Annotated in this window: 49 protein-coding genes and 2 rRNA genes (1 of these 51 running past the window's edge); 28 read left to right on the plus strand and 23 right to left on the minus strand. The window is 47.6% G+C overall.

What is annotated here, in order from left to right:
- Positions 1 to 136, plus strand: a 23S ribosomal RNA gene (locus ACFSUS_RS17645); the annotation flags it as partial.
- Positions 137 to 264: 128 nt separating this feature from the next.
- A 5S ribosomal RNA gene (gene rrf / locus ACFSUS_RS17650) occupies positions 265 to 375 on the plus strand.
- Between the two features lie 123 nt (positions 376 to 498).
- Here the strand turns inward: rrf and ACFSUS_RS17655 are convergent.
- The 15 genes from ACFSUS_RS17655 to ilvD all read right to left on the minus strand — a co-directional run bounded on the left by ACFSUS_RS17655 (position 499) and on the right by ilvD (position 16,008).
- Positions 499 to 975, minus strand: a complete 477-nt coding sequence (locus tag ACFSUS_RS17655) for a hypothetical protein (protein ID WP_381524888.1) — start codon at positions 973 to 975, stop codon at positions 499 to 501.
- 95 nt (positions 976 to 1,070) lie between these two features.
- Positions 1,071 to 2,210: a 2-isopropylmalate synthase gene (locus ACFSUS_RS17660; RefSeq protein WP_381524890.1), complete on the minus strand. Its 1,140-nt coding sequence runs from the start codon at positions 2,208 to 2,210 to the stop codon at positions 1,071 to 1,073.
- 251 nt (positions 2,211 to 2,461) lie between these two features.
- Entirely contained in the window at positions 2,462 to 3,541 is a 1,080-nt protein-coding gene (gene leuB / locus ACFSUS_RS17665; RefSeq protein ID WP_381524892.1) for a 3-isopropylmalate dehydrogenase, read from the minus strand.
- A gap of 1 nt (position 3,542) precedes the next feature.
- Positions 3,543 to 5,063 carry an alpha-isopropylmalate synthase regulatory domain-containing protein gene (locus ACFSUS_RS17670; RefSeq protein WP_381524894.1) on the minus strand — a complete coding sequence of 507 codons (1,521 nt, stop codon included), beginning with the start codon at positions 5,061 to 5,063 and terminating at the stop codon, positions 3,543 to 3,545.
- Positions 5,064 to 5,148: 85 nt separating this feature from the next.
- Positions 5,149 to 5,754 carry a 3-isopropylmalate dehydratase small subunit gene (leuD, locus tag ACFSUS_RS17675; protein WP_381525223.1) on the minus strand — a complete coding sequence of 202 codons (606 nt, stop codon included), beginning with the start codon at positions 5,752 to 5,754 and terminating at the stop codon, positions 5,149 to 5,151.
- Between the two features lie 115 nt (positions 5,755 to 5,869).
- Positions 5,870 to 7,270 carry a 3-isopropylmalate dehydratase large subunit gene (gene leuC / locus ACFSUS_RS17680; RefSeq protein WP_381524897.1) on the minus strand — a complete coding sequence of 467 codons (1,401 nt, stop codon included), beginning with the start codon at positions 7,268 to 7,270 and terminating at the stop codon, positions 5,870 to 5,872.
- 128 nt (positions 7,271 to 7,398) lie between these two features.
- Positions 7,399 to 8,259, minus strand: coding sequence for a helix-turn-helix transcriptional regulator (locus tag ACFSUS_RS17685; protein ID WP_381524899.1), 861 nt, complete (start codon positions 8,257 to 8,259; stop codon positions 7,399 to 7,401).
- A gap of 102 nt (positions 8,260 to 8,361) precedes the next feature.
- Positions 8,362 to 8,688: a DUF5615 family PIN-like protein gene (locus tag ACFSUS_RS17690; protein ID WP_381524901.1), complete on the minus strand. Its 327-nt coding sequence runs from the start codon at positions 8,686 to 8,688 to the stop codon at positions 8,362 to 8,364.
- Positions 8,672 to 8,908: a DUF433 domain-containing protein gene (locus ACFSUS_RS17695; protein WP_381524904.1), complete on the minus strand. Its 237-nt coding sequence runs from the start codon at positions 8,906 to 8,908 to the stop codon at positions 8,672 to 8,674. Before ACFSUS_RS17695 ends, ACFSUS_RS17690 begins: the two co-directional genes overlap by 17 nt.
- Positions 8,909 to 8,920: 12 nt before the next feature.
- Positions 8,921 to 10,195 carry a threonine ammonia-lyase IlvA gene (ilvA, locus tag ACFSUS_RS17700; RefSeq protein WP_381524907.1) on the minus strand — a complete coding sequence of 425 codons (1,275 nt, stop codon included), beginning with the start codon at positions 10,193 to 10,195 and terminating at the stop codon, positions 8,921 to 8,923.
- 41 nt (positions 10,196 to 10,236) lie between these two features.
- A complete protein-coding gene (locus tag ACFSUS_RS17705) occupies positions 10,237 to 10,812 on the minus strand; it encodes an O-methyltransferase (protein WP_381524910.1) in 576 nt (191 codons plus the stop codon).
- Between the two features lie 60 nt (positions 10,813 to 10,872).
- On the minus strand, positions 10,873 to 11,916 hold the full coding sequence (gene ilvC, locus ACFSUS_RS17710; RefSeq protein WP_381524912.1) for a ketol-acid reductoisomerase: 1,044 nt from the start codon (positions 11,914 to 11,916) through the stop codon (positions 10,873 to 10,875).
- A gap of 40 nt (positions 11,917 to 11,956) precedes the next feature.
- Entirely contained in the window at positions 11,957 to 12,490 is a 534-nt protein-coding gene (ilvN, locus tag ACFSUS_RS17715; RefSeq protein ID WP_381524914.1) for an acetolactate synthase small subunit, read from the minus strand.
- A gap of 24 nt (positions 12,491 to 12,514) precedes the next feature.
- Positions 12,515 to 14,260 (minus strand): biosynthetic-type acetolactate synthase large subunit, encoded by a 1,746-nt coding sequence (gene ilvB / locus ACFSUS_RS17720; protein ID WP_381524917.1) that lies wholly within the window; start codon positions 14,258 to 14,260, stop codon positions 12,515 to 12,517.
- A 47-nt stretch (positions 14,261 to 14,307) separates the two neighbouring features.
- On the minus strand, positions 14,308 to 16,008 hold the full coding sequence (ilvD, locus tag ACFSUS_RS17725) for a dihydroxy-acid dehydratase (RefSeq protein ID WP_381524920.1): 1,701 nt from the start codon (positions 16,006 to 16,008) through the stop codon (positions 14,308 to 14,310).
- A 125-nt stretch (positions 16,009 to 16,133) separates the two neighbouring features.
- Between ilvD and murQ the strand changes: the two genes are divergently transcribed.
- The 3 genes from murQ to ACFSUS_RS17740 all read left to right on the plus strand — a co-directional run bounded on the left by murQ (position 16,134) and on the right by ACFSUS_RS17740 (position 18,951).
- Positions 16,134 to 16,940: an N-acetylmuramic acid 6-phosphate etherase gene (gene murQ / locus ACFSUS_RS17730; RefSeq protein ID WP_381524923.1), complete on the plus strand. Its 807-nt coding sequence runs from the start codon at positions 16,134 to 16,136 to the stop codon at positions 16,938 to 16,940.
- 222 nt (positions 16,941 to 17,162) lie between these two features.
- Positions 17,163 to 18,158 carry a glycosyltransferase family 2 protein gene (locus ACFSUS_RS17735; RefSeq protein ID WP_381524925.1) on the plus strand — a complete coding sequence of 332 codons (996 nt, stop codon included), beginning with the start codon at positions 17,163 to 17,165 and terminating at the stop codon, positions 18,156 to 18,158.
- A gap of 43 nt (positions 18,159 to 18,201) precedes the next feature.
- On the plus strand, positions 18,202 to 18,951 hold the full coding sequence (locus ACFSUS_RS17740; RefSeq protein WP_381524928.1) for a DUF5672 family protein: 750 nt from the start codon (positions 18,202 to 18,204) through the stop codon (positions 18,949 to 18,951).
- An 8-nt stretch (positions 18,952 to 18,959) separates the two neighbouring features.
- Here ACFSUS_RS17740 and ACFSUS_RS17745 read toward each other — a convergent pair whose 3' ends face one another.
- From ACFSUS_RS17745 to ACFSUS_RS17770, 6 genes are all read right to left on the minus strand, one after another.
- Entirely contained in the window at positions 18,960 to 20,177 is a 1,218-nt protein-coding gene (locus tag ACFSUS_RS17745) for an AGE family epimerase/isomerase (protein WP_381524931.1), read from the minus strand.
- Between the two features lie 80 nt (positions 20,178 to 20,257).
- The gene (gene lon, locus ACFSUS_RS17750) at positions 20,258 to 22,762 is read right to left on the minus strand and encodes an endopeptidase La (RefSeq protein WP_381524934.1); all 2,505 of its coding nucleotides are present in this window, start codon (positions 22,760 to 22,762) and stop codon (positions 20,258 to 20,260) included.
- Between the two features lie 182 nt (positions 22,763 to 22,944).
- Positions 22,945 to 23,454, minus strand: a complete 510-nt coding sequence (locus tag ACFSUS_RS17755; protein ID WP_381524936.1) for a DUF6702 family protein — start codon at positions 23,452 to 23,454, stop codon at positions 22,945 to 22,947.
- 3 nt (positions 23,455 to 23,457) lie between these two features.
- Complete coding sequence (gene rseP / locus ACFSUS_RS17760; protein WP_381524938.1) at positions 23,458 to 24,777, minus strand: RIP metalloprotease RseP; 1,320 nt, start codon at positions 24,775 to 24,777, stop codon at positions 23,458 to 23,460.
- 178 nt (positions 24,778 to 24,955) lie between these two features.
- Positions 24,956 to 26,122, minus strand: a complete 1,167-nt coding sequence (locus ACFSUS_RS17765) for a 1-deoxy-D-xylulose-5-phosphate reductoisomerase (protein WP_381524939.1) — start codon at positions 26,120 to 26,122, stop codon at positions 24,956 to 24,958.
- Positions 26,123 to 26,128: 6 nt separating this feature from the next.
- Complete coding sequence (locus tag ACFSUS_RS17770; protein ID WP_381524941.1) at positions 26,129 to 27,625, minus strand: GH3 auxin-responsive promoter family protein; 1,497 nt, start codon at positions 27,623 to 27,625, stop codon at positions 26,129 to 26,131.
- 220 nt (positions 27,626 to 27,845) lie between these two features.
- On the opposite strand from ACFSUS_RS17770, the gene ACFSUS_RS17775 reads away from it, so the two are divergent.
- From ACFSUS_RS17775 to ACFSUS_RS17810, 8 genes are all read left to right on the plus strand, one after another.
- Entirely contained in the window at positions 27,846 to 28,871 is a 1,026-nt protein-coding gene (locus ACFSUS_RS17775; RefSeq protein ID WP_171741794.1) for a rod shape-determining protein, read from the plus strand.
- A gap of 87 nt (positions 28,872 to 28,958) precedes the next feature.
- Positions 28,959 to 29,795 carry a rod shape-determining protein MreC gene (mreC, locus tag ACFSUS_RS17780; protein WP_381524943.1) on the plus strand — a complete coding sequence of 279 codons (837 nt, stop codon included), beginning with the start codon at positions 28,959 to 28,961 and terminating at the stop codon, positions 29,793 to 29,795.
- 63 nt (positions 29,796 to 29,858) lie between these two features.
- Positions 29,859 to 30,365, plus strand: a complete 507-nt coding sequence (locus ACFSUS_RS17785) for a hypothetical protein (protein ID WP_381524945.1) — start codon at positions 29,859 to 29,861, stop codon at positions 30,363 to 30,365.
- A 1-nt stretch (position 30,366) separates the two neighbouring features.
- Positions 30,367 to 30,867: a GAF domain-containing protein gene (locus ACFSUS_RS17790; RefSeq protein WP_381524946.1), complete on the plus strand. Its 501-nt coding sequence runs from the start codon at positions 30,367 to 30,369 to the stop codon at positions 30,865 to 30,867.
- An 88-nt stretch (positions 30,868 to 30,955) separates the two neighbouring features.
- Positions 30,956 to 32,485 carry a c-type cytochrome domain-containing protein gene (locus ACFSUS_RS17795; RefSeq protein ID WP_381524948.1) on the plus strand — a complete coding sequence of 510 codons (1,530 nt, stop codon included), beginning with the start codon at positions 30,956 to 30,958 and terminating at the stop codon, positions 32,483 to 32,485.
- A gap of 131 nt (positions 32,486 to 32,616) precedes the next feature.
- Complete coding sequence (locus ACFSUS_RS17800) at positions 32,617 to 36,075, plus strand: DUF1553 domain-containing protein (RefSeq protein ID WP_381524950.1); 3,459 nt, start codon at positions 32,617 to 32,619, stop codon at positions 36,073 to 36,075.
- 3 nt (positions 36,076 to 36,078) lie between these two features.
- A complete protein-coding gene (locus ACFSUS_RS17805; RefSeq protein ID WP_381524952.1) occupies positions 36,079 to 37,542 on the plus strand; it encodes a DUF1501 domain-containing protein in 1,464 nt (487 codons plus the stop codon).
- 181 nt (positions 37,543 to 37,723) lie between these two features.
- Complete coding sequence (locus tag ACFSUS_RS17810; RefSeq protein ID WP_381524954.1) at positions 37,724 to 38,833, plus strand: mechanosensitive ion channel family protein; 1,110 nt, start codon at positions 37,724 to 37,726, stop codon at positions 38,831 to 38,833.
- 87 nt (positions 38,834 to 38,920) lie between these two features.
- Here the strand turns inward: ACFSUS_RS17810 and glpK are convergent, their stop codons facing one another.
- Positions 38,921 to 40,438, minus strand: a complete 1,518-nt coding sequence (glpK, locus tag ACFSUS_RS17815; RefSeq protein WP_381524956.1) for a glycerol kinase GlpK — start codon at positions 40,436 to 40,438, stop codon at positions 38,921 to 38,923.
- A gap of 272 nt (positions 40,439 to 40,710) precedes the next feature.
- Between glpK and ACFSUS_RS17820 the strand changes: the two genes are divergently transcribed.
- On the plus strand, positions 40,711 to 40,998 hold the full coding sequence (locus ACFSUS_RS17820) for a hypothetical protein (RefSeq protein ID WP_381524959.1): 288 nt from the start codon (positions 40,711 to 40,713) through the stop codon (positions 40,996 to 40,998).
- Here ACFSUS_RS17820 and ACFSUS_RS17825 read toward each other — a convergent pair.
- Positions 40,961 to 41,686 (minus strand): MIP/aquaporin family protein, encoded by a 726-nt coding sequence (locus tag ACFSUS_RS17825; RefSeq protein WP_381524961.1) that lies wholly within the window; start codon positions 41,684 to 41,686, stop codon positions 40,961 to 40,963. The two genes, ACFSUS_RS17820 and ACFSUS_RS17825, sit on opposite strands and share 38 nt — an antisense overlap.
- An 82-nt stretch (positions 41,687 to 41,768) precedes the next feature.
- On the opposite strand from ACFSUS_RS17825, the gene ACFSUS_RS17830 reads away from it, so the two are divergent.
- The 14 genes from ACFSUS_RS17830 to porV form a co-directional block, all read left to right on the plus strand.
- Positions 41,769 to 42,740: a zinc-dependent alcohol dehydrogenase family protein gene (locus tag ACFSUS_RS17830; RefSeq protein WP_381524963.1), complete on the plus strand. Its 972-nt coding sequence runs from the start codon at positions 41,769 to 41,771 to the stop codon at positions 42,738 to 42,740.
- 139 nt (positions 42,741 to 42,879) lie between these two features.
- Positions 42,880 to 43,593: a MotA/TolQ/ExbB proton channel family protein gene (locus ACFSUS_RS17835; protein ID WP_381524965.1), complete on the plus strand. Its 714-nt coding sequence runs from the start codon at positions 42,880 to 42,882 to the stop codon at positions 43,591 to 43,593.
- A gap of 99 nt (positions 43,594 to 43,692) precedes the next feature.
- Positions 43,693 to 44,085, plus strand: coding sequence for an ExbD/TolR family protein (locus ACFSUS_RS17840; protein WP_381524967.1), 393 nt, complete (start codon positions 43,693 to 43,695; stop codon positions 44,083 to 44,085).
- A 139-nt stretch (positions 44,086 to 44,224) separates the two neighbouring features.
- Positions 44,225 to 45,835, plus strand: a complete 1,611-nt coding sequence (locus ACFSUS_RS17845) for an FAD-dependent oxidoreductase (RefSeq protein ID WP_381524969.1) — start codon at positions 44,225 to 44,227, stop codon at positions 45,833 to 45,835.
- A 56-nt stretch (positions 45,836 to 45,891) separates the two neighbouring features.
- Complete coding sequence (locus ACFSUS_RS17850) at positions 45,892 to 46,713, plus strand: exonuclease domain-containing protein (RefSeq protein WP_381524970.1); 822 nt, start codon at positions 45,892 to 45,894, stop codon at positions 46,711 to 46,713.
- Between the two features lie 126 nt (positions 46,714 to 46,839).
- Positions 46,840 to 47,184 (plus strand): NADH-quinone oxidoreductase subunit NuoK, encoded by a 345-nt coding sequence (nuoK, locus tag ACFSUS_RS17855; protein ID WP_020597411.1) that lies wholly within the window; start codon positions 46,840 to 46,842, stop codon positions 47,182 to 47,184.
- A gap of 83 nt (positions 47,185 to 47,267) precedes the next feature.
- Entirely contained in the window at positions 47,268 to 49,196 is a 1,929-nt protein-coding gene (nuoL, locus tag ACFSUS_RS17860; protein ID WP_381524972.1) for an NADH-quinone oxidoreductase subunit L, read from the plus strand.
- A 52-nt stretch (positions 49,197 to 49,248) separates the two neighbouring features.
- A complete protein-coding gene (locus tag ACFSUS_RS17865; RefSeq protein ID WP_381524974.1) occupies positions 49,249 to 50,727 on the plus strand; it encodes a complex I subunit 4 family protein in 1,479 nt (492 codons plus the stop codon).
- Positions 50,728 to 50,810: 83 nt separating this feature from the next.
- Positions 50,811 to 52,217, plus strand: a complete 1,407-nt coding sequence (locus tag ACFSUS_RS17870) for an NADH-quinone oxidoreductase subunit N (RefSeq protein WP_381524976.1) — start codon at positions 50,811 to 50,813, stop codon at positions 52,215 to 52,217.
- Between the two features lie 136 nt (positions 52,218 to 52,353).
- Positions 52,354 to 52,848, plus strand: a complete 495-nt coding sequence (locus tag ACFSUS_RS17875) for a GtrA family protein (protein WP_381524977.1) — start codon at positions 52,354 to 52,356, stop codon at positions 52,846 to 52,848.
- Between the two features lie 145 nt (positions 52,849 to 52,993).
- Complete coding sequence (locus ACFSUS_RS17880; RefSeq protein ID WP_381524979.1) at positions 52,994 to 53,191, plus strand: hypothetical protein; 198 nt, start codon at positions 52,994 to 52,996, stop codon at positions 53,189 to 53,191.
- Between the two features lie 65 nt (positions 53,192 to 53,256).
- Positions 53,257 to 53,871, plus strand: coding sequence for a sprT domain-containing protein (locus tag ACFSUS_RS17885; protein ID WP_381524981.1), 615 nt, complete (start codon positions 53,257 to 53,259; stop codon positions 53,869 to 53,871).
- 10 nt (positions 53,872 to 53,881) lie between these two features.
- Positions 53,882 to 57,274 carry a type IX secretion system sortase PorU gene (gene porU / locus ACFSUS_RS17890; protein ID WP_381524983.1) on the plus strand — a complete coding sequence of 1,131 codons (3,393 nt, stop codon included), beginning with the start codon at positions 53,882 to 53,884 and terminating at the stop codon, positions 57,272 to 57,274.
- Positions 57,275 to 57,389: 115 nt separating this feature from the next.
- Positions 57,390 to 57,671: the 5' end (the start) of a type IX secretion system outer membrane channel protein PorV gene (porV, locus tag ACFSUS_RS17895; protein WP_381524985.1), read on the plus strand. The gene runs 945 nt beyond the window's last position; the window shows 282 of its 1,227 coding nt (coding positions 1-282); it begins with the start codon at positions 57,390 to 57,392; its stop codon lies beyond the right edge, outside the window.

A 57,671-nucleotide genomic window follows, 5' to 3' on the forward strand; every position in this document is an offset into this window, starting at 1 on the left:
ATCTAAGTGCGAAACTGGCCCCAAGATGAGTCATCTACGAAAGGGTTGTGCGAGACGAGCACGTGGATAGGCGGCAGGTGTAGGGGCAGAGATGTCTAGAGCTGAGCCGTACTAATGAGCCCGGGAGCGTGAGCTGGTTCTTACGAAGAGTGAATGAGTAGTAGCAAGGAGTTATAGGTTTATCACCAGGTCTTTCTCTGTGGGGCCTAAGACGAAAGGATATAGGTTGACTGGCGTTGTGCTGGTCATAGAAGAGACATCCAGGTTGGTGCTGGTAAGGCGGGTGGACACCTCTACCATTCCGAACAGAGCCGTTAAGCCCCGTACTGCCGATGGTACTGCTGTCACAAGTGGGAGAGTAGGAAGGTGCCACCTGATGTATTGCAAGCCAGAGCTCGTCCTCATAAGGGACGAGCTCTTTGCGTTTCAGGAGGCTTCAAAGCAAAACAGAAGGGCTGACTTACAAGCCAGCCCCTATCAATAAAGCAGATAATCTAGTTAGACAGCTTCGAATTCTGCGCGCTCAAGAGCTTGAAAATTGGGTAAAGTTATCTTTGCCAATAATTGCTCTTCCAATAAGTTAGCCCATTCGTTCATATACACTACTACGTCATCACGAACGTTGTGCTTCAAAAAGCGCTTTTCCAACGGAAACCGCACGAGAACCTGCCGGTCATCAAGCTTTTCAAGGTGCTTAATATCCTCAAGCATCAAGCCAGCATTGAGCATCTCGTTGATGACAATATCGATTGACATTTGACTGGTTGAGCAGTAATCGTCGACTTGCTCGTTCCAATCGCCGTAACGCTGCATGGCATATTGGTGAATTTGGTCTTTGCTCAGTTTTGTCAGTTCCTGCGCCAGGTTACCGCAGTTGCAACCTCCCATATGTCCCCACTGGTAAGGGGCACCATTTTTGAGGTTACGGGCAGTTCGTCGTAAGGCGTCGATAAGCTCGGGAGTGGGTCTTGCCATAGCTGTAGTTAATTTCGAGTTACTTATAAACAACTATTACTTGACTTGAACAGCATGTTTAGCTGTTTTGTTCGATGGATAATGGATTGTGAAATCTAACGTACTAACTCCATCAAATCTTTATCATTGACTTCTTTACGAATATCAGCCATATCCAGGAAACGTGTGTAAATACCGTCGAGGGTAGGTTTATCGTAGCGAAATCCGAGCAGTTCTAACCGGTGCTTCAACGCATGACGACCACTACGAGCCGTTAATACAATCAATGATTTATCAACGCCCACATCTTGTGGATTCATGATCTCGTAATTCTCCGAATGCTTTAGAAAACCATCCTGATGGATACCTGACGAGTGAGCAAACGCATTTCGGCCGACAATCGCTTTGTTGGCCTGAACGGGCATATGCATCATTTCAGCCACTAAATTGCTCACCGGAAAAAGACGGGTTGAATCAACGTTTGTAAAGAATCCAAGCTCTTTCCGCACTTTCAGTGCCATTACTACTTCTTCAAGCGAGGTGTTACCCGCCCGTTCGCCAATGCCGTTCATGGTAACTTCTACCTGACGAGCCCCATTCATAACGCCTGCCAGGGTATTGGCAGTCGCTAACCCTAGGTCGTTATGGCAATGAATGGAGATGGTAGCCTGATGAACATTCGATACATGCTCGTAGATGTAAGCGATCTTCTTGCCGTATTCGTCGGGGAGGCAATAGCCCGTTGTGTCAGGAATATTGACAACGGTGGCACCAGCATTAATGACCGCTTCGGTAAGCTGAGAGAGAAATGCTAGATCAGCTCGTCCAGCGTCTTCGGCGTAAAATTCGACATCTTCCACATAGGTTTTGGCGTGTTTAACCGCTGCAACCGCCTGCTCCAGAATTTTTTCCCGAGTACTGCCAAACTTATTACGGATGTGTATATCTGATGAACCAATACCGGTATGAATTCGACCCTTTTTTGCCCATTTCAGGGCTTCACCAGCGGCATCTATATCGCCTTTGACAGCTCGGCTCAAAGCACAGACTGTGGGTTCAGATACAGCTTTGGATATTTCAACAACTGATCGGAAATCACCGGGACTTGAAATGGGAAAGCCTGCTTCAATAATATCAACGCCCAATCGCTCCAGTTCTTTGGCCACTATGATCTTCTCTTCAGTAGTCAACTGGCAACCCGGAACTTGTTCGCCGTCTCGTAGAGTGGTGTCAAATATAAATACTCGTTGGCTCATGGGATTGATTGATATAGAGGTAACTAATTAATGCGAAAAAAAAGCCCTATCGCGAGAGAGGGCTTATATTAAAATATAAAGTCTCCATCTCTCAAAATGAGCTAAGCAGTCGCTGTAAATGGTTAAGGAGATATAGGCTCATATACTACTCTGCGAAATTTCGCTGAATGCGTAAATACGCTACAAAAGTATATGTTTTGAAAAAATATGCAAGCAAACACCTAATTTTTTGATTGGTATTAAACTTAGGCTTAAGCTCTTAGTTGAGACAATAATTGATTACCCATCGCTTCAGTTCCCAGAACCTTGTCTGAAGGCGTAGTTAAATTAGCAATATCACGAGTGCGGTAGCCCGCCTTTAATACATTATCAACCGCTTTAACAACCGATTCTGCTTCCGCCTTTAAACCAAATGAAATGTCGAGCATCAAGGCAACTGATAATACCGAAGCCAAAGGATTAGCGACACCCTTGCCCGTAATGTCATGTGCTGAACCGTGAATAGGTTCATATACACCGGTGTTATCGCCAACTGAAGCCGACGCCAGCATACCCATCGAACCGGCTATCTGACTAGCTTCGTCAGTGAGTATGTCCCCGAAAAGATTACCCGTAACCACCACGTCGAAACGTTTTGGGTCTTTAATCAGCAACATGGCAGCGGCATCAATAAACTGATGTTCGACTGTAACGTCGGGGTACTCAGGTGCAATTGCCTGAACCACTTCACGCCATAAGCGGCTACTTTCCAGAACATTCGCTTTATCGACCGAACACAGTCTCTTGCTACGAGTCCGTGCCGCTTCGAATGCCTTACGGGTGATACGTTCTACCTCGTATTTGCTGTAAATCATAGTATCGTAGGCCGTATTACCTTCATCAAGTCGTTCCCGTTTGCCAAAATATACGTCACCCGTCAATTCACGGAAAAACAGAATATCGGCTCCGCGCAGAATCTCTGGTTTAATACTTGACGCATCAAGCAACTCGTCGAATAGCTTGATTGGGCGTAAATTGGCGTATAACCCCAACTCCTTACGCATTTTCAGCAATCCCTGTTCGGGCCGGACTTTTGCCGAAGGATCATTGTCGTATTTGGGATGGCCTACTGCTCCGAACAGAACGGCGTCGGCAGCGCGCATTTTGGTTAACGTTTCGTCGGGAAGGGGAGAGCCTGTGGCCTCAATGGCAACGTGGCCAATGAGTGCTTCGTCGTATGTGAATTCGTGCCCAAATTTTTGAGCAATAATTTCCAGAACCTGCTTGCCTACGGTGGTTACTTCGGCCCCAATACCATCGCCGGGGACAACAAGAATGTGTTTTTTTGCCATTTTAATCGAGTGTATTCAGCATTTTTTGGGTTGCCTTGATCGCCGAAACGGTCTGGTCGGAATCGAGGCCCCGGGTTTTAAATTCACGGTTTTTGTACTTCCAGGTAATGATTGTCTCGCAAAGAGCATCAGTACGTCCTCCAGTTGGAATACGTACCGCATAGTCTGTTAACTCGGGCAACGTGAGCTTCATTCTGGCGTATATTTTTTTCAACGCGTTCATGAACGCATCGTACTGCCCATCTCCCTGTGCATTCTCCTCAAACTGCTCTTCCACAATACGCATCCGCAGGGTTGCGGATGGTTTGAGGTCTTTAGAATGCGTCAAGACATAGTTGAGTATCTCGACTCGTGAGGCAATGGCATTCGTGTTCAGTACGTCGGAAATGACGTAGGGCAAATCTTCGCGCGTGACGACCTCCTTCTGATCACCCAGCTCGATAACTCGTTGCGTTACTTTTTTGAGGTCGGCTTCGGAGAGTTGAATCCCCAGTTCGCGAAGATTATTCTCAATGTTTGATTTTCCTGAGGTTTTTCCTAAGGCGTAGCTCCGTTTCCGACCAAAGCGTTCGGGGAGAAGCGTGTTGAAATACAGGTTGTTTTTTTTGTCGCCATCGGCGTGGATACCAGCTGTTTGGGTAAATACATTATCGCCCACAACGGGTTTGTTGTCAGGAATTCGAAGCCCCGAAAACGTCTCGACAATCTTGCTAACCTGGTAAAGTGATTTCTCAACCACACCCAGTTTGACTTCCGGCATGAAGTCGCGCAATACAGCGATAGCACTAGCCATTGGGGCATTGCCTGCCCGTTCACCCAGCCCGTTCACGGTCAGATGAATGCCGTGGGCCCCCGCCCTAATCGCTTCCATGACGTTGGCTATACTCAGGTCGTAATCATTATGGGCATGGAAGTCGAAGTGCAGTGTCGGATACCGGGTTACTAGCTGTTGGACGAACTGATATGATTCCGATGGGATCAATACGCCCAGCGTATCCGGCAAAAGTACCCGTTTGACAGGCTGTGTTTGGAGGAAGTCAAGATAATGAAATACGTAGTCAGGCGAATTGCGCATGCCATTGCTCCAGTCCTCAAGATAGACATTCGCCTGTATGCCTTGCTTCTGGCCTTCATCAATGACCTGCTGGATCTCCGAAAAGTGTTCCTGGGGCGTTTTCCTTAACTGGTGGGTTAGGTGGTTAAGCGAACCCTTCGTAAGCAGGTTCATGACTTTTGCACCCGATGTCTGCATCCAATCCAGGGAAGCCTGACCATCTACAAATGTCAGTACCTCAACCTTATCCAATAAGCCAACTTTGGCTGCCCATTGGGTGATTTGCTGAACGGCTTCTAACTCACCCGCCGATACCCGAGCCGAGGCCACCTCCACCCGATCTACTTTAACTTCTGTAAGTAATAGTTGGGCTAAGGCTAATTTTTCTGACGCTGAAAACGACACTCCGCTGGTCTGTTCGCCATCACGAAGCGTCGTATCCATGATTTCAATGTATCGACGTTTCATAATTTAAAGAGTGAATGAATGAAAGAGTGAAAGAGCGAAAGAGGATGTGGCAGTCCACTCTTTCATACATTCACTCTTTCACTCTTTAAAATGGTCGCGTTTCAGCGAAGGCGGCAATTTCGTTTTTCATCGACAGGAGGTAGTCGATGTCGTCGTAGCCGTTGGTGAGGTTATGCTTTTTATAACCGTTAATGTCAAACGTTTCGCTTTCACCCGTAGCCAAAAGAGTGATCGTCTGCTCGGGCAAGTTTACTTCCAGCTCAGTATCAGGGTCGGCTTCAATGGCTGCGAAGATCTTCGCCAGAAACTCCGGGCTAACCTGTACGGGCAGAATGCCGACGTTTATTGAGTTGTTCCGGAAAATGTCGGCGAAGAAGCTCGATACCACACAGCGAAAGCCATAATCGTAAATTGCCCAGGCTGCGTGTTCGCGGCTTGAACCACTCCCGAAATTCTTGCCGCCAACCAGAATCTTACGGGTCGCCCCCGAATACGTAGGATTATTCAGCACAAAGTCAGCCTTGGGCGTGTCATCGCTGTTGTAACGCCAGTCGCGAAACAAATTGTCGCCGAATCCCTTGCGCTCGGTGGCTTTCAGGAAGCGGGCGGGAATAATTTGGTCTGTATCTACGTTCTCGATTGGCATCGGAACGGCACTGCTACGGAGTATAGTGAATTTATCGTAAGCCATGTTTTGAGGTCGATCATTGTCGGTCATAGTCGCTCGCTTTCCTGCCATTAGCTATATACTTAAGTAGCATAAAGGGCTACCCGATGCAGCAAAGCGATTGGCTAGATAACGGTGGTTAGATTAATTGACGTGGGTCTGTTACTACACCCGTTACTGCAGCGGCAGCCGCAACTAATGGGCTGGCCAGCAACGTGCGCGCACCGGGTCCCTGACGACCCTCGAAATTGCGGTTTGACGTCGAAACGGCGTATTTTCCGGCTGGAATCTTGTCTTCATTCATAGCCAGACAAGCAGAACAGCCCGGCTGACGTAATTCGAATCCAGCCTGTTTCAGAATATCCAAAATACCTTCGTCGTGAATCTGCTTTTCAACAATGTGCGACCCTGGTACTAACCAGGCCGTTACGTGATCAGCTTTCTGACGACCCTTCACGATTGAAGCAAAAGCCCGGAAATCTTCAATACGGCCATTGGTGCAGCTACCAAGAAATACAAAATCAACTGGCTTGCCAATCATTGATTCATTTTCGGCAAAGCCCATGTACTGCAATGATTTTTTGTAGCTGGCAACACCATCCTTGACCGCTTCAGCTAACGGAATTTGGCGCGTTACACCCGTGCCCATACCAGGATTTGTGCCGTATGTAATCTGCGGCTCAATGTCAGCTGCGTCAAACGTCAGGTCAACGTCGAAGGTAGCGCCTTCGTCGGTTTTGAGTGTTTGCCAGTAAGGAACCAGTTTATCCCATTGTTCGCCTTTGGGCGATAATTCACGGCCCTTCAGATAGCTGAAGGTTTGCTGATCCGGAGCAATCATGCCACCTCGTGCGCCCATTTCAATACTCATGTTGCAGACCGTCATCCGGCCTTCCATGCTCATGTTCTCGAAAACATCACCAGCATATTCGACAAAGTAGCCGGTGGCTCCGCTGGCCGAAATCTGCGAAATAATGTACAAGATAACGTCTTTGGGCAGCACAGCTTTGCCTAAAGTGCCGTTAACGCTGATGCGCATTTTTTTAGGCTTAGGCTGCATAATGCACTGAGATGCCAGCACCATTTCGACTTCTGACGTGCCAATACCGAAGGCAATTGCACCGAAGGCACCGTGAGTGGATGTGTGCGAGTCGCCACAAACAATGGTCATACCGGGCAGGGTGATGCCGTTTTCAGGTCCTATTACGTGTACAATACCGTTTTTCTCATGACCTAAACCCCAGTATGAAATACCGTGATTGGTCGCATTACGCTCCAGCGCTGCTAACTGGTTCGCTGACAATGGGTCAGCGACGGGTAAGTGTTGGTTGATGGTAGGGGTATTGTGGTCGGCTGTTGCGAAGGTACGCTCCGAAAAAAATACAGACGCGCCCCGGCCTTCAAGGCCCAAAAAGGCTACCGGACTTGTTACTTCATGAATAAAGTGCCGGTCTATAAAAAGCACATCAGGTCCATCTTCAATCTGCCGGACGACGTGCGCATCCCATACTTTATCGAACAGGGTTGTTGGGGTACTCATAGCTGTAGAGGATATTATTTCTGGTATGGTTCTCTGGTATCGCTATGGCAGAGAAACTTAAATGCAAAATTGCTTGGTCTTTCTGAATCGCTCATCACGGCATTCGTCCAGTAAATAGCGATTTTAGCTCAGTTGATATGTTTGGGTGTAAAACCGTATTGTTGCTTGTAAGCCTTTATAAAGTGTGATACGCTTTCGTAGCCGATTTCCAGGCTAACTTCTGATACGTTTTTATCGGTATTACGGAGTAAAAAATGAGCATGCTCAAGACGCTTGTGCCGAATCCATTGTCCCGGTGACGTACGGAAATGCTCCTCAAAATCACGTTTGAAAGCAGAGAGGCTCCGGCCAGAAAGCCGCGATAACTCGTTCATCGACAGCGGTTTCAATAGGTAAGTGTGCATGAGGTAATCGAGGTCCGGCTTCTGGCCTTGATAAATATGCAGCAAAATGGCTCTTAGCTGCCCCGATGTATCAAGTTCCAGCAAATGCAATAGCAATTCCTGAAACTTCAGGTGTAGTAATTCATTCAAAAAAGGTGTCTTGGCTCCAAAATAAGGCAGCAATGAATCAATGAACGTAGCAAACGTAGGTGACGAAGCCAGTGAAAGAATCGAGTCGGCCGGGAGCGGGGCGGGTACAGATTGAAACAGGGTTAAGTGTTGACCGACAAATTCTTTCAGCAGTTTTTCATTGACGAAGAATACCAGACTCCGGTAACTGGAATCTATGGATTCATTCATGGAGTAGCAACCCCGCTGGAAAAACAGAATCTGACCTTTGCGGACATGTAACTCCTGCGTTGGCGAGCTGAACTTTTTCTCTCCTTCCAGGACAACAATAACAGCGTGTTCTTCGAAAAAAACCTCATTACGTTCAGGGTAAACATCACTGCGGTATGCCACAAACGTCATCTCCGACGCGTCGGGTCGCCGAATGCTTAAGGACTGGAACTGATCCGCTTGTATGGATGAAGGAACGCGTAGCATGGATACAGATGCAAAAACTCACTATAAGCATTCTAATGTGTTCCTGACTGTTAGATTCGTTTATAAAGAAGATCAGATTAGGCTTTTCTAAATTTACTATACTTAAGGAGCAGAAATGACGGTTGCTCCAGTAGGCAAAGGTTGGCTTAGTGTTTCTTGCATTGCGGGAATCAGAGGTTCCAGAAAAGGCAGTGCATTCCCAGATGCGTTCAGTACCAATACGGCTATCGGATACTTCGCAAAGTTTTGCTGATATCGCATATTCTTGTCAAACGTAATCAGTACATCAAAGCTCTCAGCCAGCATCAATTTCAACAGCTCGCCGTTTTTCTTGCTTTGCCAACCCATATCCCGCACTGTATATGCTTCATGGTCCGTCAAATGCTGTTTTAGAAGTTTGGGTAAGTTTTCGTCAATCAGCAATTTCATAAATCAGAGAGAGCAATTTGTCAGAGCTAAACGCTTTCGCTGCCATATCTAACACTGCTACAGCTTGTTCACGAGTTACTGAAGGGAATTCTTCTAAAAAGGTATCCAATGAAATGCCACTTTCTAAATGCCAAAACAAAGATTCAACGGGTACCCGTGTCCCTGTAAAAACGGGCGTGCCAAATTGAATATCCGGGTCAATTGTGATTGGGCTTTTCATAAGGCAACTTGTTTATACCAAAAACTGGAATAGATCGGGCTGATTATTCAGGTACTCAAAGGCAATATTTTGCTCCTGCATGCGCTGAATGAGGGGCTCGAAGTCTTCGCGATGCTTTAGCTCAATACCTACCACCGCGGGGCCGGTTTCTCGGTTTGTTTTCTTGACATACTCAAAGCGGCTAATGTCGTCATTAGGGCCTAGCACATTTAGAAAATCCCGGAAAGCACCGGCTCGTTGTGGAAAGCGAATGATAAAGTAATGCTTGAGACCCTCGTATAATAAAGAGCGCTCTTTGATTTCTTCCGTTCGGGTAATATCATTATTGCCGCCACCGACTAAACACACGACATTCTTGCCACGGATTTCATCTTTCAGGAAATCGAGGGCTGCAATGGTCAATGCACCGGCTGGTTCGGCAACGATGGCTTCCTCATTGTAGAGTTGAAGGATTGTCGTGCACACTTTTCCCTCGGGGACCAAGATAATTCGGTCGAGGTATTTGCGGCAGACTTCAAACGTTGTTTCACCAACGCGTTTGACGGCCGCCCCATCAACAAACTTATCAATCTCGGTAAGCGTCACTACATGTCCTTCATCTATGGCTACTTTCATGGACGGTGAACCCAGCGGTTCTACGCCAATAAGCTTGGTCTTAGGGCTCAGTTGCTTAAAAACCGTCGATACACCCGACGCTAGTCCACCTCCGCCAATGGCCATCAGTAAGTAGTCAATCTTGAAGTTAGAGTCCTTAAAAATTTCCAGCCCAACTGTGCCTTGTCCTTCCATAACCTGGATATCGTCAAAAGGGTGCACAAAGGTGCTGTCATGAGTATTTACATAGTCAACGGCTGCGTAATACGCGTCGTCATAAGTGTCGCCCGTCAAGACTACCTCTACGAATTCTTTTCCAAAAAGTTTTACCTGCTTTACCTTCTGATTTGGGGTAGTGGTAGGCATGAAAATACGGCCATGCACACCCATTTTCCGACAGGCGTAGGCTAAGCCTTGCGCGTGGTTGCCTGCACTGGCACAAACTACGCCTTTTGCCAACGCTTCGGCCGGTAGGCTGGCCATTTTATTGTAGGCTCCTCTAATCTTGTAAGACCGTACGACTTGCAGGTCTTCCCGTTTCAGGAAGATGTTAGCTCCATAACGGTCCGATAGGTTGATATTTTCCTGTAAAGGGGTATGCGTAGCTATGCCCCTGAGCCGGTCGGCCGCGAGGTAGATATTATCAAGGTCAGGAAAGGCGATTAGCTTGTCGACGTCGGTTCCAGTGCTCATTAGTTGCTTATTCCGTATTCTACAAAAATACGAAAACTTCGTCAGCCCTTTTTTGTCGCTATAACTAAGCCGGTAGACCAGGCCAACTTTGTCAGTATTAAATCGTCTCTCGAGTCTAGCTGGGCTATCAAGCGATCCGCTTTTGCCTGATGGCCTTCCGGCCAATTGGGTTGCGGAAGCATGTCGTCGATCACATAGATACCATTAGGCTTAAGTATCGACAAGGCTTTATTAAGCTGTAGGTACTTTCCGGCCCAAGTGTCGGCGAAAATGAAGTCAAACGATTCCGTATTGGCGTTAAGCCATTCTTCACCGTCCTGGCAAATCAATTGTAGTCGGTTGTCCACGCCGAGAAATTTCTCAGCAATAGCCTGACAAGCCAGGTCATTATCCACCGAAATAAGCGTTGACTGTTCATCCATGCCGTCGAGGAGCCAGGCTGTTGATAAGCCCGTTCCGGTGCCTAGCTCCAAGAACTTGCCGCCTGGCTTTAACCTTGCTAACGTTCGGAGTAGTGAGGCTGCCTGCACATCCACACTCATGGAAAAGCCTAAGTCAGCCGAAGCTGATGCAATTTCTTTGTGAGAGCCAACAACCTCGGCGACGTGATCGAACATGAATCTATGTAAAACTGTGTTGTCGGGACAAGGCTGCCCCGACAACATAATAGAGAAGGATTAACTACGTTCTGGACGCAGACTACGAACAGCAGTGCCTGCCTGCCACATTTCTGACTCGCGCAGTTCGGCTAATTCGCCTTCAAGTTTCTCGCGGTAATCAGGTTGTGAGTTGCGCGTGATTGAGATGTTGGCCTGTTCCCCCGCTTTCACTGAGTTGTACAGTTTTTCAAAAACAGGTTTGGTGGCGTCGCGGAAGGGCTTCCACCAGTCGAGGGCGCCACGTTGAGCCGTAGTAGAGCAGTTAGCGTACATCCAATCCATACCGTTCTCGGCTACCAGCGGCATAAGCGATTGTGTCAACTCTTCAACCGTTTCGTTGAAAGCCTCAGAAGGGCTGTGGCCATTGGCACGTAGCACTTCGTATTGAGCCGCGAAAATGCCTTGAATGGCACCCATTAATGTGCCACGCTCACCGGTCAGGTCAGAGGTTACTTCTTTATAGAAATCAGTTTCGAATAGGTAGCCTGAACCAACGCCAATGCCCATAGCGATACACTTTTCGCGGGCGTGGCCCGATGCATCCTGATAAATGGCAAAGCTGGAGTTCAAGCCTTTGCCTTCCACAAATAACCGGCGTAATGAGGTGCCAGAACCTTTGGGAGCTACTAAGAACACATCAACATCGGCAGGAGGAACGATGCCGGTTTGATCTTTGTAGGTTACGCCGAAGCCATGCGAGAAGTAAAGCGATTTACCAGGCTTAAGCGCGGCTTTTACGGTTGGCCAAAGCTCAATCTGGGCAGCGTCGGAGAGTAAGAAACAGATGATGGTGCCGCGCTCGAGAGCTTCTTCAATCTCGAAGAGTGTTTCGCCGGGTACCCAGCCGTCGGCAACCGCTTTATCGTAGGTTTTACCTTTGCGTTGACCGACAATGACATTGAAGCCATTATCACGCATGTTGAGCGATTGACCGGGACCTTGTACGCCATAGCCAATAACGGCAATAACTTCACTAGCCAGCACCTCACGGGCTTTCTCTAGCGGGAATTCTTCCCGGGTAACAACTTGTTCTTCAACTCCTCCGAAATTAATCGTTGCCATATTTAATTGATTTTTGTACTCGTATTTTCAGGTTAATTAGTTACAGGTAATAAGCCCATTCAGCCTCGGGTAGGTACTCGACCAACCCTTTTTCGGTTTTGCCAACCGCTACACGTCCTGACCGCACAAACTCCAGAATCTCATACTGCTTGAGGTAAGCGAAAAAGTCAAAAATCTCGGTGTCGTTACCTGTTTTTTCGATGACGACATAATCCAGTCCCCAATACACAACCCAGGCTTTATACTGCTTGTTGATTGTCTCTACATCGAGCGACTTACCGCCCAAGGGGGTTGAGATTTTGAACAGGGCGATTTCGTTATAGACAATCTCATCGTTGAGATAGCCGAACACCGCCAATACCTCGACGATCTTGCGAATTTGCCGTACTAGCTTCTCTACCTCCTCACGTGACTCATGCTTAATCACAATCGTGAAGCGCGAAATACCTTTCCGTTCGGTTTCTGATACCGTGAGGCTTTCAATATTGATGCGACGGCGCGTGAAAATGATCGTAATGCGGTTAAGCAGCCCGATCGTGTTTTCGGTGAATATGCAGATGGTGTAGGTCGTCATGGCCCCCAACCCGTAATGGGTGTTTTATTTCAGTCGAATTTGTGATACGCTGGCTCCGGCTGGTACCATCGGGAATACATTCTCTTCTTTCTCTACAATGACTTCCAGCAGGTAGGGGCCATCGTGTGCCAGCATCTTGTCGAGCGAGGCTGAGAGATCGCACCGTTCGTTACAGGTATGACCATCCATGCCGAATCCTTTAGCAATCGTAATGAAGTCAGGGTTTTGCAACTCAACAAAAGAGTACCGGCGTTCGTGGAACAACTGTTGCCATTGACGTACCATTCCTAAAAAGTTATTATTCAAGATGATGGCTTTGACGGGTTGCTTATTCTGTACAATGGTGCCCAGTTCCTGCAACGTCATCTGAAAGCAGCCGTCACCGATGATGGCTACGATCTGACGATCTGGCGCACCAACCTGAGCTCCAAACGCAGCCGGTAAAGCAAAGCCCATTGTGCCCATACCACCCGAAGTAACCAGGCTGTTTGGTCGGCGGAATTGATAGTACCGGGAAGCCATCATCTGATGCTGTCCTACATCGGTGACAAGTACGGCTTCACCATTCGTCTTTTTTGAAAGCATATCAATGACCTCTGCCATACGGATTTTTCCATCGATGCTGGTTAACTCTGGAACTGTGATGGCTTCATTCTCAATGGCGTCGTATTTGCGGAACTCGTTACGCCAAATCGTATGGTCATTTGCATTAACAAGTGGTAGAAGAGCTTTCAAGGCTTCTTTAGCATCACCAACAACCGGAGCGTTGGCCCGAATAATTTTATCAATCTCAGACGGATCAATCTCTATGTGAACAACCTTGGCCTGCTTAATGTATTTGCTGGCATCGCCGGTTACACGGTCGTCGAAGCGCATGCCAATGGCAATGATCACATCAGCTTCATCGGTCATTACGTTAGGGCCATAGTTACCGTGCATGCCCAGCCAGCCAACGTAAAGCGGATGGTTCGTAGGGATAGTCGACTGGCCTAAAAGGGTTGTAGCGACTGGAATTCCCGTTTTTTCGATGAATGCTTTTAATTCATCTTCGGCCTTCGCAATTTGAACACCATGACCGACGAGCAGATAAGGCCGTTTAGCGCTGTTGATTAACTTGGCAGCCGCTTCAATCTGGTCTTGTTTGGGTATGCGACGAGGGCGATAGCTAACGATTGATTGACACCGCTCATACACAAACGGCTTCGTCATCAATTCCAGTTGAGCGCTCTTGGTAATATCAATCAACACTGGTCCTGGGCGGCCCGATTGAGCAATATAAAACGCTTTCGATAAGACGTCAGGCACTTCGTCGGCGCTGGTGATCTGATAGTTCCACTTGGTAATTGGCATGGTAACGCCCATTACGTCGGCTTCCTGAAAAGCATCAGTCCCCAGGAGTTTCTTGGCTACCTGGCCCACAATGCAGACCATAGGGGTAGAATCAATCAACGCATCAGCGATTCCTGTGACGAGGTTTGTCGCCCCCGGTCCCGACGTAACTAAACAAACACCGGCTCTACCAGTAACCCGAGCGTACCCTTCAGCGGCATGGGCGGCACCTTGTTCATGACGTACCAGAATGTGGTTCAGTTCGTCCTGAAAGTCATACAAGGCGTCATAAACGGGCATGATTGCTCCGCCGGGATAGCCAAAAATAGTGTCAACACCTTCGGCTACCAGGGCTCTCATCAGTGCCTGGGAGCCATTGATATAAGTAGGAGCTGAAGCCGTCTCCTGAGCTTGCGGCATAACGCTGGCTATTGCTTCCATGACGCTGGTTTTTTACGTTCGTTTAGTTTGTTGTTCTATTGCAATGCTTAATCTTCGTCGGTTACGCAACCTTCGCTCGCTGACTTTACGCTACGTATGTATTTGCCTAATACGCCCTTTGTAAAACGCGGAGCTGGTTGAACCCAACGACTGCGACGATCGGCTAGTTCTTCGTCGGTAATGTGTAATGTCAACTGTCGGCCGATCGCATCAATCGTGATTCTGTCGCCATTTTGTACTAAAGCAATCGGCCCACCTTCATAGGCTTCAGGGGTAACGTGTCCCACTACGAATCCGTGCGTACCACCCGAAAAACGGCCGTCTGTTATCAACGCCACTTTGTCGCCCAATCCTGCTCCGATTATAGCAGAGGTTGGCTTCAGCATCTCGCTCATGCCCGGTCCACCTTTCGGACCTGCATTTCTGATAACGATCACCTGACCAGGTATAATCTCTCCTTTTTGTAAGGCATCAATAACTTCGCCTTCGTGCTCGCACACTTTAGCCGTTCCTTCAAACCGTTCGCCTTCTTTGCCGGTAATTTTGGCTACTGACCCAGTAGGGGCAAGGTTACCCCGTAGAACCTGGATATGACCCGTAGCCTTGATTGGCTGCGATAGAGGAAACACAATTTTCTGACTGTCAAAATCAAGGTCAGGCGCTTCGGCCAGATTTTCGGCAACTGTTTTGCCTGTAACAGTCATGCAATCGCCATGAATCATGCCTTGTTGGTACAAGTACTTAGTAACAGCCGGAACACCACCAATTGCCAGCAGATCTTCCATGTAGTACTTGCCACTTGGCTTAAGATCCGCTAACAAAGGTACTCGGTCGCTAATGGCTTGAATCTCATCAAGAGTTAGGGGAATGTCTACGGCTCGGGCAATGGCCAAATAGTGCAATACCGCATTGGTTGAACCACCGAGAGCCATCACCACCGTAAAGGCGTTCTCAAGCGATTTGCGGTTGATAATATCCCGAGGAGTAATATTACGCTCCAACAAAATCCGCATAGCGGCTCCAATTTTTTTGCACTCTTCCTGCTTGCCTTCGTGCGTGGCCGGGTAGCTACTACTAAACGGCAAGCTTAAGCCCATTGCTTCGATGCTGCTAGCCATAGTATTGGCTGTATACATACCACCACAGGCACCAGCCCCAGGAATGGCGTTCTGGACAACGCCTTTGAAATCTTCGTCAGAAATGTTGTTGGCGTATTTTTTTCCCAGGGCTTCAAAAGCAGAAACAATGTCTAACTTTTGTCCTTTGTAGTGTCCTGAACGAATTGTGCCGCCGTACACCATAATACCGGGTCGGTCGAGTCGTGCCATAGCCATGACAGCCCCAGGCATGTTTTTATCGCATCCTACAACGGTTACTACACCATCGTACCATTGAGCTGAAACGACTGACTCAATAGAATCGGCAATAAGATCACGGCTAGGTAATGAATAGCGCATGCCATCATTCCCGTTTGTCATACCGTCGGAAACACCGATGGTATTAAATATTAACCCAACTAACCCATTCGCTTGTATTCCCTGCTTTACATAAACCGATAGGCCGTTTAAATGCATATTACAGGTGTTGCCTTCATACCCTGTACTGGCGATTCCTATTTGAGGCTTTTGCATGTCCTCTTCAGTTAAACCAATACCATAAAGCATTGCCTGGGCTGCCGGATTGCTAACTTCCTGAGTTAACGTGCGGCTAAAACGATTTAAGTCAGTTGTAGGGTCTTCAGCTACCATTCTCTACCGTTAGCGAAATTTCGCTGTAAGTGTAATAACGCCGTAAAGGAAAATCATCTCGTCCAAAAAGGCAAGAAAAGTTTAATTAATTATCAGATAAAAAGTATAGCCTTTACTTTTGAACTATGACAACAGAAAACGCATCTCACTACGATCATTTAGAGCAAATGTCGGTGCACGATTTGCTCGTTAATATTAACCAAGAAGATCATACTGTTCCTTTTGCCGTAGAAAAGGCTATTCCTCAGATTGAAGCACTGGTGAACGAAATTGTTAAGCGGATGAAGTTGGGAGGCCGTTTAATATATATAGGAGCTGGTACAAGCGGTCGACTAGGTGTGGTAGATGCATCAGAGTGCCCTCCTACTTATGGTGTTCCTTTTGACCTAGTTATTGGCTTAATGGCAGGGGGCGACGGGGCTATTCGTAAAGCTGTTGAGTTCGCCGAAGATGATGCCGAGCAAGCCTGGAAAGACATTGCGCCATATGAACCTAATGCTAATGATACAGTAATCGGAATTGCAGCCTCTGGTCGGACACCTTACGTAATCGGTGGCTTACAGCAGGCTCGTGCGGCTGGATTACTAACGGGATGCATTGTTTGTAATGCAGGTTCGGCGGTTGCGCGGGCGGCTGAGTTTCCGATCGAGGTTGTTGTTGGGCCAGAGTTTGTTACAGGCAGTACGCGCATGAAGGCTGGAACCGCTCAAAAGCTTGTGCTGAACATGATTTCTACGTCAGTTATGATTCAGCTGGGCCGGGTAAAAGGTAATAAAATGGTTGACATGCAGCTGACTAATATCAAATTGCAGGATCGGGCCGCTAAAATGGTCATGAGCGAAATCGGAGTCAGCCGACAAGAGGCCGAAGCGCTGTTAGAAAAGTATGGTAATGTACGAGGAGCGATTGAAAATTATAATCAAACGAACTAACAGGTAACGGTTTTACAAAACGTTGAACCCATTAACGGGCCTACCAGACAGCAAACTAATCTGTGTTGTTAACAGCGCTCAAAAATCAGTTAACTGGTTAAAAACAGATTCATAATGTAGGATGGATCGCTATCAGAATAGCTGAACTTCAAGTAAAAGCAACTTATTTTGCAGAGACTTTATTAGGCCTAGTCGGTCTAAGATTGTACCTGTAGTGAGTTTATGAAGAACAGTTTTTCTATTTCTGTGGCCATGTGCACGTACAACGGTGAACGTTACGTACTTGAACAACTGGCCAGTATTGCCAAGCAAGATCGGTTACCAGATGAGTTAATCATAGTCGATGATGGATCACGCGACACCACCGTGAGCATTGTTCGAGAATTTGCGGTATCCGTTCCGTTTCCGGTTAAGCTATACGAGAATGAGAAAAATTTAGGTTCCACCAAGAGTTTTGAACGGGCGGCAACTGCCTGCACGGGCGATATAATCGCTTTTGCTGACCAGGACGACGCCTGGCGCGAAGACCGATTGTCGAAGACAGAGGAGTATTTACTTAATAATCCTCAGATGGATGCCGTTTTCTCGGATGCCGAAATAATTGACGATGATTCCATGCCGCGAGGTCGACGCATCTGGGAGGAAGTACAATTTACGCCTGAAGCCCAGGCGCGATGGAAACAGGGAGAAGCTTACCAGATGCTGTATTTCAGTTATGTCGTAACCGGGGCAACACTAGCCATTCGGCGATCGGTTTTACCGACGATTACTCCGTTCCCTACTCACGTACCGGTTTTAATTCATGATGCCTGGATCGCTCTTGTTCTAGCGCTTAAGGATAAAATCGGATTTATAGACGAATGCCTGATTTTTTACCGTCAGCATACGCACCAGCAGGTTGGTTTTAAACCCGCGCGGCCGAAAGTAACGCTGCGTGATCGATTTACTCGTGGCCGAGAAGGCAAGATGGTTTATGTACGTAAGCAAGCTGATCGCTACCGCCAGCTGTATACACTTCTTAGCAGCCGTACTGATATTGATAAAAGTAGGATTGTGCTCCTGAAACGAATGAAGGACCATCTGGCTCAACGAACAGAGCTTCCAACAGGGCGAGTATTTAGAGTTGTGCCTGTGCTACGCGAGTTTGGACGAGGTAATTATCAGCTGTTCGGTGGCCATTGGTGGAAGACCATAATGGGCGATTTGCTGGAAGCTTAGTTACACACGTATTCGTAAGAAACAGCGGTTTACCCTGCCATTAATGAAACCCGTAGCTGTCATTATACCGATTTATAAAGCTAGTATGAGCGCTCACGAGCTGATCTCGTTTCAGCAGTGTTTAAAAGCGTTAAGGAGCCATCCTATTTTCTTGGTTAAGCCGCACAGCCTCAACCTTAATTCGCTTCTTGCTACGCACTCTCAGTTGCAGGTCGAGTCGTTTGATGACCTGTATTTCCAGAGTATTAGCGGCTACAACAAACTTTTATGCTCCGAGCTCTTCTATGAACGGTTCCTGGCTTACGAATATATACTGATCTCTCAGCTGGATGTGTTCATCTTCCGCGATGACTTACTGGACTGGTGCCAACGCGGATATGATTACGTGGGCGCTCCCCAATTTTCTAATATTCGCGCTCCAGATCGCATGGAACCCAAGACGTTGCGTGAAAAGGTCTCATTACCTTTTCAGAAGCCCCTGTTAAATGGCGGAATGTCTTTACGTCGGGTTAAGGGTTGCCTGCGTCTGTTGAGAATTTACCATACTTTCTTCGGGACGTGGCATGGTAATGAGGATAGCTTTTTTTCATTACACTATCCACGCTTTTCACCGTTTCGCCCGTTAATGCATTTGCCCTCACCCCACGAAGCGCTGAAGTTTGCTGTTGAGATGCAGCCTCGGTTGAGCCTTCAGCTAAACGGCAATAAATTACCAATGGGTTGCCATGCCTGGGATGTGTATGACCTTGACTTCTGGCGTCCTATCTTTAAGGAATACGGCTATACTGTTTAAGCGAGTACTTAGCTTGACGGATAAAGACTCCGCATGGTAGTCCGGCCGGTAGGTTGAAGCTGTCCACATTTAGACAAGATCTGCGCTGTTTCGGCTAAGCCACGTATAAGCGAATAACAGCCTACGGTTGGTACTGACTTAGCAGGCATCAGCGGCTGTTTATCCTTGCCAATTGCCAGATGCCACCCTATGTGCTGCGAATCGGGGAAGTGCTCAAACGTGTAATCGTGAATGCGTTTAAACCACTTTGGGCAATCTGGGTGATGGGTGTAAAAATATCCTTTTATTAAAGTAGTTACCGCTTCTACGTGCACCCAGGCCCATTTCTGTTGCCAGTCGGCATAAATAGCGGGCTGGTTTTTCATGTCGACAAACTGATTCAGACCGTCTGTTGCTTCGTCCCAGGCCTGTTCGCAAAGACGCAGGCACCAGGAAATAGCCTGCATAGCGAGCTTGCGATTACCGCTCTCGGCGCATAGATCTAATAAATACCCAGCTGTTTGAAACGTCAGGCCAACGTTGAGCCGACGCCCTTCGGGGGTATTGATGAAACTGCCTTCGGACAAAATATATTCACGTAGTGTATCAGTACGCCGGTCTAAAAACTCGCGTAGAATAACGTGAAGAATAGCCTCTATCGTTTCTTTCCAAGTTTCTTCGGGCAGTAACGATTGAATTTCCAGTGCTGCTTTGAGTAGCGTGGTTGGTTCTCTCAAATGCTGGAGCTTGCGGAGGGTGTCAATTTCCTGGCTTTCTACCAAACGCGTGCTTTCCCATTGATGCCATAAGTTTGAGAACGTTTGTTTGGCCAGCATCGCCCATTCATCTTCGCCAGTCGCCCGGTGAAGATGGGCGTATGCCATTACTAAGAAACTATCGGGAATTGTATCTAACGCTTTAGCAACCCGTCGCCCTCGACGATCGAGTTGAGCATAGCAGCTGTGTGTTTCGTCGAAAACGTACTGGCTTAAGAACGTAGCACCGTGTTGGGCGTGATTCAACCAGGTGGCTTGCCCATCTAATGTATTGTAGAGCCAGGCGAAGGCGTATACTTGCTGAGCCTGCAAGGCCACAAACTTGTCGCCATCAATGGCCTGTCCTGTCGCTGACAGCAAATCGAAGTAGCCTCCGCATTGATTATCTCGGCCGTTTTTAAGCCAAAACGGTACGACTTGACGTAGCAGTGCTTGCTGGTAATCGGCAGAAAGTTTTAGAAAATCGAGCACGTACTAACAGTTGAAATACAAAGTACGAATTACGATTTTTTAGTCTTATAAATCATAATTCGTACTTTGTATTTCATAAATCAATATACCCGTTCTACTTCCCGTTGCTCCTTACGCTGGGCTGAATCTTCTTCAGGAAGAATAAACTTCATGGGTTTGCCAACCTGACCAGGTAGCAAAGCGATCTCCAGCACCTGATCAACCGTGTCAACGTAATGGAAGGTTAAATCTTTAATGTACGTCTGGTTGATCTCCTCAATATCCTTGCGGTTTTTCGAGCAGAGGATAATCTCTTTAATGCCCGCCCGGTTAGCTGCCAATATTTTCTCCTTTATACCACCTACGGGTAACACTTTACCGCGTAATGTCACCTCGCCAGTCATAGCCAGATATGGACGAACCTTACGCTGCGTATAAATAGACGTCATCGACGTCAACATCGTAATACCTGCCGAAGGGCCATCTTTGGGAACAGCACCAGCTGGAATGTGGATATGAAGGTCGTAATGGTTGAAGATTCGGTAGTCGATGCCTAGCGTATCGGCATGTGCTTTTAAGTAAGAAAGCGCTGTAATCGCCGATTCTTTCATGACGTCGCCAAGCTGCCCCGATAGCGTCAACACTCCCTTGCCCCGGCTTAAGCTCGATTCAATGAGCAAGATTTCGCCACCGACCTGCGTCCAGGCCAGACCCGTAACAACGCCAGCGATGTCATCGTCGGCATATAACTCTTTGTCGAAGATCTCGGCTCCCAGCATCTTTGGAATATCAGCAGCTTTAACAATGTGGTTGTATTCCTCCTCCATAGCAATGGATTTGGCTACTTTCCGTACTAAAGCGCCTATTTTTTGTTCGAGGTTACGAACCCCTGATTCGCGCGTATACCCTTCAATAATGCGCAGAACGGCTCTATCCTCAATGGTCAGATCTTTGGGCTTAAGGCCGTGATCTTTGCGCTGTTTTGGTATGAGGTACTTCTTAGCGATCTGTACTTTCTCCTCAACGGTATACCCCGCAATATCGATAATTTCCATCCGGTCGCGGAGGGCCGGGTGAATAGTATCTAACGAGTTTGCTGTAGCGATAAACAGCACCCGCGAAAGGTCGAACTCAGTTTCCAGATAATTATCCATGAATGTAGAGTTCTGCTCTGGGTCTAACACCTCAAGCAAAGCCGACGATGGATCGCCCCGGAAATCAGAGCTTACCTTGTCAATCTCGTCGAGGATAAACACAGGGTTCGCCGTACCGCACTTACGAATGTTTTGAATAATTTTGCCCGGCATGGCGCCAATGTACGTTTTGCGATGTCCACGAATTTCAGCTTCGTCGTGAACCCCGCCCAGCGCCATACGGCTGTATTTACGCCCTAACGCTTTCGCTACAGACTTACCTAACGATGTTTTACCAACACCTGGAGGGCCATAGAGACAAAGAATAGGCGCTTTCATGTCGTTCTTTAACTTCAGAACGGCCAGGTATTCAATGATTCTTTCCTTTACTTTTTCAAGGCCAAAATGGTCCGTGTCCAGAATTTTTTGCGCCCGTTTCAGGTCAAAATTATCCTTGGTATACTCGTTCCAGGGAAGATCGACCATCAACTCAACGTAATTCATGGTTACCGGATACTCCGGTGCCATGGGGTTAATACGTTGCAACTTATTAAGCTCTTTATCAAAATGACCACGAACTTCAGTAGACCATTTTTTACCATCGGCTTTTACTCGTAACTCATCTATTTCACGATCTGGGTTATCCATACCCAGCTCATCCTGAAGGACTTTCATCTGTTGACGTAGATAATAGTCACGTTGCTGCTGATCGAGATCCGACGAGGCTTTCGACTGAATTTCGCGTTTTAACTCAAGCAACTGCACTTCGCGCAGCATGTATTCAAGCAAGAGATTGGCTTGCTGACCTCCATCAAGAGTTTCTAAAAGCCGTTGCTTATCAGCGACTTCGGCATTAATGTTTGATGATAGAAAGTGGAGCAGAAATGTTGGGCTTTCTATATTATCAAGGGCAATACGAGCCTCTTGCGGAATCTCAGGGTTAAGCCGAAGGATCTTATAAGCAGCGTCTTTCAGGGACTGAAGAAGCGCTTTACCCTCTTTCTTGTTTACGTTCGGAAATACGTCGTCGATCTGGCGCACCTGAGCCGTCATATACGGGTCTTCCTGCGTAATCTGCGTAATCTCAAAACGCTTTTTACCCTGTATAATGATGGTAATGTTGCCATCAGGCAACGTAATCATCTTTATAATGTAGGCTACCGTTCCAAAACGGTAAAGGTCGTCAACGGTCGGTTCGTCTTTCTGCTGATTTAATTGCGCAGTTACTCCAATGATACGGTTTCCTTTGTAGGCTTTCTTGACCAGCCGAATTGATTTCGACCGCCCAACTGTAACAGGGATGACCATACCTGGAAACAGCACAGTATTGCGAACCGGCAAAATTGGAAGGTTGGCCGGTAGTTCATAATCATCGTCTAGGCCTTCTGGCGATCCAAGCGGCACAATCTCCAGATTGTCCGAGTCAAAATCGGCTAGCAGCAAACGGGTAGCTAATTCTTTATTTGAAATCATAAGTACACTGCCAGTCTGGCAGCATTCAATAAGTATTAGGTGTCTGAAACTCGTAGAAAGGCAAGGAGGTGAACTAGTCGCAAGGGGCGTGCCAGCTCTCTTACTATGACGAGATGGCGGCTAATTCGTTACTAACACAAATTAACTAAACTAGACAATTAGTATGTCAATAAATTTATTATTCAGAATGAAACATCCTGAATGGGCTGATTTTTACGAAAAACAAACGTCTTTTTCTGACCTTGATACGTAATATTGACCATATTGACCTGGTCATCGAACATTTCCATCAACACTACTTGCTTCAGCAAACCGCCCCGGAACGGCTCAGTGTAGGGCATTTCTAAGTATAGCCAATTAGCATCTGCTTCTATTTCATGCCCCACATAGTTAATAGGTTTAGCTTGTTTTTGTGGGTTTACGTAAGCAAAGCGTGGACGGATGTATTTTTCTATTAAGGAGTCGTTCTTATCGTTTACGGCTAACTGTACTTTGGTATTAGAGTCTTCAGATAGCGCCTTCTCAAAGTCATCTGTAAAGACCCGAACACTAATCTCAAAAACCCGTTCCTTGGCATTGTATTGCATTTGTGTAACGCTGGCATGAAAGTCATGAAGCGTTAGTGGCCGACTGCCCAATAGGCAACCGGCCATACATAAAATCAGGATAAAAGGCGATCTACGTGTTTTCAAGGCTTAAAAAACGGCTTTGAATACATCGTTGAAGATTGCAAAGGCCATCAGGCTAAGCAGAATAACCATACCAACGCGCTGAGCTGCTTCGAGAAAGCGGTCAGAAGGTTTGCGGCCGGAGATAATTTCATAGCTTAGAATTGTAGCATGGCCACCATCGAGAGCCGGAATGGGTAATGCGTTCATGAAAGCTAGCGCCATTGACAACAGACCCGTAACGGCCCAGAAACGGTTCCAGTCCCAGATGCCACCGAATAAATTCTGGGCAATGCCGATTGGGCCACTTAATGCTTTAGAAGCTGACACTTCGCCCCGGAAAATCTTGCCAAATCCTTTGATGTTATCAAATACTACCTGAAACGCCCGCTCAGTGCCAACCGAAAGAGCTTCGCCAAATGTGTATTCTTCTTTAGTAAGCGGAAGAAGCGGCTCCACGCCAATTCCTATCAGACCTTCCGGGGTAACGCCCGATTTTAGTGTGAGAGGCTGGCCGTTACGTTGAACCGACAGGGTAACCATCTTACCTGGGTTTGCTTTAATAACTTGTTGGAACTGATGATAAAACTGCGTCGGTTGACCATTGACAGCCGTGATAAAATCGCCTTCCTTGAGACCTGCTTTTGAGGCTGGCATACCACTAGCAATGGTACCCACCTTGAAAGGCTGAATAGGCTCGATAAACTGCAACGCTTTTTTCTTGTCAACTAGTTTATCAACAAAGTCGTCGGGAATATCAATGTCAATGAGTTGGCCGTTACGTTCAACAGTGTACGAACTGTTCGTTCCAAGAAAGACATTTGACACGTCGAGAGCCTCCTCAAAATTGTTTATAGGTTTACCATTTACTTTAACAATCTTGTCGCCGGTTTGTAAGCCAATGCTTTTAGCCAGGTCGTAGGCTACAATACCATACTTAGCATCTTTAGCTGCCAGATATGTATGGCCATTTTTGTAAGACAGAACCACAAAAATGAGAATGCCAACAATAACATTGACTATAATGCCACCCAGCATTACAATCAGTCGCTGCCAGGCTGGCTTGGCCCGGAACTCATAAGGTTGTGGTTCAGTATGTGTATGAGAGGTATCGAGCGACTCATCAATCATTCCGGAGATTTTAACAAAGCCTCCCAGTGGAATGGCGCCAACACCGTATTCGGTTTCACCTCGCTTGATACTCCAGACTTTAGGCGGAAAGCCAATGAAGTATTGTTCTACCCGCATGCCGAAGGCTTTTGCCGCCAGCAGGTGGCCTAATTCGTGTAAGCCTACTAAAATGGACAAGCCCAGAAGGAGCTGCCCTGCCATAACTAAAACTTCCATGTATTCAGACTAAGATAATACGGGTTTGATACGTGCACAAATCTCCCTGGACTATTTAGAACGGCGTCCCAGCGCACGAAGTAGAATAACGCCAAGCACGATACCAATAATAAACCAAATCCAATATTCCATTGGAGGGAAAACGTTGAGGGTGATAAATACTGTACAAACAAAACACTTAAACTAAACTTTTAATTCGCTCTGTAGCTAATCGGCGGGCCTCTGCATCTGTGCTGACATAGTCATCATAAACAGGGCTTTGAACAAATGTTGCCTTCCCTAAACAGGACTCAATGATATCGGATATTTCCAGGAAGCCAATCCGATCGTGCAGGAAGGCATCAACGGCTACTTCATTAGCGGCATTGATGATACAAGGCGCATTACCACCGCGGCCGAGTGCATCAAATGCTAACTGTAAGTTACGAAACGTTTCTAAATCCGGCTGCTCAAATGTGAGCAACGGATAATCTATGAAGTTGAACCGTGGGAAATCGGACTTTAAGCGGTTAGGATAACCTAGCGCAAACTGAATTGGCAGTCGCATATCAGGTAGCCCCATCTGTGCTTTTAAGCTCCCATCTTCGAACTGCACCAGTGAATGAATGATGCTTTGTGGGTGAACCACTACGTCGATCTGATTCGAACGAAGGCCAAAAAGCCACTTGGCCTCAATGACCTCCAGCCCCTTGTTCATAAGCGTAGCCGAGTCGATTGTGATCTTGGCACCCATTGTCCAGTTCGGGTGCTTCAACGCCTGTGCCTTGGTAACGGTTGCCAGAAAATCTCTTGATTTACCCCGAAACGGCCCCCCGGAGGCAGTCAAAATAATCTTTTCAATCGGATTATGAAATTCGCCGACCAGGCACTGGAAAATAGCCGAATGTTCTGAGTCTACGGGGTAAATGTTAACGCCTTTCTGCGCGGCTAACTGCGTAATGAGCTCGCCTGCTACCACCAACGTTTCTTTGTTAGCTAAGGCGATGGCCTTACCAGCCTCAATCGCTTTTATGGTGGGTAGCAAACCCGCATAGCCAACCATCGCCGTAAGCACAATGTCCACGGCATCCATCTGCACCACTGATGCAATGGCTTTTATGCCTGCATACACCTTTATGCCGAGCGGGTCCAGCGCGGAGAACACTCGGTTGTAATAGTCTTCATTGCAGATGACAACCACGTTCGGCTTTAGCTCGGTAGCTTGTTGAATGAGTAATTCAGCGTTATTATTGGTCGTCAGCACTTCCACCCGAAACTGGTCAGGGTGGGCTTTTATCACCTCAACAGCCTGAGTCCCGATGGAACCCGTTGAGCCGAGTATGGCGACGTGGCGTTTTTGATTCATACTTAACTATAAAGAAGTGGCTAACAGCCCATCCGCAATCTTACGGTCATTGGCTAATCGTGGTACTTTGTTCTGCCCGCCTAACTTACCTTGTGACTTCATATAGCGTTGAAAAGCACCTCGTGGCAGATTGGTTAGTTTGAGCGGTTGTAAGATGGCGCCCGTGATGAGGTCTTCGTAATATACGTTCAGTTTCGTTAGACGATTGTCTAGATCCCGAGCAAAGGCAGCTGAGTCGTGCGGGGGCGTAGCAAACTCAATTAGCCACTCATGGTAAGGCAAGCCGTCTTTCGGGCTAACCATCGGTGCAACGGTGAATTCGACAACTTCTGTCTCGGGATGTTGCTGCATAGCGTGTTGCAAGGCTTTTTCAACTTCTTCGCCGATCACATGCTCGCCGAATGCCGAGATAAAATGCTTTATTCGACCCGTTACAAGTAGCCGATACGGATCACGTGATACAAATTTTACGGTATCGCCAATTGAGTAGCCCCAAAGGCCAGCGTTATTATTAATAATGACGGCGTAATTCTTCCCAAGCTCAACTTCACTAATAGTGAGTCGGCGCGGATTTTCGGTGAAATACTCGTCGGCAGCAATGAACTCGAAAAAGATACCGCTGTCCAGTAGCATCAGTAAGCCCTCTTCAGTTTGGGTGTCCTGAAAGGCGATGAAGCCCTCCGAAGCAGGGTATGTTTCAATCGAGTCAATGCGCTTGCCAATGCTCTCGTACAGCTTAGCACGATAAGGTTCAAAGTTTACTCCTCCGTACACAAATACGGAGAAGTCCGGAAACACGTCTTTAATAAGTTTACCCGTCCGTTCCTGAATTCGGTCGAAATACATCTGCACCCAGGGAGGAATTCCCGAAATCAGCGACATGGGTTGCGTCAGCGTCTCGTCAATGATACGCTCTAACTTGGCTTCCCAATCGTCAATAATATTGGTTTCGTAGCTAGGAAGCTGATTTGTGCGCAGATAAGCCGGAACGTGGTGATTCGCAATGCCAGATAGCCGCCCAATATTGATACCCGCTTTTTGGTCGAGTTCGGGGCTACCCGACAGAAAAATAAGTTTTTTGTCAAGAAAAGCCCCGTTACCGGTTTCATTAATATAATTCAGCAGCGCATCGCGGGCTGAGTTGATGTGGTTGGGTATAGAGTCGCTGGTTATGGGGATATACTTGGTCCCAGAAGTTGTTCCAGAGGTTTTTGCAAAATAAAGCGGCTTGCCTTTCCAGAGTACATCGGTACCACCCGCTAAGATTTGTTCAATATAGGGTTTGAGGTCTTCGTAGTCGCGGACGGGTACTGCCTGCTGAAAATCGCTAACCGTCTCTACGTCTTTGAAGTGGTGGTCCCGGCCAAAGATTGTAGTCCGGCCACCATCGACCAATCGCTTAAACCAGCGTTGTTGAGCATCGGCTGGCTGATACATCCACTCCCGTTGCCGCTCTACGACCCACTTGGCCAATGGTTTACTTACTACCGAACGAATTCCCATAACGGCGCAAAGGTACAAAAACAGTTGGCAGTGTACAGTAAGTAGTGCACGGTGCCGTTCACAACCTGATTTGTACGGTTAACGGCTTACCACCTTGATTGTCATTCTAAAATAACAGTACTCTATTCATAGGGCGGGCATGGTTTGTCTTGAATAATCTATATTTTTGCAAACCTTTCAAAAAACTGTACTCGTAATTCGGCTTAACGGCCAACCTGAAATGGGACTTTTCAATTTTTTAACCAGCGACATTGCGATTGACCTGGGCACGGCGAATACCTTGATTATTCACAAGGATCGGATTGTGGTGGATGAGCCTTCGATTATTGCAATGGACAAAGCCAGCGGCAAGGTGCTGGCCATTGGCCATAAGGCCATGCAGATGCACGAAAAGACCAATGAAAATATCAAGACGATACGTCCGCTTAAAGACGGCGTAATTGCTGACTTTACAGCTGCTGAATTAATGATTCGGGGCATGATCAAGATGATTGATACCGGGAGCAAGCTGTTTTCGCCTTCGCACCGGATGGTCATCTGTATTCCCTCCGGAATTACCGAAGTAGAAAAGCGGGCCGTCAAGGACTCTGCCGAACACGCTGGAGCTAAAGAAGTATACATGGTTCATGAGCCGATTGCCGCTGCCATTGGCATCGGTATCGATATTACACAACCGAACGGAACCATGATCGTCGACATCGGCGGAGGCACGACCGAAATTGCGGTCATTGCCCTTTCCGGCATCGTCTGCGAACAGTCAATCCGCATTGCGGGTGACGTTTTCACCCGTGATATTGTCGATTATATGCGTCGGGAGCACAATCTGCTTATTGGAGAGCGCTCGGCAGAGCAAATCAAAATGGAAGTTGGTTCAGCCTTACCTGAACTCGATAATCCACCATCCGATTACGAAATCCGGGGCCGTGACTTGATGACGGGTATCCCGAAAGAAATTAAAGTTACGTACAGCGAAATTGCGTATGCGCTCGACAAATCTATCTCAAAGATTGAAGAGGCTACCATGAAGGCCCTCGAGATTTCACCTCCGGAGCTGTCGGCCGATATTTACACCAACGGTATTCACCTAACCGGCGGTGGGGCGCTTCTCCACGGTTTAGATAAGCGCTTAGCGGCTAAAACCAAACTGCCTATTCACGTAGCTGATGATCCGCTCAAGGCGGTTGTGAAGGGCACGGGCGAAGTCATCAAGAATTTGGATATGTACCGGTCGGTACTGATTAGCTAGGGTTATGTAACGCGGGAAGAAGCCCGCGCTTTGTAAGTAACGTTGGCTACTACAGAGCGCGGGCTTCTTCCCGCGTTACTTGTTTCTATGGGAGAGTTAGTCGACTTTTTTATTCGAAGCCGTAACTTCATTTTGTTTGTGTTGCTGGAAGTACTTTGCTTTTACTTCATTATTAACACAAGCAACTACTGGAGCGTAACGTTCTTCAACACCTCAAACCGATACGCAGCTCAGGTATTGGCGTGGTCGAACGCGGCCAACGAGTACGCTAACCTCCGGAATGTCAACGCCGATCTGGCTAGGGAGAACCAGCGACTTAACGATCAGTTAACTAAGCTGCTCCAGAGTAAGCCATTAGCTCCCGACGAGTACAAGGCTGATTCTGCATTTGCTAACCGCTTTACATTTACGGTGGCCAAGGTCGTTAACAACACAACCCAATTTGCTAATAACTACATCACAATCGATAAGGGTACCGACGATGGTATCCGGCCTGGCATGGGGGTTATTTCGCCGACGGGTGTAGTAGGTAGAGTTAGGGTTTGTAACCGACATTTTTCTGTAGTTACCTCCATTCTCCATTCTAGTTTCCTGGTGTCGTCGGCGCTGACAAAGGCAGAAGAAATTGGCACTGCTAAGTGGGATGGTGTAGATCCCCACTTAATTAAGTTAAATGATATTTCTCTCACCAAGCCGGTTAGCAAAGGCGATTCGGTTGTGACTTCTAATCGCAATTCTACGTTTCCGCCCGGTATTCTGGTAGGTCGGGTCCGGTCAGTTGGTGTTCAGCAGAATCAGGTATTTCACGATATTACGCTCGACCTGTCCACAAATTTTAGTAGCCTGGCATTTGTGTATGTTGTTGAAAACCGCCTACAAGATGAGCAGGAGCAGTTGGAGAAACAGGTTGAAAACGAGAAATAAGGTATCGTTTGTGGGTTAAGCCTAATTATAGTTAGTAGCCTTAAACGAGAATATGGATAAAAAATGACCTTCCGCGAAATCGTATCTACAATACTTCTTTTTGTGCTCTATCTGGCACTGCAAATTCTATTAGCGCGGAATCTGGTGTTGTTTGATTATGCCTTTTGCTTTGTCTACATAGCCTGTGTTTTGTTGATGCCCAATGAGATAAGTTTGACCTGGTTGCTGCTGATTGCATTTGCAACGGGCATAATTGTCGATACATTTTATAATACTTTAGGAATGCACGCGGCCGCTACTGTACTCATGGCGTATTGTCGGCCATTGATCGTTCGGGCGCAGATTGATGTACCTGGTATGGAATCACGGATTGAGTTTTCGTTGCAGCAATTAGGTACGGGCGCCTTTTTTAGATATGTGTTCGCTATGGCACTAATTCATCATGCCGCCCTGTTTTTTATTGAAGCTAGCAGTATTGAACTACTCATTCCGACGTTGATTCGGGTAGGAGCCAGCACCGTGTTCACAACGGTGAGCATAGTATTGATCCAATTTTTCACGAGAAACTAAAATGGCTGAAACGCTTATCTTACCCCAGACCAAAGATCGGCAGGCTATTTATGATAGCTTAGTACCACAAATTGCAGCCCTTGTCGATGGTGAGCCCGATTTAGTGGCCAATTTGGCTAACATTGCTGCTGCACTTAAAGAAGCCTTTGGGTTTTTCTGGGTGGGTTTCTATCTCACAAAAGAGAACCAGCTGGTTCTCGGGCCTTTTCAAGGCCCAATTGCCTGCACACGGATTGCCTTTAACAAAGGCGTTTGTGGAGCCGCTTACACGCGTCGGGAAACCGTTTTGGTACCAGACGTACAGCAGTTTCCGGGCCATATTGCCTGTAGTTCGGCGTCGAGATCTGAAGTCGTTGTGCCCATTTTTGACCAAGCTGGTCAGGTAGCTATGGTGCTGGATGTGGATAGCGATCAACTTAATGATTTTAGTGAGGCTGATGTTAACGGGCTTGAGCAAGTTGCCGCATTGATTACTCCCCTCTGCTCAGTAGGCATGCAGTAAAGTTTACCGATAGTCGTCTTTTCTGTCGACACGTGAGGCCCGGCTTCGTTTTATCAAATTGGAGCACGTGGCACAGTATTAACAGACTATGAATGTGCTGATTCTCTTGCAGGCCGCCACTACGCAGGCTTCCGACTGGGCGTTGTTTTTTGGTCATTTCCATCCGCTCATTGTTCACCTGCCTATTGGTTTTTTGCTTATTGCCGGGCTTTTGGAGATCGACCGCCTGACTCGTCGCAACTCGGTTAGTTCGCATACGATCACGCTGATCTTATTTTGGTCGGCAGTAAGCGCCACCATGGCGTGTGTGTTTGGATATCTGCTCTCGCTAGGCGGGGGCTACGAGGCCGAGACGCTCGAAGAGCACCAATGGCAGGGAATTGGTGTCGCAGTGTTTGCCTGGATTGCCTGGGCTGTCAAATCAGAGAATCTTGGCCGAGTTATTCCTTTTGCCCAGCTCATGTATGTGCCTTCGCTGGCGGTAGCGTTGTTGCTATTGCTAGCCGCCGGGCATCATGGTGGAAATTTGACGCATGGTTCCGACTATCTGACCCAATACACGCCTGAACCGTTTCGGACGCTGGCTGGTCTACCCCCTAAGCAATCCGAAATTAAATTTAAGCCTATTACAGACGTAAATCAGGCAATGGTTTACCAGCAAATTGTGAATCCGATTCTGCAAAGTCGGTGCGTACAATGTCACAACGCCGATAAATCGAAAGCAAAATTGCGCTTGGATACACCAGAGATGATAAAAAAAGGCTATGAGGATGGTCCGGTGATCGTGGCGGGAAAGAGCAGCAATAGTGAATTAGTTAAGGTTTGTCTATTGCCCGAAGAGGATGACCACCATATGCCTCCTAAGGGGAAAAACCAACTAACGGAGGGCCAGATTGCGCTGTTGACCTGGTGGATTGATCAGGGCGCTTCATTCGATAAAAAGGTTTCTGAGCTAAAGGTTAACGATGCCATTCGGCCAGTGCTGGCCTCGCTGGGTGGGGGACCCATTGAAACCGATGGTAAACCCAGTGTGGCATCAGGTCCGATGCCTGAGTCGCCAGTATTGACTATGAACGTACCTGTTGCTGATGAGAAAATTATCGATGAACTGAAGAAGACAGGCTTGCTAGTATTACCCATTTCTAAAGAACAGAACCAGCTAGAGGTCAGTGCCGTCAACGTAAAAACGTTCTCAGACGCGCAGGCGGCCTTACTACCTAAGCTTAACAATCAGATTGTCTGGCTAAAACTAGGTAATACTGAGGTGTCAGATGCCGCCCTGTCGCAAATCGCCAAGCTCAAAAATTTGCAGAAGCTACATTTGGAGCAAACAAAAGTTACGAATGCCGGGCTAAAGCAATTGAAAGGACTTCAGCATCTGGAGTACCTGAACTTATACGGTACCGCCGTAACTGACGCAGGACTGGCTGAGCTGGTAAGCCTGAAAAACCTGAAGACACTTTACCTCTGGCAAACTAAAACTACTGAGCAGGGCGTAGTGAGCCTCAAGGAAGCTCTCCCCAAACTTGAGGTTATTGGCGGTATCAACGAGCAAGCCATCGCTGAATTTGCAAAAGCCACAACCGACGAGACCAAAGCTGACAATAACAAGAACTGAAACGTAATAACAAGTTTTAGGTTGTGCGCATAATACTTTATTGTCCGTTGTCAGGATAAGATTGTATTATAGTTCGTCGTTTTCTTTTTTACATTTGCTAAAGTGATTCATTATCAAGCGCTCCGTAAGATATGTCTGTCGGGTTCAAAATACGGTTTCGGTATCTAGTATTTAGCGCATCAGCTGTTTTGTTCGGCGCATCCGTATGGCTAACGGCCTGTCGGAGTTCGGTCGAGAAACCTGCCGACGTAGCGGCTGCCGAAGCCAATTTGCCCAAAGAAGTTGACTATAATCTACACATAAAGCCGATTTTATCGGATCGCTGTTTTGCTTGTCATGGACCCGATAAGGCGAAGCAGCAGGCAGGTCTTCGATTAGATACGCCCGAAGGTGCTTACGAAGCCTTAGCCAAAAGTGGACACACGGCTATCACACCGGGAGATTTAGCGGGTAGCGAACTATTTCATCGCATCGTCAGCACTGATCCCGATGAGATGATGCCGACGCCAAAGTCGAATCTCGCTTTGAACGCCGAAGAAAAGGCAATGTTGATTCGCTGGATCGAGCAGGGAGCTAAGTATAAAGAGCACTGGTCGCTTGTGACGCCGACAATGCCCGAAATTCCGGCGGTTAAGGATGAGAAATGGGTAAAAAACGATATTGATCGGTTTGTGCTGGCTAAACAGGAAGCCAAAAAACTCAGACATGCTCCCGAAGCAGATAAAACAACGCTGATTCGGCGCGTAACACTAGATCTGACGGGCTTGCCGCCAACGCCCGCCGAAGTAGATGCTTTTCTGGCCGATTCATCGCCCAATGCCTATGAGAAAGTGGTGAATCGGCTACTAGCCAGTCCGCATTATGGCGAACGGCAGGCCGTTGAGTGGCTCGATGTGGCTCGGTATGCTGATACACACGGCTATCAGGACGATGGCTTGCGGACGATGTGGCCTTATCGCGATTGGGTCATTCGGGCCTTCAATCGAAACCTGTCGTTCGACCGATTCATTACCTGGCAACTGGCTGGTGACTTGCTGCCAAAGCCGAATAAAGATATGTTGCTGGCAACGGCCTTCAACCGGAATCATCAACAAAGTCAGGAGGGAGGCATTGTCGACGAGGAATATCGTGTCGAATACGTTGCCGATCGGGCCAATACGTTTGGTAAGGCAATGTTAGGACTTACGGTAGAGTGCGCTCGATGCCACGACCATAAATACGATCCCATCTCGCAAAAAGACTATTACTCTCTGTTCGCTTTCTTTAATAGTAACAACGACCGGGGACAGATTCCCTATAATGGTGAGGCTGCCCCAACCATTACGTTGACCAAGCCAGAAACGGAGGCAAAGCTGAAGTTCATTCGCGAAAAATTAACTCCCCTCCAACAACGTCTTAACCCAAACCGCGCTGAGTATCAACAACAGTATGGGCGGTGGTTGTCACAGTTAGAACACAGTAACACAGGGACGCCATCAATTGAACTAGGTCTGATTGGACACTACACCTTTGATGAGGCAGATCGTACCGACATTAGTGCGTATGTGAAGGCTGCGAACGAGAAACGGAAACGCGAAGACGAAAAACGCAAAAAGGAAGAAGCTCAATCGAAAAAAGAAGCTAAAAAGCCGGAAAAGAAAGCGGCTGAAAAGCCCAAGTCTAAGGCTGAGCTCTGGAAAGATCCCCGCAATGCGTTTGCCAATCTGGTGAACGATACGCTTCCGGCGCGATTAGGTGGTGACCCCGATAAATTGCCTTACCAGGTAGCTGGTCGCTTTGGAAAAGCGCGGTTCCTACCTGGAGATAGCTATATTGAACTGCCCGGTAACTTCGCAGCTTTTGAGCAGAATCAGCCGTTTACGGTTAGTGGCTGGTTTAATCTGGCAAAGTCGGGAATGGCAGCCACGTTGATGGGCCGTACCACGGGCCCAATGGACGGACAGCGTGGCTATCAGCTCGATCTATTGGCAGACGGGCGGCTGAAACTAACATTCAGTCACGTATGGCCAGCTAATGCCATCGACATTGAGTCTGTCGGTAAAGTCCCCGCCAAGCAATGGTTTCAGGTGGCTTTTACGTACGACGGCATGGCTCGGGCCAATGGTCTAACCTTGTATATAAACGGCAACCCGATTCAGACAAAGGTCATTACGGATAATCTGATCCATAGTACAGTGTATGGTAAAGACCGCACACACTGGGCGCAGCATGCGTTCTACGTTGGCCGGATGCATGATTATTTCTATAAAGATTTCGCGGTCGATGAGTTGCGTATTTACAATCGTTGTCTGACTAGCCTGGAAATGCCAGCTCTGGCCGGACGACCTAATGCCTTACTGGCTGCTTTACGCACCCCGGCTACGAAACGGACACCCGCTCAGCGAACAGGACTTTATAATTACTACGTTAGAACCGTTGATTCTGCTTACCGTACTGCTTATGCCGAAGCTATGAAACTACGCGGTGAGCAGGTTATGCTGTACACAAATGCCGACCAGGTGATGGTCATGCACGAACGGTCAACCCCACGCACGACCCACATTCTAAAACGCGGAGCTTATGACGCTTATGGTGATGCGGTAGAACCTGCTACACCTGAGAAACTGACTCCATTCCCGGCCGAATACCCGAAAAATCGGTTAGGGCTTTCTAAATGGCTACTTAATGCAGATAACCCGTTGTTTAGCCGAGTGATGGTCAACCGGTTCTGGCAGCAATACTTTGGCCAGGGATTAGCAAAGAACAGCGATGATTTCGGTAACCAGGGAGCATTGCCAAGCCATCCCGAATTGCTGGATTATCTGGCCGTAACGTTTCGGGAATCATGGAATGCTAAGGCCATACACAAACTGATTGTCATGTCGGCGACGTATCGGCAATCGTCCACAGTTTCGGAAACGTCACGCGAAGCTGATTTTGACAACACGTTCCTGACGCGAGGTGCCAGCTATCGTATGTCGGCCGAACAGGTGCGGGATATTGCATTAGCGGCTAGTGGCTTACTGAATCAGCACATTGGCGGTCCCAGCGTAAAGCCTTATCAACCCGCCGGTATTTGGGAGGCTTTGGCCACGCGAAATGCCGTTAAGTACGTGCAAAGCCAGGGCGACAGTTTGTATCGACGATCTCTTTACACAATCTGGAAGCGGTCGTCTCCGGCGCCAATGATGCTCAACTTCGACGCAGCCGAGCGGCATACTTGTATTGTTAAACGGCAAAAAACGAGTACGCCCTTGCAGGCGCTTGTTACGCTTAACGATCCACAATTTGTAGAAGCGGCTCGTGTGCTGGCGCAAGTAGCCTGGACGGCTACGTCTGGGTTGGCAGAAGCAAAACGACCGGACGAAACTATCCAGGCTACATTCAAAGCGGTTATTAGCCGTCCGGCACGGCCACAGGAGCTTGGCTTGATGAAGCAATTATACGTAGAAGAATTAGCTGATTTTAACAAGAATCCAAAGCGAGCCACCGAGCTGCTCTCGGTAGGAGAATATCCCGTTGACAAAAAGCTGAACAGGGCTGAGTTAGCCGCCTGGACAGTAGTAACGAGTACCATTATGAATTTTGACGAAGCGATTATTAAGCGATAGATTATGTCTGATATTCAGGATCAAATCTTCGACAATGTCCATGACCAACTCAGTCGCCGGACCTTTCTGGGGCAAACCAGCGCGGGCTTAGGAACCATTGCCCTAGCTTCGCTACTGAATCCGGGTAGTCTCTTCGGGGGGACAGCTTCAGAGAATCCAGCTTTAGGTAAGCCGCATTTCCCGCCTAAGGTGAAGCGCGTAATCTACCTCTTTCAAAGCGGAGCGCCCTCACAACTGGAGTTATTCGACTACAAGCCGAGGCTTGAAGCCATGTGGGGGCAGGATTTACCCGAGTCAGTGCGGAAAGGCCAACGACTGACCGGTATGACAGCCGGGCAAAGCCGTTTTCCGCTGGCTGCGTCCAAATACAAATTTGCCCAATACGGGCCTGGGCGCATGTGGATCAGCGAACTCCTGCCGCATACTTCACGCATTGCGAGCGATCTGACATTTATCCGTTCGATGCATACCGAAGCGATTAATCACGATCCAGCCGTAACATTTTTTCAGACCGGAAGCCAGCAGGCCGGGCGTCCAAGTTTCGGCTCCTGGATTAGCTACGGCTTAGGGTCCGACAACCAGAACTTACCGGCTTTCGTCGTCTTGCTTTCGAAAGGTCGTGAGGGAGATCAACCTCTGTACGCTAAACTCTGGAGTAATGGCTTCCTGCCGTCGGTGCATCAGGGCGTTGTATTTCGGTCAGGGCCCGATCCGGTGTATTACCTGAACAACCCACCGGGTATTGATAGGACGAGTCGGCGACGAATGCTTGACTACCTGACTAAGTTGCATCAGGAGCAATATAAGCACGTATTGGACCCGGAAATCAACAACCGCATGGCCCAGTACGAAATGGCTTATCGAATGCAGGCTTCAGTACCCGAAACGCTCGATATATCGAAAGAGCCTGACTACATCTTCGATATGTACGGCCCTGAAAGCCGCAAGCCGGGTACGTTTGCCGCTAACTGCCTGCTGGCTCGTAAGCTGGTTGAGAAAGACGTCAAATTCGTGCAGCTGTACCACCAGGGATGGGACCAGCACGGTAATCTGCCCAACGACATCAAAATTCAGACGAAGAGCGTAGATCAGCCGTCAGCCGCGTTGATTATGGATTTAAAACAGCGCGGACTCTTAGACGACACACTCGTAATTTGGGGTGGCGAGTTTGGTCGGGGCGCTTACTCGCAGGGCAAACTTACCCGAGATAACTACGGACGGGATCACCATCCACGAGCTTTCTCTATCTGGATGGCCGGAGCCGGTGTCAAGAAAGGTATGGTCTACGGGGAAACGGATGACTTTGGCTATAATGTTGTTAAAGATCCGGTGCATGTCCACGATTTTCAAGCGACGGTTCTGCACCTGCTGGGCGTTGATCACGAAAGATTAACCTTCAAAAGCCAGGGCCGACGCTATCGCCTGACGGATGTGCATGGAAAAGTTATGAAACCGTTGTTGATTTGAGGCAGGATGATAGAATCAGAATAGTTTCTATAAATATTCTCATTCAACAAAGCCGGCTTATAAGTCGGCTTTTACTTTTGCGAGGTAATGAACAGCCTTCTCTATTTGAGAACAACAAACAAAATCAAGAAAATTGCCTTAATCGAATAAATTTCGGCTGCGTCGGCGGTCTGTTATCACAATGCAGCAACAACTCGACACCTGGATACGCGCCCTGATTCGTTGGGCCGGCTACGTACCGAACCGCGACTTGTCGGGATGGGTACTGCTCATAACGGCTGTTGTGCTTGGTTTTGCCGTGAACTTAGTAGTCACGCAGATCATTCGGTTTGTGGTTCGCCGACGACCGTTTCAGAGTTTGACGTTGCTTAAGAGGCACGCCCGGTGGGCATTTTGGGTATTTGTACCCTCTTTGTTCTTTCTACTGGCCACAAACATACAATCCGAGCGATTTACACGACGGCACCCGGTTGCCGACAAAGCGGCCGAAGTTATTTTCCTTATTTCGAGTACCTGGCTGGTTGTTCAGCTACTGCAAGTTGGTGAGCTGTTACTCATTCGCAGTTACGACACTACACAAGACATCAACCTGTCGCAGCGTAAGTTTGTAACTCAAGTGCGGTTCGTGCGTCGGTTACTCGCTTTTGGGGTAGTACTGATTGGCGCTTCGTTGCTGTTGATAAGCTTTCAAGGGAGCCGCAAAGTTGGTCTTAGCGTGTTGACGTCCGCGGGGGTAGTTTCGGTAGTAATCGGTTTTGCCGCCCAAAAAACGCTGGCTAACCTGCTGGCTGGTATTCAGATCGCCTTTAATCAGCAAATACGCTTAGACGATGCCGTCGTCGTAGAGAAGGAGTGGGGACGAGTTGAGGAAATTAACCTTACCAATGTAGTCGTTCGTTTATGGGACCGGCGTCGGCTAATTGTGCCCATTACGTACTTTGTCGAAACACCTTTTGAAAACTGGACTCGCTCCGACGCGTCGATAACCGGCACCGTTTTTTTGTACCTGGACTACACAGTTCCTGTTGATAAAATCCGGGAAAAAGCCCGCGAACTGGCCGAAAACGACCCTCTTTGGAATGGAGATGTATTTACAGTTCAGGTGACAGATACACAGCCAACGTGCATTGTGGTTCGAATACTGGTTTCGGCGAGGGACTCACCATCAACCTTCGATCTCCGTTGCCATATCCGCGAACAAATTATCGCCTTCATTCGCGATGAATATCCGCAGGCCTTACCGCAAACTCGCCTGATGCTGGCGGAGGAACTACGACCTAAAGAAGCATAACAATTTACGATTTGTGACGTACGAATTAAGATTTGGGCTAGCGCTTTATGGAATCGTAACTTGTACGTCACAAATCGTACATCCTTTTTACTCTTCCCACCCAAACGATCGTTCAATGGCTTTCTGCCAACCTCGCATCAGCCGTGCTCGCTGGGCTTCATCCATATTCGGTTCATACGTACGAGCCACTCCCCAATTTTGGCGGAGGTCATCTAAGTTTTGCCAGTAACCAACGGCCAGGCCAGCGGCATAAGCTGCGCCGAGGGCTGTTGTTTCGGTCATTTGCGGGCATACTACTGGTCCGTTTAGCATATCTGACTGAAACTGCATGAGCAGTGAATTGACAACCATGCCACCGTCTACCCGCAGTGATTTGAGCGATACACCCGCATCCTGCTCCATCGCCCGAACAACGTCAACGGTTTGGTAGGCGGTGGCTTCTAGCACCGCTCGGGCTAAGTGGCCTTTATTGACAAACCGCGTTAGCCCCGCAATGACGCCCCGTGCATCGGCTTTCCAGTGGGGAGCGTACAGGCCCGAAAAGGCTGGCACAAAGTAGGCCCCGCCATTGTCTTCAACAGAGCGAGCAAGAGGTTCGATGTCAGTGCTTTTCTTAATAATGCCCAGGTTATCACGCAGCCATTGAACAAGAGCACCCGTAATGGCGACACTGCCTTCGAGGGCATAATGAACAGGCTCATTTTGAAATTGGTAGGCTACCGTCGTTAGCAAACCACAGGTGGAAGGACGTAGCTCCGTGCCCGTGTTCATGAGCAGGAAGCAGCCCGTGCCATATGTATTTTTGGCTTGCCCTGGCTCGTAGCACGTTTGCCCCACAAGAGCGGCCTGCTGATCGCCTAAAATACCCGCGATAGGAACGCCTGGCAAGACTTCGGATGATACAGTCCCATAAACCTCGCTGCTCGGCCGGATTTGGGGCAGCATAGCACGGGGAACCGTAAAATCATCAAGGAGTTGGTCATCCCAGTCGAGTGTTTGCAGGTTCATCAACTGGGTGCGGCTGGCATTTGTAACGTCGGTGAGGTGCAGACCTCCGTGCGACGGCCCGGCGTTCGGACCGCCCGTCAGGTTCCAGACCACGAACGTATCCATGTTACCAAAGAGGGCATCACCCCGTTCGGCGTCAGCCCGGAGACCTGCTACGTTGTCCAATAACCATTTGAGTTTTAGGCCGCTAAAATAGGTGGCTAATGGCAGGCCAGTTTGCTCACGAAACCGATCCTGACCATGCCCATTCGCCGAGAACTCAGTGACTAAATCAGCCGTGCGCATGTCCTGCCAGACGATGGCGTTGTAATACGGCTTGCCGGTTCGACGATTCCAGACAACCGTGGTTTCACGCTGGTTAGTTATGCCAACGGCTGCAATGTCCTGCGCCGATAACTTGGCTTTGATGCGAGCCAGAGCAACCACTTCGAGGGTATTCCGCCAGATTTCTTCGGGATCATGCTCGACCCAGCCCGGTTGTGGATAAATCTGTTTATGTTCTTTCTGAGCCAGTGAAACAATCTGCCCTTGCCGGTCGAACACAATGCAGCGAGTGCTGGTCGTTCCCTGATCAATGGCGGCTACGTAGGTGGGCATAAGTTAAAAGTTTGGGTACATTAAGGTGTTTTCTCTTCTTTGTTGGCGCAGTTTTAAACTATTCACCGTAATTTCATAATGAATGAAGTTGAACGCCAGCTTCTGCTAAATATGAAAGCGGATCTGAAAAAGTATCTCCGGTTAATTGATGAGCAACTAATTTATTATAAGCCCGACGATGATAATGAAAAGCATGCGTTTCTTATAAAAAAAGCTATTCAGTTCAGGGATTCCTTATTGAAAATTAATAATCAACTAAGCCAAGACGACTTATGAATTCAGTTCAGACACGCATCTCCATGTTTTATAAGCAAATGGAAGAAGTGCAATCAGAACAGGAACGCTTAGCTATCAAGCAGGCCCGACAACAATATTATGATCAACTTTCGGAATCTGATCAGAAAATAGCACGTAAGACTTCAGAACTATTTCTCGCCCAGCTCGCTCAACAGATTGAAGCAGAAATCGACCCTAAACTTGACCGTTTAGACGATGTACTGGCCCATATTCAGGCTAAAAAACTTACAGCGCAAACCACCGAATCAGCACCCCGCCAATAACGGCACCAATTAAGGGGCCTAGTACCGGTATCCAGGCGTAATTCCAGCCGGATGAGCCCTTGTTAGGAATAGGAAGCAAGGCATGGGCTAAGCGCGGACTTAAATCGCGCGCTGGATTAATGGCATAGCCCGTTGGTCCCCCCAACGATAGCCCGACGCTCCAGACGAGTACACCAACTAAGTACGGCCCTATGCCAATAGCTAGTTCGCCTAAATTTTTGGACGAAATACCAGCCAGACCTAGAATCAAAACCATGGTGGCCAGTGCCTCGCTAATCAGGTTAGAACCTGTGCTACGGATAGCGGGCGTATTACAGAATGCAGCTAGTTTAGACGCTTTGTCTTCCGTAACGGCCCAGTGAGGTAAGTAGTGCAGCCATACCAACCCTGCTCCTAAAAGAGCTCCGATTAACTGCGCTGTGATGTAGGGAATGACCTGACCGTACTCATTCTTTGCTACGGCAAAAGCAATTGTAACCGCCGGATTCAAATGCGCATCAATACTGCCGAAGGCTTTAGCTACAAAAACTCCCATCGTAACGGCAAATGCCCAACCCGTTGTGATAACGATCCAGCCCGAAGCTTCTCCCTTCGTTTGTCGTAATACGACGTTGGCTACGACGCCATCGCCTAAAAAGAGAAGGACCATAGTTCCAATGAGTTCGCCAAGAAAGGGAGAAGTTTGCACGAGTAGTGTATGAGTTTAGGAATAGTTTGTGCGAATTAAACCATATTTTTGGCACTTCTACAACCATACTTACTCATTGTTTATGAAAAGCATTGTTTTTGAGCAGACTGGTAAACCTGCTGAAATACTTAAACCAACCGACGTACCTATGCCTGAACCAGGGCTAAACGAGGTACGCGTAAAGGTAATCGCCAGCCCAATTAACCCGTCAGACATTATGTTCGTCCAGAACCTGTATGGTATCCGGCCTCAGTTACCATCTGGTGCAGGTTTCGAGGGAGTAGGTCTTATTGATGCAGTGGGAGAAGGTGTCCAGATGGATGTTGGCGCTCGGGTTGGGTTTACTAGCATAGGAACCTGGTCAGAATATGCTATAGCACACCAACGAAGCTTGATTCCCGTACCAGATAACATGTCTGACGATATGGCGGCTCAGCTTTTCGTGAACCCTTTTACCGCTTATGCTATGGTGCAGGATGCTGGCGTACCCGAAGGTGGTTGGCTAATGGTGACTGCCGCTGGTTCAGCCTTTGGAAAGCTGGTGATTCAGTTGTGCAAGATGCGCGGCATCAACACCATTGGTACCGTTCGGCGCGACGATCAGACTGATGAGTTGAAATCGCTTGGATTGACGGAAGTTATCAACACAGAATCGGAGAACTTACCCGCTAGGGTAAAGCAAATTACCGATGGCAATGGCGTTGCCTGCGTGCTGGATGCGGTTGGTGGGCATACAGCTACCGAAGCGCTTAAATGCCTTGCGAAGGGCGGTACCATGATCATTTATGGTTTGCTTAGCCTACAGGACCCTGCTATAAACGCTGGCTTACTTATTTTTAGAGAGCTGACCGTTAAAGGCTTCTGGCTAACGGACTGGATGCGTCGGGTAGACAGCCAGACTCGGCAAGATGTTGCTCAGAACGTCATTAGTCTGCTGTCGTCCGGTAAAATTCAACTACCGGTTGAAGCGTCGTACTCGCTCGATCAGATTACCGAAGCCGTTGAACACGCTGACCGCCCTGGCCGATGGGGTAAGATTCTGGTAAAGCCCTAGTCTGGTCAAGGTCAACTACGTAAGTTTCTCTTTCGTTTTATGACGGCTTGATTATCTTTGACAACAATATCCAAGGAAACTGGCGCGTTTGTTTCAAGACGACCGCTGGTCTAATTTACCACTTACCCGATTCGTTCGTATGCTCTTGCTCCAGGTTCCGGCTACCGACACCACGGCCGCATCATTGTCTGCCACTTCGGCGGCTGCTCAACCTCAAAGTTTGCAACTGTTTGATCTGGTAGCAAAAGGGGGATGGGTAATGATTCCCATCGCTTTTCTGTTCTTTTCGGCGCTTTACCTGATTTTTGAGCGCTTCTTTGTTATCCGTTCTCAAACAAAAGCAGATCCTAATTTTATCGATAATATTCGCGACATGGTTGCCCAGGGCAACATTAAGTCGGCCGAATCATTTGCTAAAAATCAGCGTACCGCCATGGGGCGCGTATTCGAAAAAGCCATCGGCCGAATCGGATCACCCATTAAGGAAATCGAAAGCACAGTCGAAACCGTTGGTCAAATTGAGTTGTCGCGCCTGGAGCGCAATATGGGCTATCTGGGTATTATCGCTGGTATAGCGCCTATGCTTGGTTTCATTGGTACTATCTCAGGGATCATTCGAATATTTTATGACATTTCGCTGTCCGACAACATTAGTGTCGGCATCATTGCTGGTGGTCTGTACGAAAAAATGATCACCTCAGGAGCTGGTTTGATTGTGGGCGTAATTGCTTACACAGGCTATCACCTGCTGAATATGATGATTGAGAAATTCACGCTCTCATTAGAAATGAACGCGTTTGAATTCATCGAAGTCTTACAGAAACCAACCGCCGAAACGGCTCGAATGCGGTAAATCTGGTTACTAAGTGGTCATTCGTAGTCATTAATTATCTCTAATGAGTTCCACAATGAATGATCACTAATGACAGTCAATGGCTACGAATGACTTTTTATGAAGCTCCGAAGAAAAAATAAGTTTGCTGCTGAGGTTGCTACGTCATCCTTGAACGACATCATGTTTTTCCTGCTGTTGTTCTTTTTGATTATTTCGACGGTGGCTAACCCAAACGTTATCAAGCTGATGCTGCCTAAAGCGGCCTCCTCGCAGCAGTTGAGCAAGAAGCAGGTAACTTTGTCCGTAGACGACAAGAAGCAGTATTTTATTGATAAGAAACCTGTTGAATCGGCTAATCTGGAAACTGAATTAAAAACGATCATGGCTGGTATTGCCGAGCCAACGGTTGTTGTGCGTTTTGATAAATCGTTGACGGTGCAAGATCTGGTTGACGTATTACAGACTGGCGCCAAGTTGAACATTAAAATGGTGATGGCTACTTCGAAGTAAAGCTCTGATTTTAATGCCAAGGATAAGGTTTTCAGCCGCTGCACAGCATGTGTGGCGGCTTTTTTATTAAGTTGATTGATTGGTTCAGTAATCAATAGTCTTAACTTTTGAGTTACATGAAAAACTTACCTGACCATTCATGATTGCTGATTATACTGAAGCCGCTGTTTGCCATGTAGACGATATGGTGGATGGTGAATTAAAAGAAGTTCGCGTTGGCGATACTGATGTATTACTTGCTCGTGCCGACGGTCAATACTATGCATTATACCCAAAATGTTCGCATTATCAGGGGCCGCTAGTCAAAGGGCTACTGCATGGTAACCGACTCGTTTGTCCCTGGCATAATGCCTGTTTTGATGTCCGTACGGGTCACAGGCTTGAAGCGCCAGCCTTGAATGGGTTACCCACGCATGAGGTACGTATTGAAAATAACCAGGTGTTTGTACGTCTGACTACCGACAAGGACAGTTTAGAAAATCCACTGGCGGCACTGGATGACGAAAACACCCAAACATACGTCATTGTAGGAGGGGGCGGGGCTGGGGCGTTTGCCGCCGAAGGTATGCGCGAAGCAAGCTTTACGGGTAAAATCATCATGTTGACCGAAAGCCAGGAAGGCCCTTATGATCGTCCGAATTGTTCTAAAGATTACCTGCAAGGAAAAGCACCTGACGAATGGATGCCGTTACGACCGGCCGATTTTTATCAGGACTATGGAATAGAGGTTCGCACCAGCCAACGTGTCGTGTCGCTCGATCCAGCTAACAAGCGAATTGAACTAGCCTCTGGTGAAACTATCCAATATGATCAGGCGCTGATTTGCCCCGGAGGAAAGCCTAATGAACTTTCAGTGCCCGGAGTTGAACTTAGGGGAATTTATACGCTTCGCAGTCTGCATGACAGTCAGATACTGCGCGAACTGGGCCAGGCGGGCAAGCGCGTAGTGGTTGTTGGCAGTTCGTTTATCGGCGTGGAAGGCGCTATGAGTTTGCGAAAGCTGGGCAGCGAAGTACATATAGTTGGTCGGGAAGAGGTGCCTTTTGAAAAAAATCTAGGTGAAAAAATCGGGCGACTCATGCAGAGTTGGCACGAGAAGGAGGGAATTCGCTTTCACCTTGGCCGCCAAGTCCAACGCTTTGACGGTGACGGTGTCGTCAATGCGGTTATACTCGACAATGGTGAACGGATTCTGGCCGATTTTGTGCTGCTAGGCTTAGGGGTTAAGCCGCAGACAGATTTCTTAAAAGGTGTTACCCTTGACAAAGACGGAGGAGTGAATACCAACGAATTTTTGCAAGTAACAGACGGCTTGTTTGCCGCTGGCGACGTTGCGCGTCACCCAATGCCAGACGGTCCACAACGTATCGAACACTGGAAAGTAGCTGGTCAGCAAGGCCACGTGGCCGGATTGAATATGGCCCGGCTTGGATCAGGAGAGCCTTCACAAAAAGCTGAACCAGAGCCTTACCGCATGGCACCTTTTTTCTGGACTAATCAACAAGGTAAGCGAATCAATTATGTAGGTCATGCAGATAAGTTTGATGATATCATTTACGATGGAGACCCTGAGAAAGACGAAGCTTTCCTGGCTCTCTACGTACGGGGTGGTATAATTAAAGCAGCCGCTGGTCTGAAACGTGATCAGGATATCATCGCCATCCGAGAGCTAATGCAGGAGGGACGAATGCCAGCAGCGGAAAGCATTAGAGAGGGCTTTGATTGGGTTCAGGAACTGAAAAAATCCTGATTCCTCCAAAACCTGTTTAACTTTGTCACCGGACCGCGCGAAACCCCGGTTTGGCTATGACGCATCAACTTGTACTAAAAAAGCCGCTGGCGTTTTTTGATCTTGAAACGACTGGCATTAACGTTGCTAAAGACCGCATCATCGACATTTGTGTCGTCAAAGCGCTACCCGGCGGTGAGGTCGTCAGTAAATCGCAACGTGTCAACCCCGGTATGCCCATTCCGCTCGAATCAAGTATGATTCACGGCATTTACGACGAAGACGTTAAAGACGCCCCTCCTTTTAAAACGGTTGCCAGAACCCTGGCCCAGTTCATGGACGGCTGCGATCTGGCGGGTTTCAATAGTAACCGCTTCGATGTTCCCCTCTTGGTAGAAGAATTTTTGCGAGCTAACGTTGATTTTGAGGTGAAAAATCGTCGCTTGGTCGATGCACAGCGGATCTTTCATTTGATGGAGCCCCGGAATTTATCGGCAGCCTATAAATTTTACTGCAACAAAGAGCTAATTGGTGCTCACGGAGCCGAGGTCGACACTGTAGCTTCATTGGAAGTGCTCAATGCACAAGTGCAACGTTACATAGGCATGGTTGCCAAAACCGATAGCGGCCAAGATGTCGTTTTTGAGAACGATGTAGAAATGCTTCACAGCCTGACTGCCAACAAAAACGTGGATCTGGCCGGCCGTATAATCATCAACGATAAAGGCGAGGAAGTCTTTAATTTTGGTAAGCATAAAGGCCTGCCCGTATTGGATGTACTGAAAAAAGAACCTTCCTTCTACGATTGGATGCTGAAAGGAGAGTTTCCGCTCGATACCAAACGACGCCTTACCGAAATTCGGTTGCGGATGTTCAGCAACGGGAACGGACGAAAGTAGTGTAAGTCACCAAGCAAGTGTTACAACCTAATTCATCGCACTTACTCGGCTTACTTCACAATTAACCCTTTCCACCAATACCGAATAATCTGTACATTTGCGGCACTTTCTATTAACCGGCAAACCATGCAACCCACGCAGGACGTCCTGATTCCGGAAGTCATTCAACAAATACCGCTTACGTACTACCTCATTCTTAGTACTGCACTGTTCGTTATCGGCATCATTGGCGTGTTGACACGGCGTAATGCCATTATCATCTTCATGTCCATCGAGTTGATGCTGAATGCGGTTAACTTGTTGCTCATCGCGTTTTCGTCGTATCGCTCTGATTCGGCTGGACAAGTATTCGTCTTTTTCATTATGGCCGTTGCTGCCGCCGAAGTGTCGGTTGGATTGGCCATCATTGTGATGATTTATCGAAATACCCGCTCCATTGATGTGGGCTTGCTTAACAAATTGAAATGGTAATGTAAGAGTGAGTAGTAAAGAAACGGCGCTTTAGCTGTTGTCTTATTCACTCATTCGTTTAATCACTCATTCACTCATTATCAATGCAACCAGAATTACTCTGTGCGTTAATTCCGCTTTTTCCTCTGATTGGCTTTCTCATTAATGGCATCGGCTTTCGGCATGTGCCAAAGGGGGTAGCCGGAGCCATTGCCACCATTGCCGTACTAGCTTCGTTTCTTACGTCGGCATTTTTATTTGGCGCGTTTATCGGTAACGAACACCAAACGGGTAGTACTGCACCCCTCGTAGCGACGCTATTCGACTGGATCAGCGTAGGCGACCTGCATATCAATTTCTCGTTCCAGATTGACCAGCTTAGCCTGATTATGCTGCTGGTCGTTACGGGAGTTGGTTCGCTGATTCATCTCTACAGTATTGGCTATATGAGCCACGACTCGGGTTTCGGCAAGTTCATGGCTTTCCTGAACCTGTTTGTGTTTTTCATGCTGCTGCTGGTGATGGGGTCTAACTACGTCATCATGTTTATTGGCTGGGAAGGGGTAGGGCTATGTTCGTATCTGCTCATTGGCTTCTGGAACACGAACACGAGCTATAACAATGCCGCCCGCAAAGCCTTCGTTATGAACCGCATCGGTGATTTGGGCTTTTTGCTGGGTATCTTCATGTTGATTAATACCTTCGGTACGGTTGAGTATGTTGATATTTTCAAACAGGCTACCAGCTTAGAAATTGGCGATTCAACTGTTTTCCTGATCACAATCCTGCTGTTTGTTGGCGCAATGGGTAAGTCGGCCCAAATCCCGCTGTACACCTGGTTACCTGACGCCATGGCGGGCCCGACGCCTGTGTCTGCCCTTATTCACGCAGCTACGATGGTTACGGCAGGCATTTACATGGTCGTTCGCTCGAACGTATTGTACACGCTCTCTCCACTAACATTAGAAATAATTGGTGGTATCGCCATCGCGACGGCTCTCTTGGCAGCTTCGATTGGCCTGTTGCAGAACGACATCAAAAAGGTACTCGCTTATTCGACAGTATCCCAGCTAGGCTATATGTTCCTGGGGTTGAGCGCAACAGCATACACGGCGGGGATGTTTCACGTCATTACCCACGCGTTTTTCAAAGCGTTGCTCTTCCTCGGCGCCGGTAGTGTTATCCACGCTATGTCAGACGAGCAGGATATTCGCAAGATGGGCGGTTTGCGTAAGGCGTTGCCCGTTACGTTCATCACCTTCTTAATTGGTACTATTGCCATTTCTGGCTTGCCACCTTTTGCGGGTTTCTTCTCGAAAGATGAGATCCTCGCGCATGTCTTTGAGCACAACAAAGTGCTATGGGCACTGGGCGTTTTAGGTTCGGGTCTAACCTCCTTTTATATGTTCCGGTTGTTGTTCCTGACGTTCTTCGGTAAGTTTCGTGGAACGGAAGAACAGCGTCACCATCTCCACGAGTCACCGGCTACTATGACAGCACCTTTGGTGTTTTTAGCTATTCTGTCGGCCGTTGGTGGTATACTCAACCTACCAGGATCGGGTTGGTTAGGTGATTTTATGGCTCCCTTGTTCGAAGGGTCACGTCAGGTAAACCCCGAAGCTTTCGCCGAATCGACGGTTGAACATAGCACAGAGTATATCCTGATGGCCGTATCAGCAGGTGTTGCTTTGCTGGCACTCATCCTGGCTTACGTGATGTACATCAGCCGCGGGGCGGTTCCGGCTCCTGAAACAGACGAGCGGTCATTGCCAGAGAAGGTGATCTACAACAAATACTACATTGACGAGCTCTACGATAATATCATAGTTGAACCAATTCGCGGTTTAGGCGACGCTTTATACAGCTTCGGCGAAGGTCTGGTGGACGGTCTTGTTAACGGTGTTGCCTGGCTTGTTCGGCAGAGTTCGTCGCAGTTGCGGTTGTTGCAAAACGGGTCGATTGGCTTTTACGTCTTTGCCATGGTGCTTAGCATTGCAGCCATTTTTGCACTACGTTTCTTTATTCGTTTCTAACCGATGCTCCAGGGGGTGCTTCGTCGCCCATTATAAATTGTAAAATCAGTATATGCTTACTTTAGCGTTAATACTTTTTCCAGCCTTAGCCGCCACGCTGCTCTTAGTAGTCAAAGGCGAAACGGTGAAACAACTGGCCTTTGGCGCTGCGTTGATCGAATTAGCTTTGGCTGTCTACATTTTTAATGCGTTTACGCCTGACGCAACCTCGCAATTTGGTTTCGACTACGCCTGGATTGGGGCATTAGGCATTCGCTTGAGCGCGGGCGTGGATGGGATCAGCTTGTTATTAGTGCTGTTAACGGGCTTACTGGTTCCGTTCATTGTGTTATCTACCTTCAACCGTAATTACGAACGGCCCAGCACATTCTATGCATTAATGCTTTTCATGCAGGCTGCGTTAATGGGCGTTTTCACCGCTCGGGATGGTTTCTTATTCTATCTATTTTTCGAGGCTGCTCTTATTCCCATCTATTTTTTGGCGGCTATGTGGGGGGGCGAAAACCGGGTTGCTGTTACGTTCAAGTTCTTTGTGTACACCATTTTCGGCAGCTTGTTCATGCTTATTGCGTTGGTGTACCTGTATTATCAAACACCCGCCAGCCTAACAGCTCCTCATTCCTCGGCCATCGCTGATTTTTATAAACTGAAACTGACACCCGCAGCACAAGGATGGGTTTTCTGGGCGTTTTTTATTGCGTTTGCTATCAAGATGCCCGTATTTCCCTTTCACACTTGGCAGCCTGATACGTACGTTGAGTCACCAACGCCCGCCACGATGTTACTTGCTGGCATCATGCTGAAGATGGGTGTATATGGCCTGATTCGGTTCATCTTACCTATAGTTCCGATTGGTGTAGAAACTTGGGGCCAAACGGCCATTACGTTGTCTGTAATCGGTATTGTTTACGGTTCAATTATCGCCATTCGTCAGCGTGATATGAAGCGCTTAATTGCTTACTCATCCTTCTCACACGTTGGTTTAATGGCGGCCGGTGTTTTCTCGCAAACCGAAACCGGTATGCAGGGCGCACTTGTGCAGATGCTGGCGCACGGTATTAACGTCGTGGGTATGTTTTTCGTAGCTGATATAATCTTCTCCCGCACGAATACGCGTCAACTCGATCAGCTCGGCGGCATCACCCGTACGACGCCGAAGTTGACAGTCTATTTCATGATTATGTTGTTGGGCAGCGTTGCTTTACCTCTCACGAATGGATTTGTCGGTGAATTCTTGCTGCTACACGGCGTCTTTACCTATAATCATTACCTGGGGCTAGCTGCTGGCTTTACCATTATTTTTGGCGCTGTATACATGCTCCGGATGTTTCAGAAAAGTATGTTCGGACCGACATCGCTCCGCACCGGCACATTTTCTGACTTAACTAGTTCAGAAAGTTGGGTTTTTGTGCCTTTAGTGGTCATGGTGTTCTGGATGGGTATTTATCCCCACACATTTTTGAAAGTAACCGAACCGGCTGTTGCCAGCCTAATGAAATACATTGGTACTACGGCAGTATCTATGAAATAAAGTGTAAAGAAGTTTTCTGTTTTCGATTGGCTAAATGGTCTCATAGTAACTAATCGAAAACGAAAACGGAAAACTGAAAAAATATGCTTCCCATCGTTCTATTGTCGGTTTTTGGTATCGTTTTATTATTTCTAGGGTTTCTGAAATCGAAAGCAATTTTGCTGCCCGCAACGCTACTATTTTTGTTAATAGCCCTAGCGGTTAATTTCCTCGATTGGAATAAGACGTACTTATATTTCAATGACATGCTGCGGACTAACAACCTCACAATGGTGTTTACAGCTATTGTGCTGGGGTCCGCATTTATGGTTGTCGCGCTATCAAACAGCTTTGTTGAAGACGAAGCAGCTCAGCCTGCAGAATATTACGGCATCATCATGTTCTCCTTAGTAGGGGCAGTTATGATGATTGGCTTCGAGAACCTAGTCATGCTGTTTGTAGGGGTTGAAATCTTGTCCGTCTCTATGTACGTCTTGACGGGAAGCGATAAGCGCAATTTACGCTCAAACGAAGCGGCCTTAAAGTACTTTTTGATGGGATCATTCACAACAGGGATCATGCTGTTTGGTATGGCTCTGCTTTATGGTGCTACCGGCTCATTTACAATTGCTGGTATTGGTGCATACGCAGCCAACCCTCAGGTAGGGCTTTCACTGCTGTTATACGTTGGAATCCTAATGCTGCTCATTGGCTTGTTATTCAAAGTATCGGCAGCGCCTTTTCATTTCTGGACGCCCGACGTATACGACGGTGCACCAACCATATTTACGGCATTTATGTCAACGGTTGTTAAAACAGCCGGTTTTGCCGCCTTATTCCGATTACTATCCGTTTCATTTGGTGGCGTTTATACGTTTTGGTGGACGGTCCTGGCGGTCATTACTGCTATTACACTTGTAGCTGGTAACATCACGGCTGTGTACCAGAATAGCTTCAAACGAATGATGGCATATTCCAGCATCTCGCATGCTGGTTATTTGCTGATAGGCTTAGCAGCGTTGGGGGCGCAAACTAAACAAGCTATTGTTTTTTATTCACTAGCCTACTCGGTTGCTACTATATCTGCCTTTGGTGTCTTGTTGTTAGTTGCTCAGCAGCGGAGTACGCAAACTTTAGGGAGTGACGGGGTAACCAACGAGAGCTTCGATGCGTTCAACGGACTAGCCCGCCAAAATCCTTTGCTTGGCTTTGCCATGGCTGTGTCTATGTTGTCATTGGCAGGAATACCGTTAACGGCAGGGTTCTGGGGTAAATTTTATATGTTCTCGACTGCGGTAGAACGGGGGCAGATATGGCTGTTGGTAATTGCTGTTCTGATGTCAGCGGTTGGTATTTACTACTACTTCCGAGTCATTATTGCCATGTATTTTCGGGACGGAGCTACCGAACAGATCCGGGTGGCCCCGTTTTATCGGTACGTATTACTGGCAGCTACTATCCTGACACTTGGGCTTGGTATTGCCCCCGGTTTGTTTCAAGGATTTTTTTAATAAGAATAGTGCAACTGCTGTACCGTATTCTCAGTAAACAGTTCACAAGGTCACACATTTAACAATGACTTTGTACTTTTATTGACAGAAATAAGTAAGCAGAAGCTATATTCAACGCTATTATCTTAGTGAGCCGGTGAACGTGAGCAGTATTCAACAACCTAAAAGTAGAGAGTTTAAGGGCTTCTTCACGTTCTTTTTGACTGCTTTATTAGGGGCTTCCATCAACTTTATTAGCCGAATATTTTATCGATATTATTTCGATTTCGATACAAGTGTCTTTTGTGGTTATCTCACCGCCACCGTTTTGACGTTCCTTCCAACCAAACGATACGCTTTTTCGGCGGGTAAAACTGGTAATACTGGTCGCGAGGCCGTTAAGTTTTTAGCTATTGCTCTGGTTGCCCTGATTGTACAAGTATACGTGGCTAAGTATACGTTAGAATGGTTAGCTAATCCATTATTTCCATCATCGCCTAAATTATGGCGAGAAACAGGCTCTCACTTAGTGGGCATGGGGGCTAGCTTTTTAGCTAACTACTTTGGGCATAAACTACTAACCTTCCGTAGTACTGGCATGTATGATAAGCTACTTTCCCGCTCTGCCAGAGAAAAACAAGAACATCTATAATCTAGTTGTTAATCATTGATAAATTATATCATTGATTAGATTATTCGAGGAGAGTGCTTCTTAAATCAAATATAAAGAGCATACAGTTTGTATCGCTTGCAAAAAAAGTATATTTGCAAGGCAAACCATTTATACTAAAACAGTAATGAAAAAAGTATTCGCTCTATTATTTGTTGGCAGTGTGTTAACGTTCGCATCTTGTACAACTAAGCCTAAAACAGAAGAAGCTGGTACAGATTCGACTGCAACCATGTCGACCGATACCACAACGATGGCAACTGACTCGGCTTCAACCATGTCGACTGATTCTGCTTCGACGATGTCATCGGACAGCGCCAAGTAAGATTTATCACGCTATTGATTTACAAAAAAGCCTTATTTTTATAAGGCTTTTTTGCTTTATATACTTTGACAAATTCGTTAGCTCAACACATTCCTGCTGCTACCGTAGCGTATTGCCAACAACTTTGGCAGCATTACCAATTTAATTTACGTATCGTTAAACCTCGCCGGACGCGGCTGGGCGATTTTCGGGTGCTGCCCGACAGAACGACGCAAATAACGATTAACGCTGATTTGAACCTATACGCATTTTTAATTACCTACGTTCATGAAGTAGCTCATGCCGATGTGCACCGTAACCATAAACGGCGGACACAACCTCATGGGAAAGCGTGGCAAACGGCTTTTCAGCGGCTTATGTCTCCACTGCTAACGGAAAATGTGTTTCCGCTGGAAATACTGCATCCATTAATGAATTATATGTCTAGTCCGGCCGCTACAACGTACGCTAATCCGGCGCTTATGCTGGCATTAAGACAGGCTGATGCACGGCAGAGCCAATCTGCGACTAGTAATCGTATGTTACTCAAAGACGTACCAGAAGGAAATTCATTTCAGTTGGCAAAAAAGACGTTTGTGCGCGGTACGTTACGTCGAACACGTGTCGTTTGTAAAGAAATATCATCGGGGAAGTCATACGCAATTCTGGCTCATGCATGGGTGGAAAATACTGATCTGTAGTTGGGGGCTCATGACTTGCAGTTTTCCTCATCTGCAAGCGCAAAGTTCCAAACCGTCTGTTCTTAAAGAAGGCGTGTGGGCGAAAATCGGTGTGACGTCTTCGGGCGTTTACCGAATTGACCAGGCTCAACTGGTGGGCCTGAACGCTGCCTTTGCCACCGCCGACCCACGTCGATTACAGCTTTACGGCAACGGAGGAGTTGTGTTGCCTCAATCGAATGCTATCCCTCGACCAAGTGACTTAATCGAAAATGCCATCCAAGTTACCGGTGAGACTGATGGTCGCCTGGATGCTGGCGACGCGATTTTATTTTTTGGACAAAGTCCCCACGCTATCCTTTACGACTCGCTTGCCAAGCGGTTTACGCATCAAATCAACCCTTATTCTGATACAACCTTCTACTTTTTGACCATTGGCCCGGCGCCTGGCCGTCGTATCGCTGATCGGCCAACAGGTACGCTTACGGCTACATCGACCGTTACAACATTTACTGATTACAAATTTCACGAAAAAGACTTGTACAAGATCCCCGCCGTGCGCTCTGGTCGAGAGTGGCTTGGTGAGTATCTAACCAATGACACAGTCAACACTACCGTAATGGATATGCCAGGTCTGGTACCTAACACGGCTGTTCGACTAAAAATGTCGGTAATGGCTGGGGCCGCTGTACCTACGCAGTTTCGGTTGCAGGTGAATAATCAGAATGCAGGAACGCTGACTTTGCCGCCTATCTCAGGTTATGAATATGACTATCAAGGCGTTGTAGGCTCGTTGGATACGTCTCTTGTTAGGCTTGCTTCAACGGAGAACCCGCTACGGCTGGCGCTCACGTTTCGGAAAAACGGACACGCTTCGGCGCAGGGATATCTAGATTTCATTGGTGTTCAGGCACAGCGCGAACTTCGCCAATACGACCAGCCTACCTGGGTGCGTCGGTTAGCGGCTGGTCAGTATACCATACGCCAAGCAACGACAAATCTGCGGCTTTGGGACGTAACAAAGCCACTTATTCCTGCAGCGCAAACGTACTCATTTTTGGCTACCCAAGAGGCCAGCTGGTCGGCACCCGAGCTTCGGGACTACTTCCTGTTTACTGACGCACAAATAGCTTCACCTGCTTCGCTGGTCACAATAGCAAATCAGGACGTGCATGGGAAAGACGCGTCGGAGTTGATAATTATAACTCCTGCTGCCTGGCGTGAAGAGGCCGAAAGGCTCGCAACATTCCGCCGTGAGCACGATAAACTATCTGTTTTGGTTGTCACTACGCAAGAGGTTTATAACGAGTTTGGCTCAGGTCAACCCGATCCAACGGCAATGCGGGACATGATTCGATATTTCTACCAGAAGCAACCTGATAAACTCAAATACGTACTGCTGTTTGGCGATGCAACTTACGACTACCGAAATATTGCGGGGCTTTCTAACCCGGCGCAGTCCGCTAACATGGTGCCTGTATACGAAAGCCGCGAGTCACTCCATCCTGTTCTGAGTTATTCGTCTGATGACTACTTTGGGTTTATGGACGCCAATGAAGGCGAATGGGTGGAAAACTTTAAGGGTGATCATCAACTAGACGTAGGAATAGGCAGATTGCCAGTAAAGTCAGTAGACGAAGCCCGAGTAGTCGTAGACAAGCTTGTGCGATACAGTTCTGATAAAACGTTAATTGGCGATTGGCAAACGCGTGTCATGCTGGTTGGCGACGATGGTGATTACAATGGGTCTTACCCTATCCATCAACATGATGCCGATGAGATGGCTACCATTGTTGAAAAAACCGCGCCAGAGTACCGAGCCGAACGTGTGTTCATCGATGATTATCCACAAGAAACGGTATCGGGTGGTCAAAAAGCCCCCATTGTCAATCAGTTGATTAACCAGGCCATTGCCGACGGACGGTTAATTATCAACTACAGTGGACACGGGGGTGTATTAGGCTTGGCTGATGAGCAAATTGTAACCCTAAAAGACATTCTTTCCTGGAAAAACCGGCGTTTACCTTTATTCGTAACCGCCACCTGTCAATTCGGTCGTTACGATGATCCAAATACTAACTCGGGCGCCGAGCTAACCCTGCTGAGTCGATCCGGTGGAGGCATTGGTTTGTTAACCACTACACGGCCGGTATACGCCAACACGAATTTATTGCTCAATACCGCTTTTTATAACGCAGTGTTTACACCTATCAATGGCCGAATGCCACGTTTGGGGGATGTAATGCGGGCTACTAAAAATAATAGTTTAAGCGGTCCGGCTAACCGAAATTTTGCGCTGTTAGGTGACCCATCTATGCAATTGGCATACCCGAAAGCAGAAGTAAAACTTACGCAAGTAAATGGTAAAGCTGTAACGCCTGGTCGTTCAGATACGTTGCGAGCGCTTCAGTCAATCGAGCTTGCGGGAGAAATTAGGGTAGCAGACCAACCAGTGTCTAATTTTTCGGGTATGATCCAACTGACCCTATACGACAAAGCAGTCACAAAAACGACAATTGGAGCTGAGGCCGACAGCCCTAAAATGAGTTATCAATCGTTTACGAACCCAATTTTTACAGGGCAGGTGCCCGTTCAGCAAGGGCGGTTCACGGCGCGGTTTACCATGCCTAAAGATATAGATTACACTGTTGGTCGTGGGAAGTTATACGCCTATGCCATAAAAGCTGATAGTTCACTAGAGGCTGCCGGTAGTAACGATAGTTTGTTGATTGGTGGCAGCGTTTTTGCTGATAATGTTGATACAGAACCACCTTCGATGACGCTTTCTATTGTTGGAGAAGCTACCGATAATAAGGTGGTACGGATAGCTGGGCCAGATTTTACGTTGAAAGTTAGTCTAGACGATAATCAGGGGATCAACATAGCCAGGTCTGGATTAGGTCATGAGTTAACCGCTCAACTTAACGAGCAAACGCCAGTAGTACTGAATGAAACCTATGTTGCTAATAGTACAGATGGGAGGCAGGGAGAGGCTCGGTATACCTTCCGCGATGTTTCGCCGGGAACCTATGTGATCCGTGTGAAAGCCTGGGATATCAACAATAATTCAACAGAGGGGGCGTTGACCATAGTAGTTTCCGAAAAGCCGGGTTTGTCACTGCAGGCGCTTCGGGTCACTCCGAATCCGGTAGTTGCACAAGCTGTGTTGACAGCTGAGCTGAATCGTTCGGGTGAGCCGCTTGATTGGACGATAAGCATTTATGACCTCAACGGTCGGCTGTTTAATCAGCAAACTGGCCAGTGCTCCGATTGCCCGGCTGCACTAACTGTCGGAAGCTGGGATGGTACTTCTAGTAGTGGGCAGCGCCTACCAAACGGTATGTACCTTGTTCGGCTTAAGATTAATTCTGCTACTGACGGGTCATCGACTAGTGGTAGTAGCAGGATAGTATTAATAAAATGATTTATCGGGTTTTAATTAAACCCATTTTTTCTAATCCAACGATTCATCGTAATTTTGACCGCACACGACTGCCTTTTCACATAACCAATAGCTGTCGTTGACCAACACTCTTTGTATGAAGCGCAATTTTTTCCGTGTTCTTCTCGGCGTTTGTAGTTTCCTTCCCCTCGTCGTTTCTGCACAACAAAATCCAGTTACCACCTTAAGCGGCCAGCAACTACGGGTTCCAACTTCGTCCGTTCCTTTTCTGAATTTTACACCCGATGCCCGCTCTGGCGCATTAGGTGAAGCTGGTGTAGCCTTGGGTGATGCTGATGCCAATGCCATCTTCTGGAATCCATCGAAGCTCGTTTTTGCTAAACAGGATAAAGGGGCATCTATCTCCTACACGCCCTGG

The sequence above is a fragment of the Spirosoma soli genome, from assembly GCF_042684525.1.
Lineage (GTDB): Bacteria > Bacteroidota > Bacteroidia > Cytophagales > Spirosomataceae > Spirosoma > Spirosoma soli.

What these genes read in the sequence shown, in the direction of transcription:
- ACFSUS_RS17795 (WP_381524948.1), top strand. Translation starts at nt 30,956, where the DNA reads ATGAATGTGCTGATTCTCTTGCAGGCCGCCACTACGCAGGCTTCCGAC.
- ilvN (WP_381524914.1), bottom strand. Translation starts at nt 12,490, where the DNA reads ATGACGACCTACACCATCTGCATATTCACCGAAAACACGATCGGGCTG.
- rseP (WP_381524938.1), bottom strand. Translation starts at nt 24,777, where the DNA reads ATGGAAGTTTTAGTTATGGCAGGGCAGCTCCTTCTGGGCTTGTCCATT.
- ACFSUS_RS17775 (WP_171741794.1), top strand. Translation starts at nt 27,846, where the DNA reads ATGGGACTTTTCAATTTTTTAACCAGCGACATTGCGATTGACCTGGGC.
- ACFSUS_RS17740 (WP_381524928.1), top strand. Translation starts at nt 18,202, where the DNA reads ATGAAACCCGTAGCTGTCATTATACCGATTTATAAAGCTAGTATGAGC.
- ACFSUS_RS17845 (WP_381524969.1), top strand. Translation starts at nt 44,225, where the DNA reads ATGATTGCTGATTATACTGAAGCCGCTGTTTGCCATGTAGACGATATG.
- ACFSUS_RS17695 (WP_381524904.1), bottom strand. Translation starts at nt 8,908, where the DNA reads ATGAAAAGCCCAATCACAATTGACCCGGATATTCAATTTGGCACGCCC.
- ACFSUS_RS17880 (WP_381524979.1), top strand. Translation starts at nt 52,994, where the DNA reads ATGAAAAAAGTATTCGCTCTATTATTTGTTGGCAGTGTGTTAACGTTC.
- ACFSUS_RS17830 (WP_381524963.1), top strand. Translation starts at nt 41,769, where the DNA reads ATGAAAAGCATTGTTTTTGAGCAGACTGGTAAACCTGCTGAAATACTT.
- murQ (WP_381524923.1), top strand. Translation starts at nt 16,134, where the DNA reads ATGACAACAGAAAACGCATCTCACTACGATCATTTAGAGCAAATGTCG.
- ACFSUS_RS17785 (WP_381524945.1), top strand. Translation starts at nt 29,859, where the DNA reads ATGACCTTCCGCGAAATCGTATCTACAATACTTCTTTTTGTGCTCTAT.
- lon (WP_381524934.1), bottom strand. Translation starts at nt 22,762, where the DNA reads ATGATTTCAAATAAAGAATTAGCTACCCGTTTGCTGCTAGCCGATTTT.
- ACFSUS_RS17800 (WP_381524950.1), top strand. Translation starts at nt 32,617, where the DNA reads ATGTCTGTCGGGTTCAAAATACGGTTTCGGTATCTAGTATTTAGCGCA.
- ACFSUS_RS17660 (WP_381524890.1), bottom strand. Translation starts at nt 2,210, where the DNA reads ATGAGCCAACGAGTATTTATATTTGACACCACTCTACGAGACGGCGAA.
- ACFSUS_RS17705 (WP_381524910.1), bottom strand. Translation starts at nt 10,812, where the DNA reads ATGTTCGATCACGTCGCCGAGGTTGTTGGCTCTCACAAAGAAATTGCA.
- glpK (WP_381524956.1), bottom strand. Translation starts at nt 40,438, where the DNA reads ATGCCCACCTACGTAGCCGCCATTGATCAGGGAACGACCAGCACTCGC.
- ACFSUS_RS17835 (WP_381524965.1), top strand. Translation starts at nt 42,880, where the DNA reads ATGCTCTTGCTCCAGGTTCCGGCTACCGACACCACGGCCGCATCATTG.
- porU (WP_381524983.1), top strand. Translation starts at nt 53,882, where the DNA reads ATGACTTGCAGTTTTCCTCATCTGCAAGCGCAAAGTTCCAAACCGTCT.
- ACFSUS_RS17870 (WP_381524976.1), top strand. Translation starts at nt 50,811, where the DNA reads ATGCTTCCCATCGTTCTATTGTCGGTTTTTGGTATCGTTTTATTATTT.
- nuoL (WP_381524972.1), top strand. Translation starts at nt 47,268, where the DNA reads ATGCAACCAGAATTACTCTGTGCGTTAATTCCGCTTTTTCCTCTGATT.
- ACFSUS_RS17820 (WP_381524959.1), top strand. Translation starts at nt 40,711, where the DNA reads ATGAATTCAGTTCAGACACGCATCTCCATGTTTTATAAGCAAATGGAA.
- ACFSUS_RS17805 (WP_381524952.1), top strand. Translation starts at nt 36,079, where the DNA reads ATGTCTGATATTCAGGATCAAATCTTCGACAATGTCCATGACCAACTC.
- leuD (WP_381525223.1), bottom strand. Translation starts at nt 5,754, where the DNA reads ATGGCTTACGATAAATTCACTATACTCCGTAGCAGTGCCGTTCCGATG.
- mreC (WP_381524943.1), top strand. Translation starts at nt 28,959, where the DNA reads ATGGGAGAGTTAGTCGACTTTTTTATTCGAAGCCGTAACTTCATTTTG.
- ilvA (WP_381524907.1), bottom strand. Translation starts at nt 10,195, where the DNA reads ATGAGCACTGGAACCGACGTCGACAAGCTAATCGCCTTTCCTGACCTT.
- ACFSUS_RS17685 (WP_381524899.1), bottom strand. Translation starts at nt 8,259, where the DNA reads ATGCTACGCGTTCCTTCATCCATACAAGCGGATCAGTTCCAGTCCTTA.
- ilvC (WP_381524912.1), bottom strand. Translation starts at nt 11,916, where the DNA reads ATGGCAACGATTAATTTCGGAGGAGTTGAAGAACAAGTTGTTACCCGG.
- ilvB (WP_381524917.1), bottom strand. Translation starts at nt 14,260, where the DNA reads ATGGAAGCAATAGCCAGCGTTATGCCGCAAGCTCAGGAGACGGCTTCA.
- ACFSUS_RS17690 (WP_381524901.1), bottom strand. Translation starts at nt 8,688, where the DNA reads ATGAAATTGCTGATTGACGAAAACTTACCCAAACTTCTAAAACAGCAT.
- ACFSUS_RS17840 (WP_381524967.1), top strand. Translation starts at nt 43,693, where the DNA reads ATGAAGCTCCGAAGAAAAAATAAGTTTGCTGCTGAGGTTGCTACGTCA.
- ACFSUS_RS17765 (WP_381524939.1), bottom strand. Translation starts at nt 26,122, where the DNA reads ATGAATCAAAAACGCCACGTCGCCATACTCGGCTCAACGGGTTCCATC.
- ACFSUS_RS17810 (WP_381524954.1), top strand. Translation starts at nt 37,724, where the DNA reads ATGCAGCAACAACTCGACACCTGGATACGCGCCCTGATTCGTTGGGCC.
- leuC (WP_381524897.1), bottom strand. Translation starts at nt 7,270, where the DNA reads ATGAGTACCCCAACAACCCTGTTCGATAAAGTATGGGATGCGCACGTC.
- ACFSUS_RS17735 (WP_381524925.1), top strand. Translation starts at nt 17,163, where the DNA reads ATGAAGAACAGTTTTTCTATTTCTGTGGCCATGTGCACGTACAACGGT.
- ACFSUS_RS17655 (WP_381524888.1), bottom strand. Translation starts at nt 975, where the DNA reads ATGGCAAGACCCACTCCCGAGCTTATCGACGCCTTACGACGAACTGCC.
- leuB (WP_381524892.1), bottom strand. Translation starts at nt 3,541, where the DNA reads ATGGCAAAAAAACACATTCTTGTTGTCCCCGGCGATGGTATTGGGGCC.
- nuoK (WP_020597411.1), top strand. Translation starts at nt 46,840, where the DNA reads ATGCAACCCACGCAGGACGTCCTGATTCCGGAAGTCATTCAACAAATA.
- ACFSUS_RS17865 (WP_381524974.1), top strand. Translation starts at nt 49,249, where the DNA reads ATGCTTACTTTAGCGTTAATACTTTTTCCAGCCTTAGCCGCCACGCTG.
- ACFSUS_RS17790 (WP_381524946.1), top strand. Translation starts at nt 30,367, where the DNA reads ATGGCTGAAACGCTTATCTTACCCCAGACCAAAGATCGGCAGGCTATT.
- ACFSUS_RS17670 (WP_381524894.1), bottom strand. Translation starts at nt 5,063, where the DNA reads ATGAAACGTCGATACATTGAAATCATGGATACGACGCTTCGTGATGGC.
- ACFSUS_RS17770 (WP_381524941.1), bottom strand. Translation starts at nt 27,625, where the DNA reads ATGGGAATTCGTTCGGTAGTAAGTAAACCATTGGCCAAGTGGGTCGTA.
- ACFSUS_RS17850 (WP_381524970.1), top strand. Translation starts at nt 45,892, where the DNA reads ATGACGCATCAACTTGTACTAAAAAAGCCGCTGGCGTTTTTTGATCTT.
- ilvD (WP_381524920.1), bottom strand. Translation starts at nt 16,008, where the DNA reads ATGGTAGCTGAAGACCCTACAACTGACTTAAATCGTTTTAGCCGCACG.